Here is a 54,863-nt window from a genome sequence, read left to right as displayed (position 1 = left end):
TATCTGATGGCTGCCCTGTTCATCCTGCTAGCTGCCGGCGTGTTTCTCATGCGCGTGCGGGTTCGCCAACGGACCGAGGCGCTGGAAGCGGCGGGCTGATTGATCAGAAACGCTGATACGATGATGAATTTTTCATCATCTGCCCCTCGGGGGTGGTTCTTTGCGGGGCTTTCATCTAAGTCCAGATGATATTTCGCCGAGAAACTGCGCGGCGACGCATATTTCAACCACAGGAATGGTGTCATGGACACGCCGATCGACGTGCGCAGGATTGCGCCGACAACCGATAACCGCTGGGGCGCGCATTTCCGCGCAACACTGGCGCTCGGCATTCCGCTGATCGGCGCCCAGCTTGCCCAGCTCGGCATCAACACTACCGACGTGATGATCGTCGGCCGGCTCGGGGCAGAACACCTGGCGGCGATGGTGCTTTCGGCGCAGTTCCTGTTCACGATCCTGCTTTTCGGCTCCGGCTTTGCCATCGCCGTCATTCCGATGGTGGCGCAGGCCTATGGCCGCGGCGACGTCGTCTCCGTGCGCCGCTCGCTGCGCATGGGCCTCTGGGTGGTGACGGCATACTGGATCATTATGCAGCCCGCCTTCTTCAATTCGGAGCAGATCCTCCTCTTCGCGCAGCAGAAGCCGGAGGTGGCTCGGCTTGCCCACGGCTACATCGTCATCGGCCAGTTCGGCGTGCTGCCGGCCCTGCTTTTCAACGTCATGCGGGCGCTGGTCAGCGCCATCGGCAAGGCCGGCATCATTCTCAACGTCACCATCGCCACACTGGTGCTGAACGCGATCTTCGCCTACATGCTCGTACTCGGTCATTTTGGGTTCCCGGCGATGGGGCTCGAGGGTGCGGCGATCGTCTCGGTCGTTGTGCAGACGGCAGGTTTCCTCTTCATTCTCGCCTTCGTCCAGAAGCGGGAGGAGACGCGCCGCTACGAGATCTTCGTCAGGTTCTGGAAGCCGGACTGGCATGCGCTGCTGGAGGTCATCCGGCTCGGCTTGCCGATCAGCGTCACCGTGCTTGCCGAGGTCAGCCTGTTCACGGTGGCCTCGCTGCTGATGGGTTATATCGGCACCATCGAGCTTGCCGCCCACGGCATCGCGCTGCAATGGGCTTCGATCGCCTTCATGATCCCCCTCGGCCTCAGCCAGGCGGCGACGGTGCGCGTCGGCGTGGCGCACGGGCAGGGCGATTACGATGGGGTGGTGCGCGCGTCGATCATGGTGGTCATTCTCGCCTGCGCCATCTCGGCGGTAGGCTCGGTCCTCTTTGCCACGATGCCACAATTCCTCGGCAGTTGGTTCCTCGACCTCAGTTCGCCCGAGGCGCCCGAGGTGCTGGCCTATGCCGGGCCGCTGATCGTCGTCGCCGGGCTTTTCCAGCTCGTCGACGGGCTGCAGGTCGTCGCCAACGGATTGCTGCGCGGCCTTAAGGATGCGCGTGTGCCGATGATCATGGCGCTGATCGCCTATTGGCCGATCGGCTTCCTGCTCGCCTGGACCTTCGCCTTCCCGTTGGGTTTCGGTGGCATCGGCATCTGGTTCGGCTTCCTCGTCGGGCTCGCGGCCGCCGCTGTCATGCTCTGCGGGCGGTTTTACCTTCTCCTTCGTCGGGAAGGGGCGACGGCCGGCGCCTAGAACGTTGGAGCATGATGTCGTCCGAAAACCGCTTACACTTTTCGGCATCACGCTCCGGCCGACCGTCTTTCCCTCAGGCCGCGACAGGTTTGTAGCTGGCGATATCGGCGCGAATGCCAAGACGCGCAAACATTTCCTGCGGATCGAAATTCGCGGCCTTGTGCGCCGCGGCGACCGCGGCCCGCACGCGCTCGATGACGTCGGCGCTTTTCCATTGGGCGATCGTCACGAAATTGAATTCGCCGGGACCGGCGACCTGCTCCAGCACCGTGTGATCGATGAAGCCGTCCTGGGCCTCCAACACCTTGTGGGTCATCATCACATTGACCAGAAATTCCTCACGCGCCGCCGCCGGCACGATGAACTTGTCGACTCGATAGAAAGCTCCGCTCATCCATTTTCTCCTGCATCAGATGTCTGCAGTCAGCTCTGTAATTCCTCAAGCTAAGTTGAGGTCAATATGACGGCAAAGAAAAAGGCCCGGTCGAGCGGGCCTTCATCCGAAATCGTCATTCCTTGAAATCAGCGTTCGGCAAGCGCCGGCTCGCCCTTCTTCTCGCGCACCATGTTGATGAAGCGGCGGAAGAGATAGTGGCTGTCCTGCGGACCGGGAGAGGCTTCCGGATGATGCTGGACCGAGAAGACCTGCTTGCCGAGGACGCGCAGGCCGCAATTGGTGCCGTCGAAAAGCGAAATATGAGTCTCTTCAACGCCATCGGGCAGCGACTTCGAGTCGACCGCGAAACCGTGGTTCATCGAGACGATCTCGACCTTGCCTGTCGTATGGTCCTTGACGGGGTGGTTGGCGCCGTGATGGCCCTGATGCATCTTCTCGGTCTTGGCACCGAGGGCGAGGCCGAGCATTTGGTGGCCGAGGCAGATGCCGAAGACCGGGATGTCGGTCTTAACAAGCGTCTTGATCACGGGCACGGCGTATTCGCCTGTGGCCGCCGGATCGCCCGGGCCGTTCGACAGGAAGATACCGTCCGGCTGCATGGCGAGCACGTCTTCGGCGCTCGTCGTGGCCGGCATGACCGTCACCTTGCAGCCAAGGCCGGCAAACAGGCGCAGGATGTTACGCTTGACGCCGTAATCGAGGCAGACGACGTGGTATTTCGCGTCCGCAGCGGCGAGTTCGCCATAGCCTTCGTTCCAGACCCACGGGGTCTGAGCCCATTGCAGGGACTGGCCCGAGGAGGCGATCTTGGCAAGATCGAGACCTTCGAGGCCGCTCCAGGCCTTGGCTTCGGCCTTCAGCGTCTCGATATCGAAGACACCGTTCGGATCGTGGGCAATCACCCCGTTCGGGGCGCCGTTCTCGCGGATCCAGGCGGTCAGCGCGCGCGTGTCGATGCCGCAGAGGCCGATGATGCCGCGTGCCTTCAGCCACTGGTCAAGGTGCTTGGCGGCGCGGTAGCTCGAGGGTTCGGTGATATCGGCCTTGAAGATGACGCCGACCGCGCCGTGGCGGGCGGCTGGCGTCAGATCCTCGATGTCTTCATCATTGGTGCCGATATTGCCGATATGCGGAAAGGTGAAGGTGACGATCTGGCCGAGATAGGAGGGATCCGTCATGATCTCTTCGTAGCCGGTCAGCGCCGTGTTGAAGACGACTTCGGCCTGGACCTTGCCGGTGGCGCCGATGCCCTTGCCTTCGATGACGGTGCCGTCGGCAAGAACGAGCAGGGCGGTCGGCTTTTCGATTGTCCAGGGTGCTGTCGCGGTCATCTTCATCCCGTTTCCGGCGGTCGGCGCGCGTTGCCGCGCTCGTCGCCATTTGATCTCGCAGGCGTGTGGGCACGGCAATGCCGCGCGCTTGAGGCCTGATCACGAATTTTGGTGCAGGTGGCGGTAAATAGCCACGCAATCGCTTAGCGTCAATCTTTGTAGCCGAGATCTCGGCCGTTTTCTTGCGCTTTATCGCGCTGACCGCGCAATTTATTTGATCCCCCGCATCAGCGTGGTTTATGAAGCGGCATCAAAAAAGGAGTGAAGACCATGCTGCGCGATCAACTCGCCACCCAGCTGAAAGAGGCGATGAAGGCCAAGGATGCGGAGCGGCTTTCCACCGTCCGGCTGATTCAGGCCGCGATCAAGGACCGCGATATCGCCAATCGGGGCACCGGCAAGGAGCAGGCGAGCGACGACGAAATCCTGCAGATCCTCGCCAAGATGGTGAAGCAGCGCGACGAATCGGCAAAGATCTACGAAGAGAACTCGCGGCCGGAGCTTGCCGCCAAGGAACGCGCCGAAATCGTCGTCATCCAGGATTTCATGCCGAAGCAGCTTTCAGACAGCGAAGTGCGCGCCAATGTCTCGGCGATCATCGCCGAGACGGGTGCGGCGGGCGCCAAGGACATGGGCAAGGTAATGGCGGCGCTCAAGGAGCGTTATGCCGGCCAGATGGATTTCGCCAAGGCGTCTGCGACCGTCAAGGAACTTTTGAACTGATGTGTTGCGCCTGCGGTTCGTCGCGGACCGCAGGCCCGAGCACCGCTTCGGCGGCTGCATCGATGATGGCGAATTTCGACGCCTGATAATTCCAGTATTCCAGAATGAAGCGACCCGACAGCCAGAAGTCGCCCTTGCGGGAAGGCTCGGTCCAGCCGACGCTTCCCATGTTTGAGGCTTGCGTCAGAAGCCGCTTCAGGTGGGTGTTGGAGATCATGAACTGTTCGCGGATTTCCCTGAGCGACAGCGGGCCGATCACGACACGCTCGGCCGTCCGGGGAAATTCCGGAAGGCGCGAGATCAGGTAATCCATCACCAGTCCGCCGGAATTTGCCCAGTTGAACAGGTTGAAGGTCGGGCCGGGATTGCGCACCGCCTCGCTGCCTATGATCGCCTTTGCGATCATAGGCTGGATCGCCGCCATCCTCGCCGAGGGATCGGCGCTGATCTTATCGGCGCGTTTGCCGCCATCGATGCTGTCGAGGATCATCATGTGGGCGACGAGCCACCGGATGAAATGCTGCTCGGCGATTTCGGTGGGCTCGAGGTAGCGAGTGCGCTTATCGGGACCGGGAACGGCGCGCAGAAAGCGGTAGGCCAGCATTTCCTGCATGAAGGCCGCGGCCGTATTGCGGCTGGCGATGTCGTTCTTCACGGCGAAATCGATGAAGCGCCCGGAATAAAGGCCGCTCCTGCCGTCGTCGGGATAACCATAATGAAGCGCGAAGCCGGCGTGTGCCATCAGCCAGCGTTGCTGTGCTGCAAAAATCGAGGCGATGCGCGGGCTCTCGCGATAGATCGAAAGCATCTGATTGGCGCAATGCAGGATCGCGGCGAGAAAGCGATCTTCGGCTGAAAGATTTTTCGCGGTAAAGGCCATTGGGAGGTCCAGGATTTCGGCGCATACATCTTCGCGCAAGCACCGCCTGTCAACGGCTTTATTAATAATCAGTTAATTTCAAAGGGAAACTGTACCAAAGGAAGCCAAAAATTTAAGAAGGCAGGAGCTGGGGGCGCTCCTGCCTTCTTGCTCTTTGCTTCCGCCGGCACGCAGGGCCGAGGCCCAAGCCGGAGGGTATTTGCAAAGGCACCCTTGCGAAGCGGCGCCGGGGGGTAGGGATGGTGCTTCGCTCGGGGATCGCTTTGTTGAGATCGAACCTATTGCGGTGCGGCGGCTTATTCAAATTACAAAAAAATAATGATTGGCGGAAACGGCGGTTTGGGAGGCGTCAAGGCGCATGCCGGGTAGCCGGCCCGAAGATGAGGGCGCTCAAGCGTTTCGATTGGTAACATACTGTTTTAAAACGGTTTAATCAGAGCTTTCCAAAAGCTTCGGTTCCTGGCGGAGCACTTGCGTCGACGGAATTCCTGGTCTGCGAGGACAATAATGTCGCACCCCTGTCGCAGGGGCGATAACGTGTTTTTGATTGGATAACCGACGCCGCCGAGCGCGGGTGCACTTGCCTGTGAATAGCGGGTTTTCCTGACGAGTTTCGTGGCATGGCACGGCAAAGCAGCTTATATGGAGGTTGGCCAAGAGGTATAAATGCGCTTTTCCAACACCTTTCTCGATGAGATCCGCGATCGCGTTCCGATTTCGAACGTGATTGCGCGTCGCGTGAGCTGGGACAAGCGCAAGACCAACGTCTCGCGCGGCGACTACTGGGCCTGCTGCCCGTTCCACGGCGAGAAATCGCCGAGCTTCCACTGCGAAGATCGGAAGGGCCGCTATCACTGCTTCGGCTGCGGCGTCACCGGCGACCATTTCCGCTTCCTGACCGAGCTGGAGGGCCTGAGCTTTCCCGAGGCCGTGCAGCAAGTCGCCGACATGGCCGGCATGCCGATGCCGCTTGCCGATCCCGTGATGGAGAAGCGAGAGAAGGAGCGCGGCTCGCTGATCGACGTCATGGAAATGGCGACGCGTTTCTTCCAGGACCAGCTGCAGACCGCCAATGGAGCCAGGGCGCGCGCCTATCTGCGCGACCGCGGGCTGACGGGACGAACTATCGAAACCTTCCGTCTCGGTTATGCGCCGGACAGTCGCAACGCGCTCAAGGAATTCCTCGCCGGCAAAGGCGTCACCAAGGAGCAGATCGAAGCCTGCGGTCTGGTCGTCCATGAAAACGTGCCGGTGTCCTACGATCGCTTCCGCGACCGCATCATGTTCCCGATCCTCTCATCGCGGGAAAAGGTGATCGCCTTCGGCGGCCGCGCCATGTCGGCCGATGCGCCGGCGAAATATCTGAATTCCAACGAGACCGAGCTCTTCCACAAGGGCAATGTGCTCTACAATTTTGCCCGTGCGCGGCGCGCGATCCAGGGGCCGGGCCGCGATGCCCAGGACGACAGCGCGTCCGGCACCATCATCGCCGTCGAAGGCTATATGGACGTGATCGCGCTCTATCAGGCGGGCGTCGAGAATGCCGTTGCGCCGCTCGGGACGGCGCTCACCGAAAACCAGCTCGAACTGCTCTGGAAAATGGTGCCGCAGCCGGTGCTCTGCTTCGACGGCGACGGCGCCGGCATCCGCGCCGCCAATCGCGCTGCCGAACTGGCGCTGCCGCATCTGAAGCCCGGCCGCTCGGTCCGCTTCGCGCTGTTGCCCGACGGCAAGGACCCCGACGATCTCGTGCGCGACGATGGTCGTGCGCCCTTCGACAAGGTGATGAGCCAGGCAAAGCCGCTCTCCGAAATGCTCTGGAACCGGGAAATCAACACCGGCAAGTTCGATACGCCCGAGGCGCGTGCCGAACTCGAGGCGCGGCTGAAACAGCTCGTCGCCGTCATCGCCGACGAGAATGTGCGCCGCCATTACCAGCAGGACATCCGCGACCGGTTGAACGGCTTCTTCCAGCCGCAGTTCCAGAACCGCGGCAATGGCGAGCGGCGCGGCTTCAACGGCCGCGCAGGCCGCGACAATGCGGGAAAGGGAGGGCCGAAGAGCCCGAACGTCATTTCCGACCGGCTTGCTCGCTCCGGCCTGGTGCGCGGCCATCAGGACAATACGGCGCTGCGCGAAAGCGTGCTGGCGCTGACCGTCGTCAACCATCCCTCGCTGATGATCGACGACTACGACGAAATCGCCGCGATCGAATATGACAGCAAACCGCTGCAGCGGCTCTGGTCGGCGATGCTGGGGGCAGCCGCTGCCGTCGCCAGCCAGCATCTGACCCGGGAATATCTGACCGAGCGGTTGGAATTCGAGGGCTTCGGCCCGCTTATCCAGAGCCTCGACCAGCAGGTGCGCAATGCCCGGCTGTGGACGGCGACCGAGGAAGCGGCGATGGAGGATGCGCGCGAGGGGTATCGCCAGGCGCTTGCCTTCCACAAACGCGCCAAGGCGCTGCGCCGCCAGAAGATCGAACTTGAGCGCGAGATTGCGCTTGCGACCGAAGCCGGCGACGGCGAGGCGATGGTCCAGCTGATGCGAGCGCAGCAGGAGGTGCATTTCGAAGGGGTACGCCTGGAAAACCAGGAAGCCATCATCGACGGCTTCGGTGTGCTCTCCGGCCGCGTCAAAGGAGCGGCGAACCACTGATGCCGCTCAGCGAACGCAATGAACCGGGCTTTTCCGCTTCCGGCGCGCTGTTTTCCGACGGCCGCGCGCCGCTCGATGTCCTGAAGCAGGTCTACGGCTATTCCTTCTTCCGCGGCAAGCAGCAGCAGGTGGTCGAGCACGTGGTTTCGGGCGGTGACGCGGTGGTGCTCTTTCCGACAGGCGCCGGCAAATCGCTCTGCTTCCAGATCCCCGCACTTTGCCGTGAGGGCGTCGGCATCGTCGTCTCGCCGCTGATCGCGCTGATGCGCGATCAGGTGGAGGCGATGAAACAACTCGGCATCCGCGCCGCCGCCCTCAATTCGTCGCTGTCGCGCGAGGAGTTCGTCGAGGTTCGCCGCGCACTTTCGGCAGGCCAGCTCGACCTTCTCTACGTGACGCCCGAGCGCATCCTGACCGATGGTTTCCGCGAACTGATCGCCAATGAGAAGATCGCGCTGTTTGCGATCGACGAGGCCCATTGCGTCTCGCAATGGGGCCATGATTTCCGCCCGGAATATCGCGAGCTCGGCCGGCTCGGCGAACAATATCCCGGCGTGCCCAGGGTGGCGCTGACGGCAACCGCCGATCCGCACACGCGCGACGATATCATCGAGCGGCTGGGGCTCGGCAATGCCGAGATCTTCACCACCAGCTTCGACCGGCCGAACATTGCCTATGAAATCGTCGAGCGCGACCAGCCGCGCCAGCAGCTCCTACGCTTCCTCTCCGGCCACAAGGGTGACAGCGGCATCGTCTATTGCCTGTCGCGGGCCAAGGTCGAGGACACGGCCGAATGGTTGAACGGGCAGGGCATCCGCGCGCGTGCCTACCATGCCGGCATGGACAGGACGGTTCGTGACGCCAATCAGGATGCCTTCCTGAAAGAAGAAAATCTCTGCCTGGTCGCCACCGTCGCCTTCGGCATGGGCATCGACAAGCCGAACGTGCGTTATGTCGCCCATCTCGACCTGCCGGGCTCGGTGGAAGCCTATTACCAGGAGACCGGGCGTGCCGGGCGCGACGGCCTGCCGTCGGAGGTTTGGATGGCCTATGGCATGGCCGACGTCATCCAGCGCCGCCGGATGATCGACGAGGGCAATGCCGCCGAGGAGATCAAGCGGGTCGAGCGTGCCAAGCTCAACGCCTTGCTGGCGATCTGCGAAACCGCCTCCTGCCGGCGGCAGGCGATCCTTGCCCATTTCGGCGAGGCGCATGGCGGCCAGTGCGGCAATTGCGATACCTGCCTGAAGCCGGTCGAGACCTGGGAGGGCACGGAGGCGGCGATCAAGGCGCTGGCCGCTGTCTATCGCACCGGCGAGCGTTTCGGCGCCGGCCATGTCGTCGATGTGCTCCTCGGCAACGTCAACGAGAAGACCGAGCGTTTCGGCCATACCGAGATGCCGGTCTTCGGCGCCGGCAAGGATATTCCGGCACGCACATGGCAATCCGTCTACCGCCAGTTGCTCGCCATGGGGCTGATCCGCATCGATCATCAGGCCTATGGAGCGCTGAAGCTGGAGCCGGAGGCGCGCGCGGTCTTCAAGCACGAGCGGCAGGTGTTCTTCCGCAAGGACCGCCCGGCCTCGGAGCGGCGCACGAAGAAGGCCGAGCGCAGCGAGCGCAAATCGGGGCTGTCGGGCGCCGACGGCACCCTCTTCGAGGCGCTGCGGGCTGAGCGCATGGCGATTGCGAAATCGCTCGGCGTGCCACCCTATGTCGTCTTCCCCGATACGACGCTGATCGCCTTCGCGACGGAGAAGCCGCGGAGCCGCAAGGAATTGCTTGCCATATCGGGCGTCGGGCAGGCGAAACTCGAACGCTATGGCGATGCGTTCCTCGAGATCATTCTCTCGCACGACAAGGATTGAGCGGGCCGGCCGATTCTTGAGATCGGTCGATGAGGCGTGGTAGACGCTACCGCCCGGGAGGAGTGCCGATGGCCCAGAATATCTACGACCGGCCGGATTTCTTTGCCGGATACAGCGACCTCAGCCGTTCCGTCCGCGGGCTCGACGGAGCGTCCGAATGGCCGGCGGTGCGCGCGCTTCTGCCCGATCTTGCCGGCAAACGCATCGTCGATCTCGGCTGCGGCTTCGGCTGGTTTTCGCGTTTCGCCGTGAGCCAGGGCGCCAAAAGCGTGCTGGCGCTCGACATCTCGGAAAACATGATCGCGAGAGCTAGGGCCGATACGGCTGAAGCGGCGATTACTTACGAGATCGCCGATCTCGAGCATCTCGAATTGGCTGGAGCCTCCTTCGATTTCGCCTACAGCTCGCTGGCGCTGCATTATATCGAGGATTTCGCCGGTCTTGTCGCCACCGTGCATCAGGCGCTTTTGCCGGGCTCGCACTTCCTCTTCACCATCGAGCATCCGATCTTCATGGCGCCGACCAGGCCGGATTGGACAACCGATGCCGAGGGGCGGCGCATCTGGCCGCTCGACCGCTATTCCGTCGAAGGTGCGCGCACGACCGATTGGCTCGCGAGCGGCGTCGTCAAGCAGCACCGCAAACTCGCCACGACGCTCAACACCTTGATCGCGGCCGGTTTTTCCATCCGCCATGTCGAGGAGTGGAGCCCGAACGATGAGGAATTGCGGGATAATCCCGATTGGGCCAGGGAAATGGACCGGCCGATGTTCCTGCTGATTTCCACCCAGCGCTGAAAGAAGACAAGCCGGCGGCGATATGCTAACCCGGAGGCTATAAAATGTCAGGAAGGGCCGTCCATGACCTCGCAATTTCTCTCCCATCTCCGATCCGAGATTTCCGCGCTGAAGGATGCCGGCCTCTACAAATCCGAGCGGGTCATCACCTCCAAGCAGGCGGGCGAGATCGGCATTTCCACCGGCGAGCGGGTGCTGAATTTCTGCGCCAACAACTATCTCGGCCTTGCTGACAACGAGGAGCTGGCCGAGGCCGGCAAGCAGGCGCTCGATCGCTACGGCTACGGCATGGCTTCGGTGCGCTTCATCTGCGGCACGCAGGAGGAGCATAAGCAGCTTGAAGCGCGCATCTCCTCCTTCCTCGGCATGGAAGACACGATCCTCTATTCCTCCTGCTTCGATGCCAATGGTGGTTTGTTCGAGACGCTGCTGTCGGAAGAGGACGCGATCATCTCGGATGCGCTGAACCACGCCTCGATCATCGATGGGGTCAGGCTTTCGAAGGCCAAGCGTTTCCGCTACGCCAACAACGACATGGCGGCGCTCGAAGAAGAATTGAAGAAGGCCGAAGGCAGCCGCTTCAAGCTGATTGCCACCGATGGCGTCTTTTCGATGGACGGCATCATCGCCAATCTCGGCGGCGTCTGCGATCTCGCCGAAAAATACGGCGCGATGGTCATGGTCGATGACAGCCATGCGGTCGGTTTCGTCGGCAAGAACGGCCGCGGCTCCCCGGAATATTGCGGCGTCGAAGGGCGGATCGACATCATCACCGGCACGCTCGGCAAGGCGCTCGGCGGCGCTTCCGGCGGCTATACCTCTGCAAAGGCCGAGATCGTCGAATGGCTGCGGCAGCGCTCGCGGCCCTATCTGTTCTCGAACACGCTGGCGCCTGTCATTGCCGCCGCTTCGCTCAAGGTGTTCGACCTGATCGAAAATGGCGATGCCTTGCGGCAGCGGCTTTCGGACAATGCTGATCTCTTCCGCAGAGAGATGACCAAGCTCGGCTTCATACTTGCCGGCGAGGGCCATCCGATCATTCCCGTCATGCTTGGCGATGCCAAACTCGCGCAGGACATGGCGAGCCTGATGCTGAGGAAGGGGATCTATGTGATCGGTTTCTCCTTCCCCGTCGTGCCGAAAGGGCAGGCCCGCATCCGCACGCAGATGTCGGCGGCGCATTCGCGGGCGGATGTGGAACGGGCCATTGCGGGTTTTGCCGAGGCAGGGCGGGAATTGGGTGTGATTTGAGAATGGGCGTTGCTGCCCCTCACCCTAACCCTCTCCCCGCCAGCGGGGAGAGGGGACGTGCCCAACGGGCCGCTTTGAGTAAGCGGAAACGGTGCGGCATATCCCTTCGCCCCGCTTGCGGGGAGCAGGTGCCAGCAGGCGGATGAGGGGCGGCGACAGATACGGGGTCAAGGAATACAGAAATGTCGAACATGATGAAGGCGCTGGTCAAGACGAAGCCGGAAGTCGGGCTCTGGATGGAGAACGTGCCGGTGCCGGAGGTGGGGCCGAACGATGTGCTGATCCGGGTTAGGAAATCGGCGATCTGCGGCACCGACGTGCATATCTGGAACTGGGACCAGTGGGCGCAGAAGACCATTCCGGTGCCGATGGTCGTCGGCCATGAATTCTCAGGCGAGATCGCCGAGATCGGATCGGCGGTCACCCGCTATCATGTCGGTGAGCGGGTTTCCGGCGAGGGGCATATCGTCTGCGGCAAGTGCCGCAACTGCCGGGCGGGCAGGGGGCATCTCTGCCGCAATACGCTTGGCGTGGGCGTCAATCGGCCGGGTTCCTTCGGTGAATTCGTCTGCATTCCCGAAAGCAATGTGGTGCCGATCCCGGACGATATTTCAGACGAGATTGCCGCGATCTTCGATCCGTTCGGCAATGCGGTGCACACCGCACTCTCCTTCGATCTGGTCGGCGAGGACGTGCTCGTTACCGGCGCCGGGCCGATCGGCATCATGGGAGCGCTCGTCGCCAAGCGGTCCGGCGCCCGCAAGGTCGTCATCACCGATATCAATCCACACCGGCTGGAACTGGCGCGCAAGCTCGGCATCGATCATGTGGTCGATGCCTCCAAGGAAAACCTTGCCGATGTGATGAAGGCAATCGGCATGACCGAAGGTTTCGACGTCGGGCTCGAAATGTCGGGTGCGGCACCCGCATTCCGCGACATGATCGACAAGATGAACAATGGCGGCAAGATCGCCATTCTCGGCATTGCGCCGGCCGGTTTCGAGATCGACTGGAACAAGGTGATCTTCAAGATGCTCAATCTCAAGGGCATCTACGGCCGCGAGATGTTCGAGACCTGGTACAAGATGATCGCCTTCGTCCAGGGCGGCCTCGATCTCGCGCCGGTCATTACGCACCGCATCAAGATCGACGAATTCCGCGACGGCTTCGAGGCGATGCGGTCGGGCAACTCAGGCAAAGTCGTCATGGACTGGATGTGAGGAAAGAACGACATGCTCTATGAAGGAAGCTGCCATTGCGGCAACATTGCTTTCGAGGTCGAAGGGGAATTCACCGAGGCGCTCGACTGCAACTGTTCGATCTGCCGCCGGCGGGGCGGGCTTCTGGCTTTCGCACCGCGCGAGAAGCTGGTGCTGAAGACGCCCGAAGACAATATCTCGACCTATACTTTCAACAGGCATGTCATCCAGCATCACTTCTGCGCAAATTGCGGCATCGCGCCGTTCGGCGAGGGTGTTGGCCCGAACGGCGCGGCGATGGCTGCGATCAATCTGCGCTGCATTCCCGCGATCGATCTCGGCACGCTGACGGTGAAGGTCTATGACGGCGCGGCGCTTTAGCCAATATTTGCCCGAGAGAGGTGAATATACCGCCGGCACAACTGCAAAACGACCGAAACAATTGGCGGCGGCGGCGCAAAATCTTTGCCGCCCTTGTCTTTTGTTCGTCGCCTCTTAAATAAGGTTCGCAATCGCAGCCGCGGTTCAAAGCCTGTGGATAAGGCTTTTTCCGATTTTTCGTGGGCTTTTTTTCTGGAAAAGCTTGACGAGAACAAAAAATGTGGGAATCACCGTTCGACTTGTTGAAACGGTGAACTGGGTCAAGGCGGATCGCGCAACCGTGGCCGGAAATCCTAAAGCAAGAAAGCTTTGCTGTCCGGTGCCGGCTATCGTGGTTAATCAGGCTTTAAATGTCATCCCGTTAGGTGGGCAAAGGTGATTCTGGGCGGCGCGTGCGATGCGTCAGGCCCTGAGACGGCCCATTCACCGTAGCGAGATTGGATAGCGTCAGGAAGGCGACGATATAAATGGCAACCAAGGTCAAAGAGAACGAAGACGCGGAAGTCGAACGCGACGGCGCAAGCGACGGCCCTCTTCTCGATCTTTCCGACGACGCGGTCAAGAAGATGATCAAGGCCGCCAAGAAGCGCGGCTACGTGACGATGGACGAGCTCAATGCCGTCCTGCCGTCCGAGGAAGTGACGTCCGAGCAGATCGAAGACACGATGTCGATGCTGTCGGACATGGGCATCAACGTCATCGAAGACGAGGAAGCCGAGGAAGCCGGCGCCCAGGGCGGCGATGACGACGACGCCGGCGGTGATGAGGAGAGCGAGGGCGGCGAACTCGCGCCTTCGAGCGGCACCGCGCTTGCGACCGCCAAGAAGAAAGAACCGACCGATCGTACCGACGATCCGGTTCGCATGTACCTGCGCGAGATGGGCTCGGTGGAGCTTCTCTCCCGCGAGGGCGAAATCGCGATCGCCAAGCGCATCGAGGCCGGCCGCGAAACGATGATCGCAGGCCTCTGCGAGAGCCCGCTGACGTTCCAGGCGCTGATCATCTGGCGCGATGAACTCAACGAAGGCACGACACTGCTGCGCGAGATCATCGATCTCGAAACGACCTATTCGGGTCCTGAAGCCAAGGCTGCGCCGCAGTTCCAGAGCCCCGAGAAGATCGAGGCCGACCGCAAGGCGGCGGAAGAGAAGGAAAAGACCCGGCGCGCCCGCTCCGGCGACGACGACATCACCGATGTCGGCGGCGAAAGCATGCCTCCCGAGGAGGAGGAAGAGGACGAGGACGAATCCAACCTTTCGCTGGCGGCAATGGAAGCCGAGCTTCGCCCGCAGGTGATGGAGACGCTGGATACGATCGCCGAGACCTACAAGAAGCTGCGCAAGCTGCAGGACCAACAGGTCGAGCAGCGCCTGTCGGCATCCGGCACGCTGTCGACCGCCCAGGAGCGCCGCTACAAGGAACTCAAGGATGAGCTCATCAAGGCCGTCAAGTCTCTGTCCTTGAACCAGAACCGCATCGACGCCCTGGTCGAGCAGCTTTACGATATCAACAAGCGCCTCGTTTCCAACGAGGGCCGCCTGCTGCGTCTGGCCGAATCCTATGGCGTGAAGCGTGACTCGTTCCTGGAACAGTACCAGGGCGCCGAGCTCGATCCGAACTGGATGAAGTCGATCGGCAATCTGGCCGCTCGCGGCTGGAAGGAATTCGCCAAGGGCGAAAACACGACGATCCGCGACATCCGCCAGGAGATCCAGAATCTCGCGACCGAAACCGGTATTTCGATCTCGGAATTCCGCCGCATCGTGCACATGGTGCAGAAGGGCGAGCGCGAAGCACGCATCGCCAAGAAGGAAATGGTCGAGGCGAACCTTCGCCTCGTCATCTCAATCGCCAAGAAGTACACGAACCGCGGCCTGCAGTTCCTCGACCTTATTCAGGAAGGCAATATCGGCCTGATGAAGGCGGTCGACAAGTTCGAATACCGTCGCGGCTACAAGTTCTCGACCTATGCGACGTGGTGGATCCGTCAGGCGATCACCCGCTCGATCGCCGACCAGGCCCGCACGATCCGCATTCCGGTGCATATGATCGAGACGATCAACAAGATCGTCCGCACATCGCGCCAGATGCTGCACGAGATCGGCCGCGAGCCGACCCCGGAAGAATTGGCCGAAAAGCTCGCCATGCCGCTCGAAAAGGTCCGCAAGGTCCTGAAGATCGCCAAGGAGCCGATCTCGCTCGAAACCCCCGTGGGCGACGAAGAGGATTCGCATCTCGGCGATTTCATCGAGGACAAGAACGCGCTGCTGCCGATCGACGCCGCCATCCAGGCGAACCTGCGCGAGACGACGACCCGCGTTCTGGCCTCGCTGACGCCGCGTGAAGAACGTGTCCTGCGCATGCGCTTCGGCATCGGCATGAACACCGACCATACGCTCGAAGAAGTCGGCCAGCAGTTCTCGGTCACCCGCGAACGTATCCGCCAGATCGAAGCGAAGGCGCTACGCAAGCTCAAGCATCCGAGCCGCTCCAGAAAGCTGCGCTCGTTCCTCGACAGCTAAGGGGCGATACGACCTCTACGATTGCGAAAGCCGGGCTTCATGTCCGGCTTTTTGCTTTTCGTCTTTGCGCCACTGCCGCACACTTTTGGGCGACACGCCTAATACCAATGATCCCGGCGGTTTTCTTGTCGCTCGGTGGTGACAAGATTATAGTCCGGCCACGGGGGAAGAAATCGATCGCGATGCGCGAGCGAGGACCGACGCATGCCCGTGTCGGGCAAATCCTCCGGTGGGAGGTACGAAATGACCACTTACATCGTGTTGATCAACTGGACGGACCAGGGTGTGCGCAACGTGCGCGACTCGTCAAAACGGCTGGATGCGGCGAAGAAACTGCTCGGCGACATGGGCGGCTCCTTCAACCAGTTCTTTCTGACGATGGGCGGCCACGACATGGTGGCTGTCTGCGAAGCGCCTGATGATGCCGTCATGGCGCGGTTTGGCCTCTCGCTGGCGATGGGCGGCAATGTCCGCACCCAGACACTGAAGGCATTCCCGGAAGCCGCCTATCGAGAGATCATCGGCTCGCTTGGTTGATCGCGACAAAGGACCGCTATCGGCGATCATAAGCGTTGCGCAACTCGCGTCAGACTGGCACTGTCGCCCTGTCCTTAATTTCTCGTGGCGTATCGGCAGGGCTCTTGATGAAAGCGTTCCCGGGTTTCATGGCCGCCTTCAATTGTCCGACAGTTGCTTCCTGAGCGATGGCACTGGTGTGGGAAAATCGGGATGAAGGCATCGAACGGGGCGCTTTCGCCTCGTTCGCGCTGCATGCCGTCATGCTTGCGCTGTTGCTCCTGCTGCTTCCGAGGCCTGAGCCGCCGGCACCGTTGCCGGAAGATGGCATCACGGTCGATATCGTTCCCGAGGTGGCCAAACCTTCCACGATAGCACAGCCGGTCGCGACGCCTGCACCCATTGCGACAAAGCCGGATGCGAGTGTGTCGGCGCAGGAGATCCCTCCGCCGCATCAGGAGAAGGCGCCGGCAGCCTCGACGTCGCCTGAAGTGGCTTCCGCCCCTCCGGCGCTGCCAAAGCCCGATACATTTGTTGAGGCGGGCCAACTGTTTTCGGAGACGGTGTTATCAGATCCGCGCAGCCGGCGCGCCCGCGAAGCGTTGCGTGGCCTTGCCGGCGGCGAGCGCAATTTGCAGCTTTGTGACCTGGAGGCGATGGAGCAGGTCCGCCGAGCGCGGCAAGACATGCGTCCGGACGCGCTTGCGCCCTATGCAATGGCGGCAGAGAAGGTCAGCGGCAACAGCGTCGAGGTGAGGGGCGGCGCCATCAGGACCGAGAAGGCGTGGTACAATATCCAGTTCAGGTGCGAACTCGATGCCCGCTCCGGCAAGGTCGCTTCCTTCGCCTTTCTCATCGGCAGCGCTATCCCGAAGGACGAATGGCAGGCGCATGATCTGGTGGCCGACGACGGGCCTGCCGACCAATGAACCCCATGGTTGCTGCGATCACAAGGTTTTTTACTTTTTTGGCTTGATGCTGCCGGTTTTAGAGGCCACATCGCTGCTGTGACAGACGAAGTGGTACAAACGGAAGAGCATCACGAAGCGGGAAACCGGCGGCCTGAAATCCGCTGGGGCGTCGTCGCGTCGGTTGTCGCGCATATTCCTATCGTCGCCCTTCTTATTCTCGGGCTGCCGAAGATCCAGCCAAAGCCCGCTGAAGACGAGAGCGTGAAGGTGGAACTCGTTCCGCCGCCGGAGGAGAAAAAGCCGGAGGAGAAGAAGCCTGAGGAGAAGAAGCCCGAGGTAAAGCTGCCGGAGCCAAAACCACCGGAAGAGGCAAAGAAACAACCACCTCCGCCCCCACCGCCGCCACCGCCACCGCCACCGCCACCGGCGACTGAAGATAAGTCTTCTGCGCAAGCCAAGTCCGCGCCCATGCCAAGTCTGGCTCCCGTCTTCGAGTTTGGTGAGAGGGACAGCGGACGTGAAAAAACGACGGTGGGGAATTCTTCCGAAGGCGACGTAAAGTCTGCGACGACAGCACCCCAGCACGGCGCAAAGCCGGAACAGGCGCCTGCGGAGGCTTCCGCAGAAAAGCCACCGGCTGAGACGCCGCCGGCAAAGCCGGTTCCAGATGACGTGCAACTCCCCGAGGTTGCGACGACCGATGTTTCTTCCGAACACAACGCGCCGCTTGCAGAAGCGACTGGTGAAGCAAAGACCGATATCGAGATCGCCAAGCCACCGGAGCAGAAGCCGCCTAAACCGCCGAAGGCGGATACTGCAAAGGACGATCTGCCCAAAGCGAAGACACTATTTTCGCAGGCGGACGACGACGATCCGGTGGCGAGAATGGCGATGAATGGTATGTCGCGCGGCAAACGCGTCGCCCAGCTTTGCGGCAACGAGCTCCAGCAACAGCTTATTCACGATTCGCCCAGCTTTCAGCCGATTATCGTGCCTACTTTCGGGCTATCGAGCGGCACAGTTCTCGATATCAAAAGTGCCGCTTTCCGCACCGCTAAAGGCTGGTACCAAATTCGTTTCCGTTGCGAGGTTGATGAGGATGCCACGAAAGTCGTTTCGTTTGGCCATGAGGCTGGCGGGTTAATCCCTCGCAACCAGTACGCAACCTACAGCATTCGTGAGTAGCTAATGCAATCCGCGACCGCATCTCACCGGAACCAGCTAGGCGCAAGGAAGCGCTCCTATCGTTTCCCCATGGCCGTGATGGTTACGGTGAAGAAGGGACAATGACATGTCGAACGAGATCGAGCGGTTCTTGGAGCGTCAGGACGAAGCCGTGAGCGCGCTGTTCCTGGAAAACAAGGGCGAGGAACTGACCGATATTCTGGTGGCGGCACTGGAAGAAGCTTTCGAGATCCTTCTCGAAGCAGCACCCGCCGAAACGTTTCATTGATAGTTTCCGATAAATTGCCTGCTGGCCCGCTGACGGCATGCCTGTCCGGTTATCGGATGGAGCAGGATGCGCTCGGCCGATCGGCGGCAAGCGTCTTCCGCCTCGAAGGCGAGGGCCTGCCGGCGCTCTTCTGAAGGTCGAGGAGGTGGCTCCGTTCGGCGAGCTCGGCGACGAAGCGGCCCGGCTCGGCTGGCTCAAGGCCGCCGGCCTGCCATGCCCCGATGTGATCGCGCGGGAAAGCGACGGCGAGCACAACTGGCTGCTGATCAGTGCGCTGCCGGGGAGCGACCTTGCCAGCGCGTCGGCGCTGACGCCGCTTGTGCGCGTCGAGCTGCTGGCGGCAGCACTTATCGACCTCCACCGCCTGCCGATCGCCTCCTGCCCCTTCGATCATCGCCGGGAAAAGCGCTTGCCGATCGCCAAGGCGCACATGGAGGCGGGGATCGTCGATGAGGAGGATTTCGATGCGGCCAGGCTTGGGAAGAGCGCTGCCGAACTCTTCGCCGAACTCGAGAGCCTGAAGCCGGGCGACGAGGATCTCGTCGTTTCGCATGGCGATGCCTGCTTGCCGAATTTCATCGCTTCCGACGGCCGGTTCGCCGGCTATATCGATTGCAGCCGTCTCGGTGTCGCCGACCGCTATCAGGACATCGCGCTCGCCTGCCGCAGCATCGCCGATAATTTTGGCGCGGCGCTGGTGCCGCCCTTTCTCGCTCGCTACGGCATGTCGGCTCCCGATCCGGCAAGGCTCTACTACTATCAACTGCTCGATGAGTTCTTCTGAGAGTGCTTCTGTAGGTGCCGGAACAGCGACGGTTGCGTCCTATTCGCCCGGCTGGCAAAGTGGCCGGCGATCGGACCTGCGGACAGACGATGGCGAAAAACCAGTTCAGGATGCTGCGCTCGGCGCTGAGAGGCGTCGAAGCCGTGGAAGCGGAAACGCATCACAGCTTCGCGCGCCACACGCATGAGCAGTTCGGCATTGGCCTCATCTTTGCAGGCGCGCAGAGATCGCTGAGCGGGCGCGGCATGGTGGAGGCCGAGGCCGGCGAGATCATCACGGTCAATCCGAACGAGGTGCATGACGGTGCGCCGATCGGCGAGGGGCGATCCTGGCGCATCCTCTATTTCGATCCTGCCATCGTTACCGATCTCCAGCGCGAGATCGGCGAAGGCGGGGCAGGGCGGTCGGAAATCCCGCACCCCGTCATCCGCAACCCTGAGATCGCCGTTCGCTTCGAAACGCTGTTTCGCGTGGTGACCGGTGGGGTGGCTGATGCATTGCCGCATGAGGAACTGCTTTTGCAGCTCGTCGCCGATGTCATGCGGGAACGCGCCGAGCAAGAGGATCGGACGGCGGCGCCGGCATCCATCCGCGCCGCGCGGGATCTGATCGACAGCGACCCGCTTGCGGTCGTCTCGCTTGCCGATCTCTCCAGGGAAAGCGGGCTGAGCCGTTTCCAGGTGCTGCGCGGTTTTGCCAAGGCGACCGGCCTGACGCCGCATGCCTATCTCGTGCAGGCCCGCATCCATATCGCCCGGCGGCTGATCGCTCAGGGCATGCCACTTGCGGAAGCGGCCTTTGCCAGCGGTTTTGCCGACCAGAGTCATATGACGCGCGTCTTCACGCGCAAATACGGACTGTCGCCGCGCCTCTATGCCAGCGCCTTTCTCTGAACAACGGCACGGCGCCTGCAATTTCGTTCAAGACCACTGACCGGCTCCTGCTGTTTCCTCGGCGCTTCCAACAGGAGAGACGGAATGTCGAGACAGGTTCAAGGGTATCTCTATCTGGCGCTGGCCATGCTGACTGTGGGAAGCACGGTTATTGCGAGCAAGCTCATCGCCTCGGGCCTGCCACCGTTTACGGCAACCGCTCTGCGCTTCGCTCTCGCTTTTCCCGTCTTTCTCGCGCTGATGCGGGCGACCGGCGCGCGGCTGCCGAAGCTTTCGCGGAATGATCGCCTCATTCTCGTCATTCAGGCCGGTGCAGGCAGCGTCGGCTATACGACGCTGCTGATCTCCGGCCTCAGCCTGACCTCGGCGGCCGACGCCGGCGTCATTATCGGCACGCTGCCGGTGGTGTCGGCTGCAATTTCCATCCTGCTGCTTCGCGAACGGCCGCAGCGCGCCTTGCTTTTTGCAATAGGCTTTGCGACGGCGGGTGTGCTTTCGATCGCCTTCACGCCGAATGCGGCCGGCGGGTCGCTCTTCGGCAATGCGCTGATCTTCCTGGCGGTTGTCTGCGAGGGAATGTTCATCCTCTTGAACAAGCGGCTAAAGACGGAGATCCCGCCGCTTTGCCAATCGACCCTGATGACCGGCATCGGCCTGGTCGTCTCCGTCATCCCGGTCGTTTTCGAGGCGCCTTTCGCACATGATGTTTCCGCAAGCGCCATTGCTGCCGTCGTCTATTATGCGCTGGTGCCGACGGTCGGCGGGTTCCTGCTCTGGTATGCGGGCGCGGAGCGGGTGAGCGGAACGGAAGCGTCGCTTTTCACCGCACTTGCCCCGGTTTGCGCCGTCGTGCTCGCCTTCGTCATCCTTGGCGAGCCTGTCGGGCTCAACCAGATCGCCGGCATTGCCTGCGTGCTGGCAGCCGTGTTCGGGCTTGCCTTGGCCGGGAGCCGTGCCGCAACAAAGATCGCCGAAGGGAGATAGGCCATGCAGTTCAGCCATTCCGATGCCATGTGGCAGACCTTTCCGGAGCTTCGCGCTGGCGGGCTCCATGCCGAAGGCATCCATGCGGCGGCAGACGTCGAGGCATCGGTCGTAAGCTTCAGCTCGACTGCCGCGGCCCGGCTCGCCGAAGCGCCGGAAGGCGAATTCCCCGAGATCCAGGCCTGGCGGCGCGGCTTTTCCCGCATGGGGCTGAAGCCGACGCAATATCGCTGCGCGTCCGAAGCGCTGCTGCGCCGCTTCCGCCAGGAACAGGCGCTGCCGCGCCTGCATCCGCTCGTCGATCTCTGCAATGCGATTTCGCTCGCCTTCGCCATTCCGATCGCCGTCTTCGACACGGAAAAGATTGCGGGCGATCTCGAGGTGCGCCGGGCTGTTGGTGACGAGAACTATCTTACCTTCGGCGGCGAGAACGAGCATCCCGAACTGGGCGAGGTGATCTTCGCAGATGGCGAGGGGAGAGCGCATGCGCGGCGCTGGACGAACCGGCAGAGCGGGCTTTCGGCGGTGCGGGAGACGACGCGTTCTGTGCTGATCGTCGCCGAGGCCCTGCATGCTTCCGCCAGCGAGGATGTCGGCAGGCTGGTCGCGACCGTCGCCGATGCGCTCGCGCAACACTGGCCGGTCGCACCAAAGACGGCGATGCTCACTTCGGTTTCGCCGCGTTTCGAATTCCAGGCCTGAGGGGACTTGGGCCGGGGGCATGGCCGCCCTATGTCAGTGAGATTGATATCTTCTGGAGAAGAATCCATGTCGGATAAGTCATTCAAGATCCCGGGGCCGGATCATCCGATTTCCATCGAGCACAATCCCTCCCGCGTCGTCGTCACCGTTGCAGGCAAAACGATTGCCGATAGCCACAATGCGCTGACGCTGCGCGAGGCCTCCTATCCGCCGGTGCAGTATATTCCACGCAGGGACGTTGATATGTCGCTGCTTCAGCGCACCGACCACGGCAGCCATTGTCCCTATAAGGGCGATGCGTCCTATTACAGCATCATCCCGGGCGGCGAGCGTTCGAAGAATGCCGTCTGGACCTATGAGGCGCCGAATGCAGCCGTCAGCAGCATCAAGGAGCATCTCGCCTTCTATCCCGACCGCGTCGACGGCATCGAGGAAATGGCTTCGCCGGAGGCCGGCACCTTCTGATGAGCACAATTCGGTGACCGCCATTCATCGCGGTTGACAAACCGGTCGTTGCGGCAGAACACGGGCCGCATCTGCAAACTCTCATGAAGGCCGCGCGGCCGTATGGCCGGCCGACAATATTGCATGGACATATCCCAAAGCCCGGGGAGCGTTCTTCGCCATCCCGGCTATCTGAATTTCGCCGCTTCCCGCGTCTTTTCCTCGCTCTCCTTCCAGTCCGTCGCCATTGCCATGGGCTGGATGATCTACGACCAGACGCATAGTGCCCTTGCGCTCGGCCTCGTCGGCTTCTGCCAATTCCTGCCGATGGCGGTGCTGACCTTCGTCGTCGGCCATGTCGCCGACCGGTTCGACCGGCGGCGCATCGGCCTTGCCTGCCAGTTGATCGAGGCGGTGACGGCGCTGGTGCTGGCGGTCGCGACCTGGCAGCAATGGCTGACGCCGGCCGGCATCCTTGCCGCCGTGACCGTGCTCGGCGCGGTGGTCGCCTTCGAGCGGCCGACCATGGCGGCGCTGCTGCCGAACATCGTGCCCGCCTCGATGCTGCAGAAGGCGGTCGCCACCTCCACTTCGATGATGCAGACAGCACTGATCATCGGTCCCTCACTCGGCGGCCTGCTCTACGGCCTGAACCCTGTCGCGCCCTTTGCAATGGCCGCGGTGCTCTTTGCCGCGGCGAGTTTCAACGTCATCTCGATCCGCATGCAATGGAGCCCTGCCAAGCGCGAGCCGGTGACGCTGGCCTCGGTCTTTGCCGGCGTCTCCTTCATCCGCAGCCGGCCTGTCATGCTCGGTACGATTTCGCTCGATCTCTTTGCGGTGCTGCTCGGCGGCGCGACCGCGCTGCTGCCGATGTTTGCCAGGGATATCCTGCATGCCGGCCCCTGGGGGCTCGGTCTTCTGCGCGCCGCGCCGGCGATCGGCGCGCTCGCCATGTCGATCGTGCTTGCCCGCCGGCCGCTCGAGACCAATGTCGGGCGCAAGATGCTCGTCGCCGTTGCCGTATTCGGCGTTGCCACCATCGTCTTCTCGCTTTCCACCAATATCGCGCTTTCCGTCGCGGCACTGCTTGTCGTCGGCGCGTCGGATACGGTGAGCGTCGTCGTGCGCAGCTCGCTCGTGCAGCTTCTGACGCCGGATGAGATGCGCGGCCGCGTCAGCGCGGTCAACTCGCTGTTCATCGGCACCTCCAACCAGCTCGGCGAATTCGAATCCGGCATGATGGCTGCCGCCCTCGGGCCTGTTGCCACCGGCATCGTCGGCGGGCTCGGCACGATTGTCGTCGTCATGCTCTGGATGCGGCTCTTCCCGGATCTCACCAAGGTCAAGACGTTGCAGGGTTAAAGCACGATGCCGAAAAGCGTCAGCGGTTTTCGGGCGACATCATGCTCTACCCGGCATAGGCCTTGCCGAGTTCGGCGACGTCGATCTTGACCATCTGCATCATGGCGGCCTGGACACGCATCGCCTTCTCGGGATCCGGATCGCTGAAATAACGTATCAGCGCATCGGGAATGATCTGCCAGGAGAGGCCAAAGCGATCCTTCAGCCAGCCGCATTGCTGCGGCTTGCCGCCGTCGAGCAGCTTCTCCCAGTAGTGATCGACCTCGGCCTGGTCGTCGCAGCGCACGAAGAACGAGACCGCTTCGGTGAAGCTGAAATGCGGCCCGCCGTTCAGCCCCATGAACTCCTGGCCTTCAAGCGCGAAGGAGGCCGTAAAGGCCTTGCCGTCAGGGCCGCGCTGGATGTCGCTGACGCGGGCATTGCTGAAAATGGACGTGTAGAAGCCGATGGCCTCTTCGAGCTGATTGTCGAACCAGAGAAACGGCGTGATCTTCTGCATGCTGATATCCTCCCGTCAGCGGTGTTCGCAGCAAGGACGTATGACCGGGCGGGATGCCGACAAGGGGAAGACAGTTTTTTCGGTTGTGTGCCCGGTAAGCCTCGTTGAAATCGACGTTTGGCCCTATGAAGGGTCGGCGCGAAGCATTATCGAGTGGGGATTGCGTGACGAGACGTTCTTCAATTTGCGTGCTGGCGGGGTTTTTCGCATCGGTGCCGGCTATCGCCTTGGCTGAGTGGCAGGCTGTCGAAGAGGTGCGGCCCTATTCGATATCAGGCAAAACCGGGGCAGAGCTTTATGAATCGATCGGGGCGCGGGGGCCTGAGGTTGGCGGCACGGGCCGGACGATCGCGCATACGACGTTCAAGCTGACCTGGACCCGGAAATACGAACCGCAGGGCAATGCCTGCGTTATCGTGACCAACCGGCCGAAGCTCGTCATCACCTATACGCTGCCGAAACCGTCGGCTGAGCTGCCGGCTGCCGTCAAGAGCAGCTGGGAGGGCTTCATTTCAGGTGTGCAGGCTCATGAGCGGGTGCATGGAGAGACCATCAAGGACATGGTCAAGGAGATCGAGGCGACGAGCATCGGCCTGACCGTTGCCGATGACCCAGGCTGCAAGAAGATCAGGATCGAACTGACCCGGCGCCTTGGCGAGATCTCCCAGAGGCAACGCCAGCGCGGCCGCGACTTCGACAAGATCGAACTCGGCGACGGCGGCAATATCCGCCAGCTCATCCTCAAGCTGGTCAATGGGCCCTGATCGGGCCGAGCGCGCTATGGCGTGTTGAGGATCAGGAACTGCGGATCGTCCCATCAGGGCTTGCCTGATCCACCGCCGCCGGCAGGTGTTGCGCCAGGATATTCGCCACCTGATCTGTGGGCACGCCAAGCTTCTGCGCCAGCGAGACGAGATACTCGTTCGATAGTGCGGAACGGATTTCATCAGGCGTGATCGGCTGGTTTTCGCCGCGCCCGAGCCAGGAATTGACCTGCGATCCGAGGCCGGCCTCGTTCAGTTTCGCCACCACTCCGTCCAGCCCGCCGAATTGGGAAAAGGCATCGGACATCAGGCCGCTGAGGCCGCCCGGATGGCTGCTGATCGCCTTGCTCAGCATGCCGCCCAAATTGTCAAAGAAACTCATGGTATCCTCCGTGTGGATCGTTGCCGACGCCGCCTTCAGGCGACGCCGACGATTGCCGAGCGAAATGACGTCAGGACTTCAGTTTGCTGTTGCAGATGCTGTAATAGCCGCCGCCCTTCTTGATCCAGGTGAGGCCGTTCAGGGTGTTATCGGCCTTGTTGGCTTTGTATTGGTCGAGACAGGTATGCATTCTCGCCTTGCCGGGCGACTCGCTTGCGTATTTCGCTGAAACCTTCGTGGGGAAGACCACACCCTTCGGGGCTTTGGTCGTGGTGGCCGCCGGCTCGGGTGCATTGTCGGTGTTGGCCATCGTCGGCTCTTCATCCTTGGCATCGCCTGCAGCAGGTGCCGCGGGCGTTGCCGCTGCATCGGTTCCGCATTGCGCCTTGCGGAAATCATTCCATTTCATTCCGTTCAGGCTGTTGGCCTCTTGCGCCGCTTTGTATTTGGCGCTGCATTCCTTCATGGTCAGGGCATTCGCGTGAGACGCGAAGGTGAATGCTCCGATACCAAGGGCGATGGCTGTTCCGATAGAAGCAAGCTTGATCATGAATACATCCTCCACGAACTGTGTTGATGCCGACACCTGAACGCGGGCACACACGCCGTTTGGGTGGGTACCGTCAGGCCACTCCAGATCGCGGAGCAATACTGTCAAATTTTAGGCGATCATTATATAAGTGCAGAATAAAACAGTATTTTTTGATGTAAACACGCTGCCAGCCCGCTTCCAACCGGGCGAATGGTCCCTCTGGGGTGGACCTGTCCGATCAGCTTCCTATCTCTCCCGGCAATACGAGGCGCAGACGCGCGGAGGAGGAGTGAAATGTCCTATGTCGATGGTTTCGTGGTGGCGGTGCCGAGGGAGAATATCGAGGCCTATAAGAAGTTCTCGACTTTCGCCGGCTCGATCTGGAAGGAATATGGCGCGCTCGAATATGTCGAATGCCTCGGCGACGACGTGCCCTATGGAGAATTGACCTCCTTTCCCCGCGCCGTGCAGGCCAAAGAGGACGAGGTGGTGGTCTTTTCCTGGATCACCTATCGCTCTCGACAGGAGCGCGACGAGATCAATGCCAAGGTGATGGATGATCCGAGACTGAAGGGCGACGGCTGGCAGATGCCGTTCGATGGCAAGCGGATGATCTACGGCGGCTTCGAGACGCTGCTCAAGCTCTGACGCCCACCTTCCAAATTTCATGTGCTTGATGTTTCAATCTGCACGATAAGCGTGCATAATTTCCGCGGGGCTCAGCCGGCCGCCGGCTGCCTCGTTGGGGGGACGGAGATGCAGCGACGTGATTTCATCAGGGGATTGATCGTTCTTGGCGCCTGTCCGGCCTGTGCCCGGGCGGGCTTTGCCGCCGAGGCTGGGAATTGGAGTTATGAGGGACAATCCGGCCCGGACCACTGGGGCGCGCTGGAGCCTGAGAACGCTGCCTGTTCGGCCGGTTCGCAGCAATCGCCGCTCGACCTGACCGGCGCCGTCAAGGCTGTGCTTCCGCCGCTTGCGATCGACTGGAAGCCGGGCGGGCAGATCGTCAACAACGGCCACATGATACAGGTCAACATGCCTGACGGCAGCAGGCTTTCGCGCGGCGGCAAGAGCTACGAGCTACTGCAATATCATTTCCATGCGCCGAGCGAACATCATGTCGATGGCAGAAGCTTCCCGATGGAAGTCCATTTCGTCCATAAGCACCGGGAAAGCGGCGCGCTAGGCGTGCTCGGCGTGTTCATCACGCCGGGTGCCGCCAATGCTACTTTCTCGCGGCTGGCCGCCGCCTTTCCGAAAACATCGGGCGGCGAAGCGGCGGTCGAAGATGTCGATCCGAACGGGTTGCTGCCGAAAGAATTCTCCTACTGGTCCTATGAGGGGTCGCTGACGACGCCGCCCTGCAGCGAGATCGTCGACTGGATGGTGGCGAGACAGCCGATCGAGGTCGATGAGAAGGATATAAAGACCTTCACGGCGGTCTATCCGATGAATGCCCGGCCGGTGCTCGCCGCCAACCGGCGCTTCATCCTGTCCTCATTTTGAGGCAAAGCATTAGCTTGCCCGGGAAGGCCTGATTTGCCTGGCAAGCTTGATTTGCCCGGGCAAGCTTGACTTGCCCGCAGCGGCGCGCCAACTCGCGGGAATGTCATTCCGAGACGGGAGAGCGCCTTGCCCCAGACGATCCTTACCCTTCCCACATCAGGACAGGGCCTTTACGAATTCACAGACCAGGCGGGCGCCTTCGTACGCGCGGCGGGCCGGGAGGAAGGGCTTCTCACCGTCTTCGTGCGCCACACCTCCTGCTCGCTGCTGATCCAGGAAAACGCCGATCCCGACGTGCGCACCGACCTTCTCGCCTTCTTTCGCCGCCTCGTGCCGCCTGCCTCCGATCCCTCGATGGGCTGGGTCGTGCATCGGGACGAAGGACCGGACGATATGCCGGCGCATATCAAGTCGGCGCTGACGCAGGTATCGATCGGCATTCCCGTCGCCAGGGGGCGCCTGATGCTCGGCACCTGGCAGGGCATCTATCTCTTCGAACATCGGGACCGGCCGCACCGGCGTGAAATCGTCCTGCATCTCAGCCCCTGAAAAGGGTTAATCCTTCTGAATGAGAAGTGAATGCCCGGTTCGAACGCCATTCAGTTTGCAGCGTTTACTGTCGAGACAATCCCTGAAGGGAGAGCTTGGGTAAAACCGATCGACGGAGACACTCCATGACGCATTTCCTCACCAAGGCTTCGCTTGCCGCAGTGCTGGCGCTCTGCTCCATTCCGGCCACTGTTTCCACCGCGGCCGCCGCGGGACCGCAGACGAATCTCGTCGTCGAGGCGCAATATCATCGCCCGATATATGGCTGCTCGCCAATGCGGGCGGTGCGCAAAGCGCATTATCTCGGCCTGCGGGATGTCCGCATTGCCCGCATGTCGCCGCGCGTCGTCGTCGTTGCCGGGCGCGACCGCCGCGGCTGGGACAGGATCACCTTCGCGAATGTCCGAGGCTGCCCGCTGATCCGGCGCTGAGGCGGCACTTGGCGCCGTTTTGCCTTGACGGCGCCACTTTCAGCCGTCTTGTGTCTAATCCGTATGGGTGATTCCCGCATGATGTGCGGCGTGATGCGGAGTGGGAGGGCGGCTCGGCCGCACGACCTTAAAGGAGAGGTTCTTAAATGATGCAGTTTCTGGCAAAGGCGGGTCTTGCCGCCATGCTGACAGCCGGCACCCTTGCCGGCACGGTGGCCCCGGCTGCCGCCCAGTTCAATATCATTATCGGTGAGCCGGACCGTGGTCCGCCGCCGGATTACCGTCGCCCGCCGCCGGATTATCGCCGTCCGGGTCCGCCGCCCGGTTACGGCCGGCCGATGCGCGGCTGCGATCCGCGTCTTGCCGAAGATATGGCCCGGGATTACGGCTTCCGCCGCGCGCGCGTCGTCGATATCACCCCGCGCCGCGTCATCGTACAGGGCTGGACACGTCGCGGCCCCGACGAGATGAGCTTCGGCAACGTGCGCGGCTGCCCCGCTCTGCGCCGCTACTAAAACCATTGCCGCCTCGTCTCCCCGATGCGGCGGCCAAGAACCGCCTTTGCCCGTCTCCCCAGGTCGGCAAGGGCGGTTTCTTTTTGTGCGGCCAAGCGGAAGAAACGATCTCCTTCCGCCCGGCCAAAGGCTTACTGGCCGATCGCGAAGGTCACGGTGACGCTGACATTGTAATTGTTCTCGCCGCCCTGGACGGGAACGGCGCCGTCTGAAGCTTCCTTCATCATCGTGGCGCGATAGACCGGCTGCGGCAGCGGGCGCGGCACATTTTCGTTGATCTCGATGATGCGGCCGAGCTTGACGCCGGCGGCTTCGCTCAGCGTCTTCGCCTTCTTCACGGCATCGGCAACGGCATTCTTGCGCGCCGTTTCGAGGGCTGCTTCCGGCTTGTCGTTGGTGAACTGGATGTCGCCGCCCTGGTTGATGCCGAGCGTGACGGACTGGTCGATCACCTGGCCGAGCTTGGAAAGATCGCGCAGGCGGACGGTGACGGAGTTGATGGTCTGGTAGCCGATCAGCTGCGGCTGCGCGGGCTGGCCGTCGGTCGGCTGCGGATAATTGTATTGCGGCTGGATCGAAAAGCCCGAGGTCTGCAGATCGCGTTCGGCAATGCCGCCGTCCTTCAGCGCTTTCAGCACCTCGTTCATCGCCTTGTTGTTCTCATCAAGCGCTTCGCGGGCGGTTTTCGCCTGCTTGACGACGGCGAGATTGACGACGGCCATGTCAGGCGCCACGGCCGATTCGCCATCCCCCGTCACCGAGATCACCGGTTCGCGCGGCTTTGCCTCCTGCGCCGATACAGGCGCTGCGGCCGCCAGCGGCAGGGCCAGAAGGGCAGTCATTACAATAGTCTTTGATAGAATCGGCGCCATGTTTTCATTCCCTAGTTGTCGTTTCCCGGATGAGCTTTCTGTCGGTTGATTGTGAAGCTATTGCGGCGGAAAAGACAGGCGCATGTGTATCGGGGGAAAAATGTGAGGGATGCGTGCGTTGGGGCGCGGAGACGAGGAGAGAGTGTGCCGTGTTATACCCCCCTCTGCCCTGCCGGGCATCTCCCCCACAAGTGGGGAGATTGGCAGGAAGCCATGCCTCGCCCCAAATTTACGATTCATGTGACGGCCGGTTGTTTGGGGAAGCCATCGCGCCCAGCCAATCTCCACCCTTGTGGGGGAGATGCCCGGCAGGGCAGAGGGGGGTGACCATCGCACGCCGGTAAAGCTGCAAGCAAACAACACTCCTCCCAACGTAAACCAACTTGGCAACACGACCGCTTCCCAAATCCCGCAAAGCTGCTAGCAATGGCAGCGGGTTAAGAAACAGACGGCGGCCGCTTCAACACGGGCGCCCAAGGGGCTTCCGGACACAAAGTGGCCGGCGAGGGGGCAGCATGCGTTTCATGGCAATTCTTTCGATCGTCCTCGCCATCGCGTTGGCGGGGTGCACTCAGGTGGCGGAAAAGGTGGAGAACGCCGCCAACCGCTCTTACACCAGCTATGCGCTGGGCAAGCCCTATGCTGATGTCGCCAATCTCGGCCAGTCGCCGATGGCGCAGCTTTCGGGCTCCGAAGCGACCTTCGGGCCGATGATCGGCGCGACGCCGTTGAAGAACGGCATGACGATCTACCGGCACATGGCGCCGGCCGCCAAGACCGAGACCGGCACGAATTTCGCCGGCCTGGTCGGCAGTTCCACGGTTTCGCAGAACAACCGGCTTTCCTATTTCCTGGTGGGTGCTGACGGGATCGTCAAGGATTGGGCGACGGGCTCGGTGCAGGGCAGCGCCAGCGACTGCGTGCAGTATATCGGCGGCATCATCAAGCGCTGCAGCGATATGCGCCAGCTCCAGGCCTCGCTCGCGCTCTACGACATGCGTGTGGCGACCAAGGGCGGCCAACCCATTTCCAGCTGGGGCGAGCCGGCTGCACCCGTCGTGAACTGAGGGGGAGGGCCGGCCGGGATAAGGTCGTTTGCCTTATCCTGTGGCCAGCGGACGCGTTGACGATCAGGCGCCGAAATCATCCATGAAGGATGGATGGATGGCGGGCGTGCGTTCTTCGCGGGCTTCGCGAATGCGTTGGGGAACAGCCCCGAGACCGCTAACGAAACGGCTCAGGAGCCGGCGGTTGAAAAGTTTCTGTATGGTACTCATTGCAATTCACTCATTCTTTTTTTTGTTAGCCGGCAGCGTATATTTTGCGCAGGCTGCCGGAACAATGGGCAATTTTGCATGACAGTTATGTGACAGCGCATGGCTTGAGAAGCGGCCTGTAAGGCGATCACATTGACGTTAAGAGGGGTCGCCCAGGCGGTCGGGCGCTATACATCGTCCACTTGGGGCAAAGTCATGCCCTTGCGAAGGAGAAGCTCAGATGACCCGATTTTTCGCATTTATCACAGTGGGAACGCTGATAAGCCTTGCCACGATCACTTCGGCCTGCACCTCGTCCGGAAGCCTCGACCAGACTTCGTCGATTGGTGGCTATTATGAGAGCCAGCCGCTTAATCCGGCTTGCGGGGGTGGGTTCAGGCCTAGTGATGGGCGGTCTTGTAGTTATTAGAAATGTGTGCCGATCGGGCATGATGCCGCGGACGAAATCGTGTGATCGCCGGGGCATTCGGGAATTAATTTAGGTCACTACGCTTTGGCTCGGGGCACTCTCGAACGGGGGAGCGGCTGGGAACAAGGCATCTAGAACGTTTTTGTCGACGGATACTCCGGCAAAACTTAGAGATATCAAACTCTTTGATTTTGCAGCAATCTGCACATCATCGATATCAGACATGAGGGCAAGCGCTTCGTCGAGTTTTCGGTCATTTCTGAGCTTATCGAAAAACTCGACCATTAACTCTCGTGCCTTGTTTGATTGCACAAAGAACAATGCGGCGACGGCATCAATTATTGCGCCTGCAACGAGCGTAAATATTGGCTTTGCGGCTGTATCAATCCACGATTCGCCACTTCCTGTATTTTGAAGAAATAGACCTATAGAGAGAGCGATAATTGCGAAACCCAGGGAAGCAAATATTAGACTGAACCAAAAGCTTATTTTGGATTGTGACAGGCCTTGAGCGTGATACTCCCTCATCAGCGCCGCTTGAGGTGATGAACCCTGAGCAACATCATCCTTAATTTCTTTCAAAATGGTCTCGCGCGCTCGCCGTTCGAAATCGAACTGGAGTGCGCCGAATTTAATTCGGCCTCTGCTGAGGAAAACAAACGCGGCAAGAAGTGCCGTTAACCCCACGATTAGCGGCAAAGCGCTACTAAACACAGTTATTATTTGTTCGTTGAGTTGCATGCCGATCCTCATCTATGAAGGCTATATATAAAGGGAAATAGCCTGTCTCACATCATAGCGATTGAGTGTTCGATGCTTCATCGGGCGTTCTTCAACAAGAGATTGCATGTGTTCCCGATATGTTCTATTGTGCATTTTAGCTTATTCTTAATACCATCACTCGTTGATTCAATCACGTGTGGTGGCGCCTATGACCGCAAAGTTTTTCGAAGAGCGCGGTGATCAGTCTGTAGTGAAAGCTGAGATTGTTCAGAAGTATTTCGCAGCGTGGGCGAACATCGTTCTTCCCGCTACTCGAGAATTTGGGGGAGGGAAAATTGCCTATATCGATTTGTACGCGGGACCAGGTCGTTACAAGGACGGAGCGGCGTCAACACCTTTGCTCGTGCTTCAGAAGGCGATCGAAAGCCCAAAGATAAGCGAAGTGCTGTTGGCTCTATTCAATGACATGGACCAGAACAATACGCAGACTCTGCAGGCCGAAATCAATGGCTTGCCAGGCATCGAAAAGTTGAAGCATCCTCCGATCGTTAACTGCAACCCAGTAGACAAGGACGCTGAGGAATATTTCGCAAAAACGCGGCTCATGCCTTCCTTCACCTTTCTGGATCCGTTTGGGTACAAAGGCCTGTCCTTGAAGCTCGTTAACGGCGTCATCAAAGATTGGGGATGCGACTGTGTCTTCTTTTTCAACTACAATCGCATCAATCTGGGCATCTCGAATCCGATGGTCGAGGATCATATGGCGGCACTTTTCGGGAGCGCCCGAGCGGCCGAACTCAAAGCGCGGGTCGAAAGGACCAAGCCTGACCTCCGCGAGCAAATGATCCTTGAGGAACTAGCGAACGCATTGAAGGAGATGGGAGGTACGCACGTTCTGCCGTTCCGTTTTCGCAACGACAAGGGACGTCTTACACACCATCTGGTTTTTGTATCCAAGAGTTTCGTAGGCTACAGAGTGATGAAAGAAATCATGGCGTCCGCAAGCTCTAAATCCGAACAAGGAGTCGCTTCCTTCGCCTACTCCCCCGCGGATATATCCATGCCGCTCCTGTTTGAACTCGCTCGTCCGCTAGACGACTTAGAGGGGATGTTGAGGCAAGAGTACGCCGGGAAAACTAAATCCATGCTGGATATCTATGAGCAGCATAGCATAGGGCGGCCCTACCTGAGTAGGAACTACAAGGAAGTCCTCAAGAATATGGAAGATGCAGGCGCAGTGACGGTCAGGGACCCAGCCGGCAAAGCCCGGAAAAGTGGAACTTTCGCGGACCGCCTGTTGGTAACCTTCCCGAAAGCAGACAAGTAATGGGAACAAATTCGAGAATTGAGTGGACCGAAGCGACCTGGAACCCGGTAGCTGGCTGCAACATCGTATCTCCCGGCTGCACCAACTGCTACGCAATGCGTATGGCGGAGCGGCTGGAACTGATGGGGCAGGAAAAGTATCGAGGTCTAACAAGACGAAGTGGCGGTCGCCCAAAGTGGAATGGGCGAATTCGGCTAGACGATAACGCGCTGGCTATTCCTTATTCTTGGAAAACCGGTCGTATGATCTTCGTAAATTCGATGTCAGACCTGTTTCATGAAGACGTCTCGGTCGATTTCGTCAGCAGGGTCTTCGACGTTATGAAAAATTGCTCGCAGCACACCTTCCAGGTTCTTACCAAACGGTCGGATAGGCTGCGTTCGATTGCGGACCGGCTTGATTGGCCCGCCAACGTATGGATGGGCGTGAGTGTCGAGAACGGCGACTACAAGCACCGTATTGATGATCTGCGCGCTACACCTGCTGCCGTAAGGTTCCTGAGTCTTGAGCCGCTGGTCGGAGACTTAGGCGTCATTGATCTTTCCTACATCGACTGGGCTATCGCTGGAGGCGAGAGCGGCCCCGGCGCGCGCCCGATGGAGGCTGTATGGGTGCGTTCGATCCGCGATCAATGCGTTGCGGCCAATGTGGCGTTTCATTTCAAGCAATGGGGCGGCGTAAACAAGAAGCGGGCAGGCCGCGTTCTCGACGGGAGGACTTGGGACCAGTTCCCAACCTCGGCCGCTGCATAGTAAGAAAAAAATGGTGGGCCCGGAGGGACTCGAACCCCCAACCAAGCGGTTATGAGCCGCCGGCTCTAACCATTGAGCTACAGGCCCTTGGCGCCGGAGGCCGGCACCGGGATGCCGGGGCAATGGTTCCCGCAGCATGGGTTCGCTCTAACGCAAATTGCTGGGAGCCACAAGCGGAGAGCGCAAGCATCTGTGGACGATGCATGTTTCATCGGCGGAAGCACTGGAACCTTCTCGCGCAGGCCGCACTTATGCGAATCGCATACCGCATGAAAAGGACGATCTGAGATGGTGGGTTTGAACAGTGCCGTGGTGCTCATCGTGGAGGACGAGCCGGTAATCCGGTTCAACGTCCTCGATGCGCTTGAGGACGTCGGCCATGTGGCGCTGGAGGCGGCGAATGCCGATGAGGCGCTGGTGGTGCTGAAGGGGAGGCAGGATGTCGATATCCTCTTCACCGACGTCAATATGGCCGGTTCGATGGACGGTATCCAGCTTGCCAAGCGGGTGAGAGCGATGCGGCCGAACATCGGCATCATCATCACCTCGGGCTTGGTGCAGCTCGATCCGATGGCGCTGCCGGCCAATGCCGCCTTCCTGCCGAAGCCCTATATGCACGACGCCCTGATTTCGGCGATCGATTCGCTGATGACGTGACGCGGCGCGCAGCCCGAAAACCTGTTGCGGGTTTTCGGGCTGCGCGCGGGGGCGCCGGGAGCATGCTCGTCTTCAGATGCGGCGGAGGGAACCTCAGCTGAAGCTGCTCTTCAGCGCCTCGTTTTCATGATGGGCCTTCTTTTCGTAGATCGTGAACAGGGCCATCGAGAGGAGATAGGAGAGGAAGGGATCCCCTATCTGCGTGGCGATGTCACGCGATGCGAGCACGTGGCGCTCCAGGGCGACGATATCTTTCTGCATTGCGGTGTTTTCAGCGAGGCGGTTCATGCTGCCATCTCCAGGAATTGGGTCACGACCGAGCGGGCCGGCACGTGCCTGACATAAAGGGGGAGGGTCAGGCCGAGGGCGGCGCGCATCTTGCGCAGCACGCGGTCCGACACTTCGAAGGCGCCGCAGCAGACGGGGTACTTGCCATAGCCGTCTGCGCGGCCGAGTTCTTCCACTTCGGCGCCTGCGCGCTTGTAGACGCGCTTGAGATAGGGTTCGTAGTTGGAAATCATTGTGTGGATGCCGTGATCGAGCGCGCATTCACAAAGGGCGAGCAGCATCATCGAGAAGGCGCGGCCGGCGTCGATATTCGGGAAATCCCGGGCGATCGCCTCTTCATCGATGCACATGCGCGTGCCTTCCCAGATGCCGGGGGCGATGAGATCGGCGGCAGCGGGGAACGTCTCACGGAAGACGTCGTAGAGAAGGGTCGGGCCGGTCGTCGGCATCAGGCGCATGCCGCCATAGAGACGGGTGCGGCTGTCGTTGCACCAGACGAGATAGGCGGGCGAAAGAGAATCGTAGCTATCGCGCTCGTAGGGGCCGATGACAGGAACATCCCAGCCGAGCGTATCGGCGAAGACCTTCTTGCGCAGGCGAAACATCTGGTCGAGTACGGCAGCGTATTTCTGATACTCATGTGCCTGAATGATAGCGAACATTTTGCCCTCCAGCGTTTGCAAGTCCGTGGAAAGCAGAATGGTTCAGGCGGGCCGGATCGGAAATTCCCTCAGATAGGCCCCCCCAGATGGGGGGATTAGCCCAAAAGTATGATGAAACGGGTCAGGACACGTGCAGCCGCGGCGCGGCAAGGACCGCGACGCTCCGGCTCTTTTGATCGAGGCATCGTGCTTTCCGAAAACAGATTGGATTTTCGGGCCGCGCTAGGGATTGATGATGCGCAATTGCACGGCCCGCGAGGCGGCGGCCGAAATCGTGGCGCAGCCGAGCTTGAAGCGGGCGGTCTTCAGGTAATCGCGCGTGGTGTGCTCCGATATGCCCAATATGACCGAGATGTCCTTGTAATCCTTGCCGAGAGCCGTCCAATGCAGGCATTCGATCTCGCGCGGCGAGAGCGCCGGCACGGGATCGTTCTCGCCGTAGAGCTCGTAGACGGCTTTCCGATGGATCAGATGGGCGATCTCGATCCATTCGTTGCGGTAGCGGCGGACCAGCTCGACCCATTCCTCCTGCGGTATGCGGGCATTCACCGACAGCAGGGCGCGGCGCTGTGCCTTGTCGGCGACGGGAATGGAATAGCCGTTGCCGCCGATGCCGTGCTTCTGGGCGTCGACCAGCATGGCATAGGCCTCCGGCGTTGGCTCGACCTCGCTCCAGTCGAAGGGCAGCTGGCGTTCGAAGCCCTGCTTGACGATCGGATCGACCTTCACATAGCTGTTGAGGAGGTAGCGCGAGACCCAGGCATCCGGATAGGTGGTGCGCACGAAGGGGGAATCGATCTTGCTCGCGATCGTCTGGGCGAGATGGTAGGTCACGAAATCGAGCGCATATTCGGCCTGCAGAATGCGGATGGCGGCATCCACATTGGCCGCGCCCTTGATCTGTTCGAAAGCGGACTCGAACTTTTCGCTATAGGTATTCTCGCTCATTTCCTACCGCCCCAATTCCTCAAACCTAACGTGACTTTCGTAACAAATACAAGGCATCCCCACATATGCGGGGAATGACTATTTCGGCCCCATCTGTTAGCGCCTTCATGAGGAGACCTCATATGGACAGCAAGAGACCATTCGAGATTGTCGAATGCCAGCAGGCGGCCAAAGGCCTGAAATCCAGCTGGCAGGACATGGCTGGTTCCGAAGCGCTGATCCGCGCGCTCGTTGCCGAACGCAACGGCGACACCCCGCTGGCGCTGTTCTGGACTGCAGTCCATAAAGCGCTCTGCGAGGAAAGCAACGCCTTCTGAAAAGGCGCTGCGAGCGGGCTCCGGCTTCTCCCCCCGATTTCCACAGGCTTGGCCGGACATCGAAACCGGCACCCGCGTCGCGACCAGCGAGGCCTTGCCACGGGTGAATACGTTTTCATCTTACTCCCGTACCCGATCTGCTTGGAGCACCGAACGGCGGCATTCCAAGGAGGTCAATGAGATTCGACATTCCTCCATCGATTTGCGCCGTTATGCTTGACGAAGCGTTTCCGACAGGCGCAATGGTGGCTGTGTAAACGGTTACACTGTGTCGCGGCGGTGCATGTTGGCGGAATAACATACGGCGTTCAGGAGCTGTTTCCCATGTCTGCCGCCGCCGGCACGAATGATTCGGGATGCCCGGGAGTTGTGAGCACAACGGAATTGAAATGACTGAAAAGCGCGTGCATCTCATCTTCAAGACCCATCTCGATATCGGTTTTACCGACCATGCCGAGAAAGTCCGCCGGCAATATCACGAGCGCTTCATCCCGCAGGCGATCGAGACGGCCAAGCATTTCCATGCCGAAAATCCCGACGTGCCGAAATTCATCTGGACGACGGGCGCCTGGCTGATCTGGGACCATCTGAATTCGCGCTCGGCGGGAGAAGTCGCGGCACTGGAGCAGGCAATCGGGCGCGGGCTGATCCGCTGGCACGGCCTGCCGTTCACGACCCATACGGAGCTGATGTCGCCGGATCTCTTCCGGGCCGGCCTTTCCTATGCGCAGGAGCTCGACCGCCGCTTCGGCAAGATGACGATTGCCGCCAAGATGACCGACGTGCCCGGCCATACGCTCGGCATGGTGCCGCTGCTGGCAGAGGCCGGCATCCGCTTCCTGCATATCGGCGTCAATACGGCCTCACCGCCGCCCGATGTGCCCGACATCTTCCGCTGGCGGGCGCCTGATGGCGAGGAGGTTGTTGTCATGTACCAGCGCTCCTATGGCGAGACCTGTTTCCCCGACGGGTTTGCGGACGGGCTGAGCTTTGCCCATACCAACGACAATATCGGCCCGCAGAGCGTGCCGCAGACAGCTGAAGCCTATCGGGAGCTACGCGCCCGCGAGCCGGACGCGGTCATCCGTGCCGCGACGCTCGAGGACTATGGCGCCATCCTCTGGGATGCGCGCGAGCGCTTTCCCGTCGTCGAGCTCGAACTCGGCGACAGCTGGATCCATGGCTCGGCCAGCGATCCCATCAAGACGGCGCGGTTCCTGGCGCTGCAGCGGCTCTATGATAGCTTCGCAGCGGATGGTCTCGATGAACGGCGCCTTGCCTTCGGGCGCGGGCTGGCGATGGTGGCCGAGCATACATGCGGCGTCGATATCAAATCCTATCTGCGCGACGAAAAGGCCTGGTCGCGGGCCGACTTCGAAGCCGCGCGCCGGTCCGATTATCGCTTCGCCTATACCGAAGCCTCATGGGACGAGCAGCGGGCCTATCTCGACCAGGCGGTTTCGGAACTGGACGAGACCGACCGGAACGCCGCCCAAGCCGCGCTTGCCGAATGCGCCGCACCCGCCGTGGTCGAAGGCGGCGGGCGAGATCTTATCCTCAGGGCCGGCGGCTGGTCGATCGCGCTCGACGCTGTCAGCGGGGATGTCGCCGAGATCATCGCGCCCTCCGGCAGGAGGATTGCCGGCCGTGACGGTTCGCTGATCGCCTATCGATACGAAAGCTACGATGCCGGCGACATTGAGCGGCACATGCAGACCTATCTGACCCATCGCGAGGAATGGGCGGTGCTCGACCACGATAAGCCAGGGCTCGCCCGCTCGGGTGCTGCACTTTCCAAGGTCTTTCCGCCGGTGCTGGAGGCGACGCAAGGGGCGGGCGTGCTTCTGTCGATGCCTGATGAGGCGGTGCAGGCGTATGGCGCGCCGGCGCATGTGATGCTGCATTTCACCGCTGCGGGCGACCGGCTCGAACTGCGCCTGACATTGCGCGACAAGCCGGCCAATCGCATGCCGGAGGCAAGCTTCCTCTCCTTCACGCCCGAAGACGCCAGGGACTGGAGTTTCCTCAAGATGGGCCTCTGGCATCGATCGCAAAACATGGCGCCGGGCGGCGGGGCGCAATTGCAGGCGGTGAGCGCCGCGCGTGGCGATCTTGGCGGAGATCGGCTCACGATCGAAACCTTCGATGCGCCGCTCGTTGCGCCTCAGAGCTGGGATTTTATGACGTTCTGCCGGACGCGGCCGGATTTTGACGCCGGCATCCGCTTCAATCTGCACAACAATAAATGGGGAACCAATTTCCCGATGTGGTGGCAGGGAGATTTTCAGGCTCGCTTCCGGCTCAGCATGGACTGAGCCGGAAGCGAGGCAAAGGTCAGCCGACCTTTGTCGAAGGATTGACCCAGTCTTGTCGCGGCATTTCGGGCCGCGGCTGTTTCGGGCGAAACTTCACCAGCACCTCGCGGCCATCGGCGGAGGCCTTCGTGCGTTCCAGAGCATTGCGTTCAGCAACCGCCTGGCGCCAGTGTTCGTCATCACGGCCGTGGGGACGGCCGTGTTCTTCCCAAATCGCGTAGGCTCTTTTGCTGATCCATTCGTGGCGTCTGTCGCTCATCTATCCGTTCCATTCCATTGGTGAAAGAAAGTTATTCGGCAATTCTGTCTGGCAGAACCGGCTGACGGCGCTTGGCTGCCATCAACAGGTCGAGCTCGATCGAGGAGGGCCCGAAACGGGTGAACAGGCTTTCTGCCTGCTCGCTGCGCAGTCCATATTTGGAGGCGAATTCATCAAGGCTATAGGGGCGGCCGCGCAGGATTTTGCTTCGGCGCTCCGGTTCGCGAATTTGCGTCATTGTTGGTGATCCCAGTCGGTTTGGCGAGTTGTGAGAACAAAACAGATTACAGCCATAAAAGTTCCGTGAATTTTCAGGGTTTTTTGGCTGCGGCGTGCCATTCCCGAGCGATTTCGCGCTGATGGCATAGAATTTTAACGATGGCGCCCACCCAGAAAATTTCAACTAAAAAATGAAGCTAAATCATAGCGTTAGGAAATTTGCTTCCGCGACCGGGGATAAATGGCTTTATCCCCAGCGCGTTACTCTATAGAATCAATAGTGTTATTCGGTTCGCAGGGGGCAAAATGTTCGCCGTTCCCGCGTCGATGCGACCGATACCGGAGGACTTTGGCTTCAATCCATCAAGAGGAGACAGACATGATGAATGCCCTGCCGCCACTTCATGACGGCCACGCGCCGTTTACCCTCCAGCAGCTGTTTCGCGAAGCGCTGTATGCTTTTGAGGAATGGGATAGCGAATTGACCGAGCCGATCGTGACTCACGAAGGACGGGTCATGCCCATCAGCTTCGTTTTCGAAGCCATGCGCGAATGCACCGACATCGTGCCGATGAACATCGTCGGCGCCGTCACCGAACGGCTGACCAAGCCGTGGGAGGGCGAAGGCCCGCTCGACCAGATGACCTTTTCGACGGCTGCGCGCGTCATGCGCGTGCTGGTGCGCAAGCGCCTTCTTGCCAATGGCACCGCGGATCTCGTCGCCGTTTCGGCCCACGCGGCCGAAGATCAGAACCGTGACTGACAGAATTGGGATCGCGGCCACGGCTGCGATCCTTTTCCGCTTGTCAGCGGAACCTCGCTCATTCCCAGCCGTTAATCCGGCAGCACGGCCGCATCAAGAAATGGCCTGGGAATGAGCACATGCTGAAATCCATCGTTCATGAAATTATCGGCACGCCCCGGCGCGAGCCGGCTCTCCCGCGATCGCTCGAGCAGTTTCGCGACAACAAGCGCGTGCTGATCATCTTTGCCGATGCGCAGGACGACCGCCCCCTCATCCAGGACGAATGGCTGCGCAAGGCGCAAATGCGCCTCATCGAGGAAGACATCGAGGTATTCACCATCGCCGGCGGCGGCGCCTTTGCGCTGTTCGACGATGACTGGGAGCTCGATGCAGATGATATTAGAGAGCGGCTGCAGGGACCGCCGTCCGGCGAGTTCGGGCTGATCCTGATCGGGCGCGACGGAACCGTCAAGCTGCGCTCCAGCGAGCCGCGCACCATGGAGGAAATCTTCAAGGCTCTCGATGACCTGCCGAAGACGACGCCCTGGTGACTGCTTGAAACTTCGCTTCGTTCGGGTGCGGATATGTGAAAGCTGTCCGCGCCCTTTCCACGTTCAGAGTTCGAAGGCCTCTTTCAGTCCAAGGCTTTTGCGTTCGCGCAGGTCGAGATCGGCCTCGATATGGGCGATGTGGTGCAGCATCAGCTGGCAGGCGCGGTCGAGATCCTTGGTTTCGATCGCCGAGATGATGTCGCCATGTTCCGAATGGCCGCAGCTCGATGCGGTCGACTGGCCGTAGAGGGCGATGACAAGCGAGGAACGGGCGACGAGTTCCTCCATGAAGCGCTGCATGATCGCATTGCCGGAGACTTCCGCCAGCATCAGATGGAAATCGCCCGATGCCTTGATCTCGGCGCGGCGCGCCGTCTGGCCGCGCTCGCTCATCAGGCGGCCTTCCTCCAGCAGAAGCTCTTTCATGCGCTTGATATCGATGGGGGTGATCCGTGCTGCCGCCTCGCGCAATATGCCCGGTTCGACCAGGCGGCGGGCGGAAAAGATCTGGCGGGCTTCCTCCGGCGAGGGATAGGCGACGAAGGCGCCGCGGTTTTTCTCGACGCTGACGAGCCCTTCATAGGAGAGCGCCTGCAGAGCGGCGCGGGCAAGCGTGCGGCTGACATTGAAGAGATTGCCCACATCGCTTTCCGACAGCTTGGTGCCGGGCGAAAGCCTGCGCTCGACGATCGCATCGCGAATAGCGTCGCGGATCTGTTGTGCGCCGGTTTCGGAGGTATCTTCGGACAGTGCCTTGGCGGCGGATTTCATCAAATCGTTTCCTGGTGAACGTGCAAACCATATCCGGCTTCGCGGCAAAAGTTAAACGAATTTGCGTTCGAAATGACGGTTAAATTGTATACGATTTTTTGCACGAATTGAGGACGAAAGCCTAATTCATGTGCATATGCAGGTCTGCCTATAAATCGCTCTTGTGTGCCGGCTGATGCTGAAATCCTTGCTCCATAAGGGTTTAAGAGGACGCAACACAATCTGGCACGGCGGATGCATCGCCCTTTTCGAACAGGGGAAGGCATGATGTCGAAAGCGGCAGAGATCGATATAGTATCCGTTTCGAAGGTGTATGGCGCGACGACGGCGGTCCATGCGATCAGCCTGAAGATTCCGGCCGGCTCCTATTGCTGCTTCCTCGGCCCGTCGGGCTGCGGCAAGACCTCGACGCTGCGCATGATCGCCGGCCATGAGAGCATTTCTTCGGGCGATATCCGGCTCGGCAACGTCGTCGTCACCGATTTTCCGCCGGCCAGGCGCGGCACGGCGATGATGTTCCAGTCCTATGCGCTGTTTCCTCATCTCGACCTGATCGACAACGTCGCCTTCAGCCTCAAGATGAAGGGCGTCGACAAGGCGGAGCGCCGCGCAAAAGCGCTCGAAATGCTGAAGCTGATGCAGATGGAGTCTTATGCCAACCGGCGTCCGGCGCAGCTTTCCGGCGGCCAGCAGCAGCGCGTGGCGCTGGCGCGCGCGCTGATCACCGATCCGGAAGCGCTGCTGCTCGACGAGCCGCTGTCGGCGCTCGATCCGTTCCTGAAGATCCGCATGCGCGCCGAACTGAAGAAGCTTCAGAAGTCGCTCGGCATCACCTTCGTCCACGTCACCCACAGCCAGGAAGAGGCGATGGCGCTCGCCGATGTCATGGTCATCATGAACGACGGCCGGATCGAGCAGGCGGCTGCACCCCGCGAGGTTTTCGAGCGGCCGGCAACAGCCTTCGTCGCCCGCTTCATGGGCGACCACAACGTGCTCTCCGGCCGAGTGACATCGAGCGAGAACGGCGGGATCGTCATGACCGTGCCGGAGGGCCAGAGCTTTTCCGTGCGCGGAACGGGCAGGGAGGTCGGCGAGCCTGTCGATATCGGCATCCGCACAGACCGCGTCCGCCTGCAGGTGGCGACCGAATGGACGCTCGGCTTCAACGGCATCGTCTCCAACATCGAATATCGCGGCTCCTCGGTGAAGATCACCGTTCTCGGCGCCGGCAGCGACGACTTCACCGTCATATCAGACGACAGCGATTATTTCGACCGGCCGGTCTCGGTCGGCGATTCCGTTGCGCTCAGTTGGGCGCTCGACGATGCGGTGCTGCTCGGCCGTGCCTCCGCATAAACCATCACCATCAAGAACCATGAACCTTCAAGAAAAGGGGAACTGACATGACGACTGAAACGACATCGACCAAGGCGGAGAAGGGTCTTTCCCGCCGCACGCTGCTGAAGACGGGTGCTGCCGCCGTCGGCGCCATCGCAGGTTCCGGCGCCATCACCGGCTTTCCCACCATCTGGGCGAAGACGAACATCACGCTTCGCCAGTTCGGCACCGGCGTTTCGAACATCAATGCCATCGCCGAGAAGTGCAAGGCCGATCTCGGCATCACGCTGGAGATGACGGCGACCGATTCCGACGCCGCCGCCCAGCGCGCCGTCACCCAGCCCGACAGCTACGACATTGCCGACATCGAATACTGGATCGCCAAGAAGGTGTTCCCGACTGGCGCCCTGCAGCCGATGGACGTCAAGAAGCTGAAATACTACGACAAGATCGTGCCGCTGTTCATCAACGGCAAGCTGAAGCCGGATAGCGTGATTGCCCAGGGCACGGCGCCGCACACGGTCGGCTTCGTCGAGGCGCAGGGTTCCAAGAAATTCGCCAAGGAACCGACGCAGTGGATGACGATGGTTCCCACAATCTACAATGCCGATACGCTCGGCATCCGCCCCGACCTGACCGGCCGTCCGATCACCAGCTGGGCTGATATTCTCGATCCGGCCTTCAAGGGCAAGACCGCGATCCTCAACATCCCGTCGATCGGCATCATGGATGCGGCGATGATCATGGAAGCCGCCGGCAAGATCAAATATGCCGACAAGGGCAACATGACGAAGGACGAGATCGACAAGACGATCGACTTCCTGATCAAGACCAAGGGCGACGGCCAGTTCCGCGCCTTCTGGAAGAGCTTCGACGAAAGCGTCAACCTGATGGCATCGGGCGAAGTCGTCATCCAGTCGATGTGGTCGCCGGCTGTGGCCGCCGTCCGCTCGAAGGGCATCGCCTGCACCTTCCAGCCGCTCAAGGAAGGCTACCGCGCATGGGGCGGCGGCCTCGGCCTTGCTTCGCACCTCAAGGGCGCTGAACTCGACGCCGCCTATGAATACATCAACTGGTACACGTCAGGCTGGGTCGGCGGTTACCTCAACCGCCAGGGCTACTATTCCGCCTGCATGGAGACCGCCAAGAACTTCATGACGGCAGACGAATGGGGCTACTGGATCGAAGGCAAGGCTGCGACCGGTGACATCCTGTCTCCTGAAGGCAAGGTCATGGAGAAGGCCGGTGCGGTCCGCGACGGCGGTTCCTTCGAAGCCCGCATGGGCGCAGTCGCCTGCTGGAACTCCGTCATGGACGAGGACCGCTACATGGTCCGCCGCTGGAACGAGTTCATCGCGGCCTAAGGCGATTGCCGTTTTTCCCCTCCCCAACCCTCCCCACAAGGGGAGGGAGTCCGGTGAGGACGTGGCAGAGAAATTCCCTCCCCCTTGTGGGTAGGGTTGGGGAGGGGTCTTTTGAGCCCTCCCTTTACCGACAGGATGAATGACCAGATTCCGAAAGGGCAAGGGATGGCGACCATCGCAGCGGAAACGGAGGAGAACAGCAAGGGCGCGCGCGGCGGGCGTGGACTGAGGCTTTCCCCATCCGCGATCTCCTATCTCCAGGCGACGCCGCTGATTGCCATTCTCGGCTTCTTCTTCCTGCTGCCGATCGCCATGATCGCTGTGGTCAGCTTCTGGGATTACGATTTCGCCGGTCTCTATCCCGATTTCCTCACCATGAACTACACCGATACGCTCGGTTCGTGGGTGACGTGGAAGACCTATCTCAACACGCTGAAATTCACCGCCATCGTCTGGTCGTTGACGCTCGTCATCGGTTTCTGGGTCGCCTATTTCCTGGCCTTCCACATCCGCAAGACCTCGACGCAGATGATCCTCTTCCTCGTCTGCACCGTGCCGTTCATGACGTCGAACATCATCCGCATGATCTCATGGATCCCGGTGCTCGGGCGCAACGGCCTCGTCAATTCGACGCTGATCCAGATGGGTATCATCCCGAAGCCGATCGAATGGCTGCTCTATTCCGACTTCGCCGTCGTGCTCGCCATGGTGCACCTCTACACGCTGTTCATGGTGACTCCGATCTTCAACACGCTGATGCGCATCGACCGGTCGCTGTTCGAGGCGGCGCGCGATGCGGGCGCCTCCGGCTGGCAGGTGCTGTGGAATGTCGTCATTCCGCTCGCCAAACCGGGCATGGCGATCGGCACGATCTTTGTCGTGACACTCGTCATGGCCGATTTTTCGACGGTGCAGGTGATGTCCGGCGGACAGAGCGCCTCGGTGGCGCTGATGATGAAGAACCAAATGTCGCTGCTGCAATATCCGGCCGCCGCCGCAAATGCCGTGGTGCTGCTCGCCGTCGTGCTCCTGATGGTCGCCGCCATCCTGCGCGTCGTCGACATCCGCAAGGAGCTTTGAGATGAGCCACGAAAAACGCGGCCTCGAATTCTATCTGCTGGCGATCTTCTTCATCGTCTTCGTGCTGTTCCTCTACGGCCCGCTTTCGGCGATCCTGATTCTCTCTTTCCAGGGGCCGGACGGCGGCCTGACCTTCCCGATGAACGGCGTGTCCACGCACTGGTTCTTCAACCTGTTCGAGAAGCAGGCGGTCGGCGATTTCGGCGCCTCCTTCCGGCGCTCGTTCTCGCTCGGGCTGATGGTGATGGTGGTGACCGTCGTCGTGTCGCTGCTCGCAGGGCTTGCCTTCCGCCGCCGCTTCCGTGGATCGACCGCGCTGTTCTACGCCACCGTCGCAAGCCTCGTGGTGCCGTCGATCATTGTCTCGCTCGGCATCGGCGTCGTCTTCCAGGAGGGCGGATTGAAGCCCGCCTGGTATTCCTCGGCCTTCGGCGCGCATCTCACCTGGACGCTGCCTTTCGGCGTCCTGATCATGTTTGCCGTCTTCAACCGCTTCTCGCCGGCCTATGAAGAAGCGGCGCGCGACCTCGGCGCAACCTCCTGGCAGACGTTTCGCCATGTCGTGCTGCCGATGATCGCGCCGAGCCTGATCGGCGTCGGTCTGTTCGGCTTCACGCTTTCCTATGACGAATTCGCCCGCACGCTGATGACGTCTGGCACCTACAATACGCTGCCGCTCGAAATCTACGGCATGACGACCAACGTCACGACGCCGGTGCTCTATGCACTCGGCACGGTGACGACGCTGTTTTCCTTCACCATCATTCTCATCGCGCTCGGCATCATGACCATGCTCAGCCGGCGACAGGCAAAGACAGACTGACATGCGCATCCTCATCGTTAATCCGAATACCACGGCCTCCATGACCGAGAAGGCCGCGACCGCCGCACGCGCGGTGGCTGCTTCAGGCACGGAGATCATCGCGGCCACCTCGCGCATGGGCCCCGTCTCGATCGAGGGACACTATGATGGAGCGCTGGCGATCCCCGGCCTGCTCTCAGAACTCAAGGAGCGGCAAAGCGCGGGCTACGACGCGGCTGTTATCGCCTGCTTCGACGATACCGGGCTCGAAGCGGCCCGCAGCTTCGCCGATGTGCCGATCCTCGGGCTTTGCGAATCCGCAGTCGTGACAGCGGGCTTCCTGGCGCAGCGCTTCACCGTGGTGACGACGCTGGAGCGGTCCCGGGTGCTGATCGACAATCTGGTGCGCCGCTACGGTATGGGCGAGCGCGCCAAGGTGCGCGCCTCCGACATTCCGGTGCTGGAATTGGAGGATGCGGCATCAGGCGCGATCGGCAAACTCAGGGCCGAGATCGAGCGGGCGCTGGCGGAAGACGGCGCCGAGGCGATCGTGCTCGGCTGCGCCGGGATGACGGATCTCGCCAGGGAATTGCAGGCGATCTACGGCGTGCCCGTCGTCGATGGTGTGGCGGCTGCGGTGAAGCAGGCAGAGGCGCTGGTATCGCTCGGGCTTTCCACCAGCAAGCGCGGCTCCTATGCCTCGCCGCTGCCGAAACCATTCAGCGGGGCGATGAGCGGTTTCTCCCCGGCTCTGAAGGTCGGCTGAACCGATGGCCGTTTCCTTCGATTTCGAACAACTGACGGGGCGCGAACGCTACAAGCTGATGATCGGCACGATCATTCCGCGGCCGATCGCCCTGGTGACGACGGTCGACGAGCACGGCCGGATCAACGCTGCACCCTTCAGCTTCTTCAACTGCCTTTCAGCCGATCCGCCGATCCTGGCGATCGGGGTCGAGAACAATGCCGACATGTCGTTCAAGGACACCGGCCACAATATCCGCATGACCGAGGTGTTCACGGTCAACATCGTCTCCTTTGCCATCGCCGAGGCGATGCATGTCTGCGGCGCCAAATATCCGCGCGGCGTCGATGAGCTGAAGGAGGCGGGGTTGACCGCGATGCCGGGCGAGAAGGTGGCTTCGCCCTGGATCGCCGAAGCGCCTGCTGCCTTCGAATGCCGCCGGCATGTGACGCTGGAACTCGGTCGCTCCAGGCAGATCATCATGGGCGAGATCGTTTACGCACATTATCGCGACGGCGTCGTTGATCCGGAACGGCTGCATGTCGATCCGGCCGCGGTCGATGCCATTGCAAGGCTCGGCGGCGATACCTGCGCCACCATCCGCGATCGGTTCGAGATGCTGACGCCGAAGCTCTGAAACGGGATAGGCTCAAGTTTTGCTTTACTTTTTTGCCTCCGGCGAGAATGGTCTGCAGCGGATCATTGCGGCAGAGGAGGGCTTACCCATGACAATCGAGGACGATCTCAGTCGGATCGCAGAGCAGGAGAACGCGCTGAGCTTCGACGCTTTCGACCTGACGACGGCATGGCAGCTCGGCAGGCTTCTCCAGGAACTCGCCACCGAGCGCGGCCTCGGCATCGCGATCGACGTAACCCTGCATTCGATGCCGGTTTTCTATGCGGCGCTTCCAGGCGTGACGCCCGACAACGTCAACTGGGTCCGCCGCAAGCGCAACATGGTGTTGCGCTATTTCCGCAGCAGTTATGCCTCCGGCCTGAAACTCAAGAAGGACGGCAAGACGGTCGAGGACAACGGGCTCGATGGCGCAGACTATGCGCCGCATGGCGGCAGCTTCCCGATCAGCGTCAAGGGCACGGGCTGCATTGGAGCGGTCACCGTCTCCGGCCTGCCGCAGCGTGACGACCACAATCTTGCGGTCGAGGCCCTGGCGCTGATGCTGGCGAAGGATCTGGATACGCTGCGGCTCGCCCCGCTTTGATGCGGTTACGCCAGCCATAATTTTGACAGAAAAAAGCCATGGAAACTGCAAAATCGCGTCACCGCTCCGGTGACGCGGGCTTATCCTGCGGTTAAGGTGCGGCATCGCCCTCCTTAACCTACCCGGGACATCATGATCCGCCTGTTCCTCGCGCTTGCCGCCGCCATCGGTTTTGGTCTTTTCCTCGCTTCCTGCAACACGCTTTCCAAGGAGGAATGCATCGCCGCCGACTGGCGGGTGATCGGCGAGAGCGACGGGGCGGCAGGCTATGAGCCGCAACAGCGTTTTGCGGCACATGCCAAATCCTGCGAGCGGGTCAAGATTGTGCCCGATCAGACGATCTGGTTTCAGGGATACCAGGCTGGCCTCGTGCGCTACTGCACGCCGCTCAGCGGGCTGGCGCGTGGCCAGTCGGGCAACGGCTATGCCAATGTCTGCCCGCCGGAAACCGCGTCAGGCTTCCTGCGCGGCTTCAACCTCGGCAGCAAGCAACACGGACTGCAGGAACGCCTGAACTCGATGCAGAACGACTACAGCTCCAAGGAGACTGAGATCGACGAGCTTTCCGACAAGCTGAAGGACGCGAAGGATGGGGACAGGTCGGAACTGCGCCGGCGGATCGAGGACCTGGAAGACGATATGCACGAGATCCGCCGCGACCAGCGCGACGTGCAGGACGAGCTCGACCGCGTCAGCGAGGACGTTGAATGGTTCCAGCGGAACCCGAATGTTGCATTGCCTGGACCGGGGTATTGACCCAGCCCCGGAGCCTACGGCCGGTCTCGACGATACCTTTCGCAGCGTCGTGACTTCGCACCCGGAATAAAGCTGCCGAAATGGAAGATCGCCACGAACGCGCGTAGTGACAGGCGGATACGCAACTGGTAATAATGTTCCCGTTTTGTTCTATTTGACGGGTTTGTTATGCTGCGTTTGCTTTCCATCTTTGCCGTCGTCGGCATCAGTCTGTTTCTTACCTCCTGCTACACGATCTCCAAAAAGGAATGCCTGGCTGGCGACTGGAAGGGGATCGGTTTCACTGATGGGTTCAACGGTTATCAGCCGCAAGCACGGTTTGAAGGGCATATCAAATCCTGCAAACGAGTGAAGGTCGTGCCGAACCTCACTCTTTGGAATCAGGGCTACAAGAAAGGTCTGCTGCGTTATTGCACGGGGTGGAGTGGTCTCTGGGAAGGACAGCATGGGTACAGTTACAACGGTCTGTGTCCGCCTAAGACAGAAGCTGAGTTCCTGCGTGGCCACGAGGTCGGTTATCGTCAGTATTCGCTCAAATCAAAATTGGAGCAGCTTGAAGACGACTACGAGGATGAAGAGAAGCGGCTCAAAGAGCTCGGGGAAAAACGAAAGAAAGATCCCGAGGCCGATCGGTACAATGCCGTTAGTTTTGAGATTCAGAGTTCCGAACGGGAACTTCGTAGAATCAATGACGAGCAGAGCCGCGTTCGGACCGACCTCAATGAAGCGGAACAAGAAGCGCGCCAGTTCGAGAGGTAGCTGTAAACGCAAAATACCGACACGCCCTCTGAGGCTACCGCCTCAGAGCTTGCCTCCAGTCTCGGTGATGCCCTTCGTCAGGCTGCCCGTCGCTGGGAAAAGCGGGATGAGGCAGGCCTGAAGGGCGTGGTAGATATCGCCCTTGCCTGGGAAGAGCGAATGCGAGGGGATGAGATCTTCCGTCAGTTCCTCGTGCCAGCCGCCATTCTTGTGGTCGATGAAGGCGCGTTCGATCACGTTCCAGATCTTGCGGTAGCTCTCTTCGTGGAAATCGCTCGGCAGGTGCTCGTTGAGGAAATGTGCGGCAGCCGCACCCTCGCAGGCCGGCCACCAGAGCTTGTTGCGCTTGGCGGGCTTGTCGTCCCAGTCGAGCGTGTAGAAGAAACCGCCCTTGTCGTTATCCCAGCCGAGCGCCATGGATTGGGCGAAAAGGGCTTTGGCCGCATCCGGCATCCATTCGATGCGTTTGCCGCCGAGCGCCCAGAGTTGCAGGATGAGGCGGGCCCATTCCAGCCAGTGGCCGGGCGTCGTGCCGGCCGGGCGGAACATTTCGTTCGGATGATAGTAATCCTTGTCGAGGTTCCATTCGGCGTCGAAATGTTCGGCGACGCGCCAGTCGACCGAACCGGCCGAGCGACGGATGACGAGATCGGCGATGCTTTCGGCCTTGGTCAGGTAATCCCTGTCGCCGGTGGCTTCGAAGGCAGCCATCAGCGCCTCGGTCAGGTGCATGTTGGAATTCTGGCCGCGATAGGCGCCGCCGTCGAGCGGCTGCCAGTCGGCGGTGAATTCCTCGGCGATCGCGCCGTGGCGGGGTTCCCAGAACCTGGTGTTCAGGACCTCGGTGATATCGGCGAGCATGCCGTCGGCCAGCGGATGACCGATCGTCTTGGCGGCGGAGGCGGCCAACAGAACGAAAGCATGGCCGTAGCCCTGCTTGTTGGAATCGACAGGACCGGCATTGTTGAGCGACCAGAAATAGCCGCCGTTTTTCCGGTCGCGATGATGGTTCCAGATATAGTCTATGCCGTGGTCGACGACATCGGAGGCGCCGGGACGGCCGAGCAGGGCGCCGATCGAGAAGCAATGCACGGCGCGCGCCGCGATATGGATACCGCGAACCTGACCCTCGGCATCCAGCGGTCTGCCGGTATCATCGAGATCGTAGAAGCCGCCCTTCGGGTTGATGGAATTGTGCTGGAAGAAATCGAAGAGGCCGTTTGCCTGGGCGAGCAGCCAGCCGCGATGATAGGCGCGGCTCGTCCAGTTTCCGAGTGCGGCGTTGCCGGTTGCGGGTGCCATGATAATCCTCCGATTTCGTGCGCACTATGTCGCAAACGCCTATATAGAGGTCGGGCGAGTCTGTCATCCGGTTAGCGCATCGGCGTGAAAATCAGAGCCGATTGTCGGAAAGCGCAATGCCAGGATTGAAAGTGTGGAGCGTCCTTTGCGCGTTTGAAAAGACGCGCGGCGCTGCAGGCTTGAAAAGCACGAAATCGACAGGCATATATTGACATAAAGATATCTTTATGTGATTTGGTCTGTCTGGTCTTATGACGTCAAGGAGCCCTCCCGTGTTTGATAATCTCTTTGGTCCCGAAGGGGGCAAGCGTGACGGCAGTGAAGTTTTCGCAGCTTTGAAGAAAGCCGCGAGCGAGCGCATCCTTGTTCTCGACGGCGCCATGGGCACGCAGATCCAGGGATTGGGCTATGACGAGGACCAGTTCCGCGGAACGCGCTTCATCGGCTGCGCCTGCCATCAGAAGGGCAATAACGACCTTCTGATCCTGAGTCAGCCGGACGCGATCGAAGAGATCCATTACAAATACGCCAAGGCCGGCGCCGATATCCTCGAGACCAACACCTTCTCCTCGACCCGCATCGCGCAGGCCGATTACCAGATGGAAGGCGAGGTCTATGCGCTGAACAAGGAAGGTGCGGAGATCGTCCGCCGGGCGGCAATCCGCGCCGAGCGCGAGGACGGCCGCCGCCGCTTCGTCGCCGGCGCCATCGGCCCGACCAACCGCACCGCCTCGATTTCGCCCGACGTCAACAATCCCGGTTTCCGCGCCGTCACCTTCGATGATCTGCGCGATGCCTATGCCGAGCAGATCGACGGGTTGATCGACGGCGGCGCCGACATCATCCTCATCGAGACGATTTTCGACACGCTGAACGCCAAGGCTGCGATCTTCGCCTGCGAGGAACGTTTCGCGGCCAAGGGCGTGCGCCTGCCGGTGATGATCTCCGGCACGATCACCGACCTTTCCGGCCGCACGCTCTCCGGCCAGACGCCGTCGGCCTTCTGGAACTCGGTGCGCCATGCCAATCCGTTTACGATCGGTCTCAACTGCGCGCTCGGCGCCAATGCGATGCGCCCGCATCTACAGGAACTTTCTGGTGTCGCCGACACCTTCATCTGCGCCTATCCGAATGCCGGCCTGCCGAACGAGTTCGGCCAGTACGACGAAACGCCGGAGCTGATGGCGGCGCAGATCGACAGCTTCGCCCGCGAAGGCCTGGTCAACATCGTCGGCGGCTGCTGCGGCTCGACGCCCGAACATATCAGGGCGATCGCCGAGACCGTGGCGAAATACAAGCCGCGGCCGATCCCTGAGCATCGCCCCTTCATGTCGCTGTCGGGCCTCGAACCCTTCGAGCTGACCAAGGACATCCCCTTCGTCAACGTCGGCGAACGCACCAACGTCACCGGCTCGGCGAAGTTCCGCAAGCTGATCACCAACGCCGATTACACGGCGGCGCTCGATGTCGCCCGCGACCAGGTCGAGAACGGCGCGCAGGTGATCGACATCAATATGGACGAGGGCCTGATCGACTCCGAAAAGGCGATGGTCGAGTTCCTCAACCTGATCGCCGCCGAGCCCGACATTGCCCGCGTGCCCGTGATGATCGACTCGTCGAAGTTCTCGATCATCGAATCCGGCCTGAAGCGCGTCCAGGGCAAGCCGATCGTCAACTCGATCTCGCTGAAGGAAGGCGAGGAGAATTTCCTCGCCCAGGCACGGCTGCTGCACAACTACGGCGCTGCCGTCGTCGTCATGGCCTTCGATGAGACGGGGCAGGCGGACAGCTATGACCGCAAGGTGGAAATCTGCACGCGCGCCTACAAGCTGCTGACCGAGAAGATCGGCTTCCCGCCCGAAGACATCATCTTCGACCCGAACATCTTCGCGGTCGCCACCGGCATCGAAGAGCACAATAATTACGGCGTCGACTTCATCGAGGCGACGCGGACGATTCGTCAGCGCATGCCGCTGGTGCATATTTCGGGCGGCGTTTCCAACCTGTCCTTCTCGTTCCGCGGCAACGAGCCGGTGCGCGAGGCGATGCATGCCGCGTTCCTCTACCACGCCATTCAGGCGGGCATGGACATGGGCATCGTCAATGCCGGCCAGCTTGCAGTTTACGACAATATCGATCCGGAACTGCGCGAGGCCTGCGAAGACGTGGTGCTGAACCGGCGCCCCGACGGCACCGAGCGGCTGCTCGAAGTTGCGGAGAGATTCCGTGGCGGTGCCGCACGCGAAGGCCGCGTCCAGGACCTCTCCTGGCGCGAATGGAGCGTCGAGAAGCGCCTCGAACATGCGCTTGTTAACGGCATCACCGAATATATCGAAGCCGATACCGAGGAGGCGCGCCAGCAGGCCGCCCGGCCGCTGCACGTCATCGAAGGGCCGCTGATGGCCGGCATGAACGTCGTCGGCGACCTGTTCGGCTCGGGCAAGATGTTCCTGCCGCAGGTGGTCAAGTCGGCGCGCGTCATGAAGCAGGCGGTCGCCGTGCTGCTGCCTTACATGGAAGAGGAAAAGCGCCTCAACGGCGGTGAAGAACGCCGGTCGGCCGGCAAGATCCTGATGGCGACCGTCAAGGGTGACGTGCACGATATCGGCAAGAACATCGTCGGCGTCGTGCTGGCCTGCAACAATTACGAGATCGTCGACCTCGGCGTCATGGTGCCGGCGACGAAGATCCTTGAGACGGCGATCGCCGAAAAGGTCGACGTCATCGGCCTTTCGGGCCTGATCACGCCGTCGCTCGACGAGATGGTGCATGTCGCGGCCGAAATGGAACGGCAGGGCTTCGAAATTCCGCTCCTAATTGGCGGAGCGACGACCAGCCGCGTGCATACGGCCGTGAAGATCCACCCCGGCTACAATAAGGGGCAGGCGATTTATGTGACTGATGCGAGCCGCGCCGTCGGTGTCGTCTCGGCACTGCTCTCGCCGGAGACGCGACAGGGTTATGTCGATGATATAAGAGCGGAATATGCCAAGGTGGCCGCCGCCCATGCGCGCAGCGAAGCCGAGAAGGTGCGCCTGCCGCTGCCGCGCGCCCGCGAGAATGCGCACAAGGTCGACTGGTCGGCCTACCAGCCGACGAAGCCGCAATTCTTCGGTACGCGGGTGTTTGAGGATTACGATCTCGCAGAGCTTGCCAGATACATCGACTGGACGCCGTTCTTCCAGACCTGGGAACTGCGCGGCCGTTACCCCGCCATTCTCGAGGACGAGAAGCAGGGCGAGGCGGCGCGTGCGCTCTGGGCCGATGCGCAGAGCATGCTGAAGAAGATCATCGACGAGAAGTGGTTCCGTCCGCGCGCCGTCATCGGCTTCTGGCCGGCCGGCGCCGTCGGCGACGATATCCGCCTGTTCACGGACGAGAGCCGTAGTCAGGAGCTTGAGACTTTCTACACTTTGCGCCAGCAGCTTTCGAAGCGGGACGGGCGGCCGAACGTGGCGCTCTCCGATTTCGTCGCGCCTGTCACAAGTGGCGTGCAGGATTATGTCGGTGGCTTCGTG

61 protein-coding genes, 1 tRNA gene and 1 pseudogene (2 of these 63 cut by a window edge) are annotated in these 54,863 nt (G+C 61.0%); 46 read left to right on the top strand and 17 right to left on the bottom strand.

Features of this window, described 5'->3' with window-relative positions; all coding sequences use genetic code 11:
• Positions 1-99, top strand: the 3' end of a protein-coding gene (locus tag EFB14_RS01900; protein WP_126822221.1) for a TCR/Tet family MFS transporter. It extends 1,146 nt beyond the left edge of the window; the window shows 99 of its 1,245 coding nt (coding positions 1,147-1,245); its start codon lies off the left edge, out of view; the stop codon is at positions 97-99.
• 144 nt (positions 100-243) lie between these two features.
• Positions 244-1,647 carry an MATE family efflux transporter gene (locus tag EFB14_RS01895; protein WP_126822219.1) on the top strand — a complete coding sequence of 468 codons (1,404 nt, stop codon included), beginning with the start codon at positions 244-246 and terminating at the stop codon, positions 1,645-1,647.
• A 73-nt stretch (positions 1,648-1,720) separates the two neighbouring features.
• On the opposite strand, the gene EFB14_RS01890 is transcribed toward EFB14_RS01895, so the two are convergent.
• Together EFB14_RS01890 and carA are read right to left on the bottom strand one after the other, a co-directional pair.
• Positions 1,721-2,041 (bottom strand): antibiotic biosynthesis monooxygenase family protein, encoded by a 321-nt coding sequence (locus EFB14_RS01890; protein WP_126822217.1) that lies wholly within the window; start codon positions 2,039-2,041, stop codon positions 1,721-1,723.
• 128 nt (positions 2,042-2,169) lie between these two features.
• Entirely contained in the window at positions 2,170-3,375 is a 1,206-nt protein-coding gene (carA, locus tag EFB14_RS01885; RefSeq protein WP_126822610.1) for a glutamine-hydrolyzing carbamoyl-phosphate synthase small subunit, read from the bottom strand.
• A 270-nt stretch (positions 3,376-3,645) separates the two neighbouring features.
• Between carA and EFB14_RS01880 the strand changes: the two genes are divergently transcribed.
• Positions 3,646-4,098, top strand: a complete 453-nt coding sequence (locus tag EFB14_RS01880; protein WP_126822215.1) for a GatB/YqeY domain-containing protein — start codon at positions 3,646-3,648, stop codon at positions 4,096-4,098.
• On the opposite strand, the gene EFB14_RS01875 is transcribed toward EFB14_RS01880, so the two are convergent.
• Positions 4,079-4,978, bottom strand: coding sequence for a hypothetical protein (locus EFB14_RS01875; protein ID WP_126822213.1), 900 nt, complete (start codon positions 4,976-4,978; stop codon positions 4,079-4,081). The genes EFB14_RS01880 and EFB14_RS01875 overlap by 20 nt on opposite strands.
• Positions 4,979-5,644: 666 nt before the next feature.
• Between EFB14_RS01875 and dnaG the strand changes: the two genes are divergently transcribed.
• The 17 genes and pseudogenes from dnaG to EFB14_RS01790 all read left to right on the top strand — a co-directional run bounded on the left by dnaG (position 5,645) and on the right by EFB14_RS01790 (position 23,706).
• Positions 5,645-7,636, top strand: a complete 1,992-nt coding sequence (gene dnaG / locus EFB14_RS01865) for a DNA primase (RefSeq protein WP_126822211.1) — start codon at positions 5,645-5,647, stop codon at positions 7,634-7,636.
• On the top strand, positions 7,636-9,504 hold the full coding sequence (gene recQ, locus EFB14_RS01860; protein ID WP_126822209.1) for a DNA helicase RecQ: 1,869 nt from the start codon (positions 7,636-7,638) through the stop codon (positions 9,502-9,504). The genes dnaG and recQ overlap by 1 nt, the downstream gene beginning before the upstream one ends.
• A 68-nt stretch (positions 9,505-9,572) precedes the next feature.
• Positions 9,573-10,301 carry a class I SAM-dependent methyltransferase gene (locus tag EFB14_RS01855; protein ID WP_126822207.1) on the top strand — a complete coding sequence of 243 codons (729 nt, stop codon included), beginning with the start codon at positions 9,573-9,575 and terminating at the stop codon, positions 10,299-10,301.
• Between the two features lie 63 nt (positions 10,302-10,364).
• On the top strand, positions 10,365-11,552 hold the full coding sequence (locus tag EFB14_RS01850) for a glycine C-acetyltransferase (protein ID WP_126822205.1): 1,188 nt from the start codon (positions 10,365-10,367) through the stop codon (positions 11,550-11,552).
• A gap of 182 nt (positions 11,553-11,734) precedes the next feature.
• Positions 11,735-12,772, top strand: coding sequence for an L-threonine 3-dehydrogenase (tdh, locus tag EFB14_RS01845; protein ID WP_126822202.1), 1,038 nt, complete (start codon positions 11,735-11,737; stop codon positions 12,770-12,772).
• 12 nt (positions 12,773-12,784) lie between these two features.
• Positions 12,785-13,132, top strand: a complete 348-nt coding sequence (locus EFB14_RS01840; RefSeq protein WP_126822200.1) for a GFA family protein — start codon at positions 12,785-12,787, stop codon at positions 13,130-13,132.
• Between the two features lie 467 nt (positions 13,133-13,599).
• On the top strand, positions 13,600-15,654 hold the full coding sequence (gene rpoD / locus EFB14_RS01835) for an RNA polymerase sigma factor RpoD (protein WP_125843478.1): 2,055 nt from the start codon (positions 13,600-13,602) through the stop codon (positions 15,652-15,654).
• Between the two features lie 243 nt (positions 15,655-15,897).
• Complete coding sequence (locus EFB14_RS01830; RefSeq protein WP_018242976.1) at positions 15,898-16,191, top strand: GYD domain-containing protein; 294 nt, start codon at positions 15,898-15,900, stop codon at positions 16,189-16,191.
• A gap of 167 nt (positions 16,192-16,358) precedes the next feature.
• Positions 16,359-17,099, top strand: coding sequence for a DUF930 domain-containing protein (locus EFB14_RS01825; protein WP_126822198.1), 741 nt, complete (start codon positions 16,359-16,361; stop codon positions 17,097-17,099).
• 78 nt (positions 17,100-17,177) lie between these two features.
• A complete protein-coding gene (locus EFB14_RS01820) occupies positions 17,178-18,266 on the top strand; it encodes a DUF930 domain-containing protein (RefSeq protein WP_126822608.1) in 1,089 nt (362 codons plus the stop codon).
• Positions 18,267-18,372: 106 nt separating this feature from the next.
• Complete coding sequence (locus tag EFB14_RS32780; protein WP_164737478.1) at positions 18,373-18,534, top strand: hypothetical protein; 162 nt, start codon at positions 18,373-18,375, stop codon at positions 18,532-18,534.
• Positions 18,531-19,318 (top strand): annotated as a pseudogene (locus EFB14_RS01815) (APH(3') family aminoglycoside O-phosphotransferase). Before EFB14_RS32780 ends, EFB14_RS01815 begins: the two are co-directional and overlap by 4 nt.
• A gap of 89 nt (positions 19,319-19,407) precedes the next feature.
• Positions 19,408-20,211: an AraC family transcriptional regulator gene (locus tag EFB14_RS01810; protein WP_126822196.1), complete on the top strand. Its 804-nt coding sequence runs from the start codon at positions 19,408-19,410 to the stop codon at positions 20,209-20,211.
• A gap of 84 nt (positions 20,212-20,295) precedes the next feature.
• On the top strand, positions 20,296-21,195 hold the full coding sequence (locus EFB14_RS01805; protein ID WP_126822194.1) for a DMT family transporter: 900 nt from the start codon (positions 20,296-20,298) through the stop codon (positions 21,193-21,195).
• Between the two features lie 3 nt (positions 21,196-21,198).
• Positions 21,199-21,897, top strand: a complete 699-nt coding sequence (locus EFB14_RS01800) for a B3/B4 domain-containing protein (RefSeq protein ID WP_126822192.1) — start codon at positions 21,199-21,201, stop codon at positions 21,895-21,897.
• A 66-nt stretch (positions 21,898-21,963) separates the two neighbouring features.
• Complete coding sequence (locus tag EFB14_RS01795; protein ID WP_126822190.1) at positions 21,964-22,362, top strand: DUF427 domain-containing protein; 399 nt, start codon at positions 21,964-21,966, stop codon at positions 22,360-22,362.
• Between the two features lie 123 nt (positions 22,363-22,485).
• A complete protein-coding gene (locus tag EFB14_RS01790) occupies positions 22,486-23,706 on the top strand; it encodes an MFS transporter (RefSeq protein ID WP_126822188.1) in 1,221 nt (406 codons plus the stop codon).
• Positions 23,707-23,752: 46 nt separating this feature from the next.
• Here EFB14_RS01790 and EFB14_RS01785 read toward each other — a convergent pair whose 3' ends face one another.
• On the bottom strand, positions 23,753-24,205 hold the full coding sequence (locus EFB14_RS01785) for a VOC family protein (protein ID WP_126822186.1): 453 nt from the start codon (positions 24,203-24,205) through the stop codon (positions 23,753-23,755).
• Between the two features lie 40 nt (positions 24,206-24,245).
• Here EFB14_RS01785 and EFB14_RS32775 point away from each other — a divergent pair, with 40 nt between their 5' ends.
• Together EFB14_RS32775 and EFB14_RS01780 are read left to right on the top strand one after the other, a co-directional pair.
• On the top strand, positions 24,246-24,440 hold the full coding sequence (locus EFB14_RS32775; protein WP_164737474.1) for a hypothetical protein: 195 nt from the start codon (positions 24,246-24,248) through the stop codon (positions 24,438-24,440).
• Positions 24,370-24,969, top strand: coding sequence for a DUF922 domain-containing Zn-dependent protease (locus EFB14_RS01780; protein WP_342635062.1), 600 nt, complete (start codon positions 24,370-24,372; stop codon positions 24,967-24,969). The genes EFB14_RS32775 and EFB14_RS01780 overlap by 71 nt, the downstream gene beginning before the upstream one ends.
• Positions 24,970-25,000: 31 nt before the next feature.
• On the opposite strand, the gene EFB14_RS01775 is transcribed toward EFB14_RS01780, so the two are convergent.
• Entirely contained in the window at positions 25,001-25,351 is a 351-nt protein-coding gene (locus EFB14_RS01775) for a YidB family protein (RefSeq protein WP_126822184.1), read from the bottom strand.
• Positions 25,352-25,421: 70 nt separating this feature from the next.
• Entirely contained in the window at positions 25,422-25,901 is a 480-nt protein-coding gene (locus tag EFB14_RS01770; protein WP_126822182.1) for a hypothetical protein, read from the bottom strand.
• Positions 25,902-26,177: 276 nt separating this feature from the next.
• On the opposite strand from EFB14_RS01770, the gene EFB14_RS01765 reads away from it, so the two are divergent.
• From EFB14_RS01765 to EFB14_RS01745, 5 genes are all read left to right on the top strand, one after another.
• Entirely contained in the window at positions 26,178-26,531 is a 354-nt protein-coding gene (locus tag EFB14_RS01765; RefSeq protein ID WP_125843492.1) for a DUF1428 domain-containing protein, read from the top strand.
• A gap of 108 nt (positions 26,532-26,639) precedes the next feature.
• Positions 26,640-27,392: a carbonic anhydrase gene (locus EFB14_RS01760; RefSeq protein ID WP_126822180.1), complete on the top strand. Its 753-nt coding sequence runs from the start codon at positions 26,640-26,642 to the stop codon at positions 27,390-27,392.
• Between the two features lie 126 nt (positions 27,393-27,518).
• Complete coding sequence (locus tag EFB14_RS01755) at positions 27,519-27,941, top strand: secondary thiamine-phosphate synthase enzyme YjbQ (protein WP_126822178.1); 423 nt, start codon at positions 27,519-27,521, stop codon at positions 27,939-27,941.
• 125 nt (positions 27,942-28,066) lie between these two features.
• On the top strand, positions 28,067-28,372 hold the full coding sequence (locus EFB14_RS01750) for a hypothetical protein (protein ID WP_126822176.1): 306 nt from the start codon (positions 28,067-28,069) through the stop codon (positions 28,370-28,372).
• A 146-nt stretch (positions 28,373-28,518) separates the two neighbouring features.
• Entirely contained in the window at positions 28,519-28,887 is a 369-nt protein-coding gene (locus tag EFB14_RS01745) for a hypothetical protein (RefSeq protein ID WP_126822174.1), read from the top strand.
• A 131-nt stretch (positions 28,888-29,018) separates the two neighbouring features.
• Here EFB14_RS01745 and EFB14_RS01740 read toward each other — a convergent pair whose 3' ends face one another.
• Positions 29,019-29,759: an SIMPL domain-containing protein gene (locus EFB14_RS01740; protein ID WP_126822172.1), complete on the bottom strand. Its 741-nt coding sequence runs from the start codon at positions 29,757-29,759 to the stop codon at positions 29,019-29,021.
• Positions 29,760-30,274: 515 nt separating this feature from the next.
• On the opposite strand from EFB14_RS01740, the gene EFB14_RS01730 reads away from it, so the two are divergent.
• Positions 30,275-30,826: a hypothetical protein gene (locus EFB14_RS01730; RefSeq protein WP_126822170.1), complete on the top strand. Its 552-nt coding sequence runs from the start codon at positions 30,275-30,277 to the stop codon at positions 30,824-30,826.
• A gap of 63 nt (positions 30,827-30,889) precedes the next feature.
• On the opposite strand, the gene EFB14_RS32770 is transcribed toward EFB14_RS01730, so the two are convergent.
• The gene (locus EFB14_RS32770) at positions 30,890-31,036 is read right to left on the bottom strand and encodes a hypothetical protein (RefSeq protein WP_164737477.1); all 147 of its coding nucleotides are present in this window, start codon (positions 31,034-31,036) and stop codon (positions 30,890-30,892) included.
• Positions 31,037-31,256: 220 nt separating this feature from the next.
• Between EFB14_RS32770 and EFB14_RS01725 the strand changes: the two genes are divergently transcribed.
• A complete protein-coding gene (locus EFB14_RS01725) occupies positions 31,257-31,445 on the top strand; it encodes a hypothetical protein (RefSeq protein ID WP_125843499.1) in 189 nt (62 codons plus the stop codon).
• Between the two features lie 69 nt (positions 31,446-31,514).
• On the opposite strand, the gene EFB14_RS01720 is transcribed toward EFB14_RS01725, so the two are convergent.
• Positions 31,515-32,186 (bottom strand): TRADD-N-associated membrane domain-containing protein, encoded by a 672-nt coding sequence (locus EFB14_RS01720; protein WP_126822168.1) that lies wholly within the window; start codon positions 32,184-32,186, stop codon positions 31,515-31,517.
• A 190-nt stretch (positions 32,187-32,376) separates the two neighbouring features.
• On the opposite strand from EFB14_RS01720, the gene EFB14_RS01715 reads away from it, so the two are divergent.
• Entirely contained in the window at positions 32,377-33,495 is a 1,119-nt protein-coding gene (locus EFB14_RS01715) for a three-Cys-motif partner protein TcmP (protein ID WP_126822166.1), read from the top strand.
• A complete protein-coding gene (locus tag EFB14_RS01710; RefSeq protein ID WP_126822164.1) occupies positions 33,495-34,247 on the top strand; it encodes a DUF5131 family protein in 753 nt (250 codons plus the stop codon). Before EFB14_RS01715 ends, EFB14_RS01710 begins: the two co-directional genes overlap by 1 nt.
• A gap of 11 nt (positions 34,248-34,258) precedes the next feature.
• Here the strand turns inward: EFB14_RS01710 and EFB14_RS01705 are convergent.
• Positions 34,259-34,334: transfer RNA gene (locus EFB14_RS01705), tRNA-Ile, on the bottom strand.
• 201 nt (positions 34,335-34,535) lie between these two features.
• Here EFB14_RS01705 and EFB14_RS01700 point away from each other — a divergent pair.
• A complete protein-coding gene (locus tag EFB14_RS01700) occupies positions 34,536-34,904 on the top strand; it encodes a response regulator (RefSeq protein WP_126822162.1) in 369 nt (122 codons plus the stop codon).
• Positions 34,905-34,997: 93 nt separating this feature from the next.
• On the opposite strand, the gene EFB14_RS01695 is transcribed toward EFB14_RS01700, so the two are convergent.
• From EFB14_RS01695 to EFB14_RS01685, 3 genes are all read right to left on the bottom strand, one after another.
• Complete coding sequence (locus EFB14_RS01695) at positions 34,998-35,192, bottom strand: hypothetical protein (protein WP_126822160.1); 195 nt, start codon at positions 35,190-35,192, stop codon at positions 34,998-35,000.
• Positions 35,189-35,854 carry an acyl-homoserine-lactone synthase gene (locus EFB14_RS01690; RefSeq protein WP_125843505.1) on the bottom strand — a complete coding sequence of 222 codons (666 nt, stop codon included), beginning with the start codon at positions 35,852-35,854 and terminating at the stop codon, positions 35,189-35,191. The genes EFB14_RS01695 and EFB14_RS01690 overlap by 4 nt, the downstream gene beginning before the upstream one ends.
• A gap of 222 nt (positions 35,855-36,076) precedes the next feature.
• Positions 36,077-36,802 (bottom strand): LuxR family transcriptional regulator, encoded by a 726-nt coding sequence (locus tag EFB14_RS01685; protein ID WP_126822158.1) that lies wholly within the window; start codon positions 36,800-36,802, stop codon positions 36,077-36,079.
• Positions 36,803-36,924: 122 nt separating this feature from the next.
• Between EFB14_RS01685 and EFB14_RS01680 the strand changes: the two genes are divergently transcribed.
• Positions 36,925-37,119, top strand: coding sequence for a hypothetical protein (locus EFB14_RS01680; RefSeq protein ID WP_125843507.1), 195 nt, complete (start codon positions 36,925-36,927; stop codon positions 37,117-37,119).
• A gap of 389 nt (positions 37,120-37,508) precedes the next feature.
• Positions 37,509-39,434, top strand: a complete 1,926-nt coding sequence (locus EFB14_RS01675) for a DUF5054 domain-containing protein (RefSeq protein WP_126822156.1) — start codon at positions 37,509-37,511, stop codon at positions 39,432-39,434.
• A 19-nt stretch (positions 39,435-39,453) separates the two neighbouring features.
• Here the strand turns inward: EFB14_RS01675 and EFB14_RS01670 are convergent, their stop codons facing one another.
• Together EFB14_RS01670 and EFB14_RS01665 are read right to left on the bottom strand one after the other, a co-directional pair.
• On the bottom strand, positions 39,454-39,693 hold the full coding sequence (locus tag EFB14_RS01670; RefSeq protein ID WP_126822154.1) for a DUF2934 domain-containing protein: 240 nt from the start codon (positions 39,691-39,693) through the stop codon (positions 39,454-39,456).
• A 31-nt stretch (positions 39,694-39,724) separates the two neighbouring features.
• A complete protein-coding gene (locus EFB14_RS01665; RefSeq protein ID WP_125843510.1) occupies positions 39,725-39,931 on the bottom strand; it encodes a hypothetical protein in 207 nt (68 codons plus the stop codon).
• A 360-nt stretch (positions 39,932-40,291) separates the two neighbouring features.
• Here EFB14_RS01665 and EFB14_RS01660 point away from each other — a divergent pair, with 360 nt between their 5' ends.
• Together EFB14_RS01660 and EFB14_RS01655 are read left to right on the top strand one after the other, a co-directional pair.
• Positions 40,292-40,675 (top strand): BRA0787 family protein, encoded by a 384-nt coding sequence (locus EFB14_RS01660; protein WP_126822152.1) that lies wholly within the window; start codon positions 40,292-40,294, stop codon positions 40,673-40,675.
• A gap of 119 nt (positions 40,676-40,794) precedes the next feature.
• Positions 40,795-41,208 (top strand): DUF4174 domain-containing protein, encoded by a 414-nt coding sequence (locus tag EFB14_RS01655; protein ID WP_126822150.1) that lies wholly within the window; start codon positions 40,795-40,797, stop codon positions 41,206-41,208.
• A gap of 63 nt (positions 41,209-41,271) precedes the next feature.
• On the opposite strand, the gene EFB14_RS01650 is transcribed toward EFB14_RS01655, so the two are convergent.
• On the bottom strand, positions 41,272-41,979 hold the full coding sequence (locus EFB14_RS01650; protein WP_126822148.1) for a GntR family transcriptional regulator: 708 nt from the start codon (positions 41,977-41,979) through the stop codon (positions 41,272-41,274).
• Positions 41,980-42,246: 267 nt separating this feature from the next.
• Here EFB14_RS01650 and EFB14_RS01645 point away from each other — a divergent pair, with 267 nt between their 5' ends.
• The 9 genes from EFB14_RS01645 (at position 42,247) to EFB14_RS01605 (ending at position 50,043) form a co-directional block, all read left to right on the top strand.
• Positions 42,247-43,335: an ABC transporter ATP-binding protein gene (locus EFB14_RS01645; RefSeq protein ID WP_126822604.1), complete on the top strand. Its 1,089-nt coding sequence runs from the start codon at positions 42,247-42,249 to the stop codon at positions 43,333-43,335.
• 47 nt (positions 43,336-43,382) lie between these two features.
• A complete protein-coding gene (locus EFB14_RS01640; protein ID WP_125843513.1) occupies positions 43,383-44,681 on the top strand; it encodes an ABC transporter substrate-binding protein in 1,299 nt (432 codons plus the stop codon).
• Between the two features lie 165 nt (positions 44,682-44,846).
• The gene (locus EFB14_RS01635) at positions 44,847-45,761 is read left to right on the top strand and encodes an ABC transporter permease (RefSeq protein ID WP_126822146.1); all 915 of its coding nucleotides are present in this window, start codon (positions 44,847-44,849) and stop codon (positions 45,759-45,761) included.
• Position 45,762: 1 nt separating this feature from the next.
• On the top strand, positions 45,763-46,584 hold the full coding sequence (locus EFB14_RS01630; RefSeq protein ID WP_126822144.1) for an ABC transporter permease: 822 nt from the start codon (positions 45,763-45,765) through the stop codon (positions 46,582-46,584).
• 1 nt (position 46,585) lies between these two features.
• Positions 46,586-47,329 carry an aspartate/glutamate racemase family protein gene (locus tag EFB14_RS01625; protein ID WP_126822142.1) on the top strand — a complete coding sequence of 248 codons (744 nt, stop codon included), beginning with the start codon at positions 46,586-46,588 and terminating at the stop codon, positions 47,327-47,329.
• A gap of 4 nt (positions 47,330-47,333) precedes the next feature.
• Positions 47,334-47,945 carry a flavin reductase family protein gene (locus EFB14_RS01620; protein WP_126822140.1) on the top strand — a complete coding sequence of 204 codons (612 nt, stop codon included), beginning with the start codon at positions 47,334-47,336 and terminating at the stop codon, positions 47,943-47,945.
• Positions 47,946-48,033: 88 nt separating this feature from the next.
• On the top strand, positions 48,034-48,528 hold the full coding sequence (locus EFB14_RS01615; RefSeq protein ID WP_126822138.1) for a heme-degrading domain-containing protein: 495 nt from the start codon (positions 48,034-48,036) through the stop codon (positions 48,526-48,528).
• Between the two features lie 132 nt (positions 48,529-48,660).
• A complete protein-coding gene (locus EFB14_RS01610) occupies positions 48,661-49,284 on the top strand; it encodes a DUF2799 domain-containing protein (RefSeq protein WP_126822136.1) in 624 nt (207 codons plus the stop codon).
• A 168-nt stretch (positions 49,285-49,452) separates the two neighbouring features.
• The gene (locus tag EFB14_RS01605) at positions 49,453-50,043 is read left to right on the top strand and encodes a DUF2799 domain-containing protein (protein ID WP_126822134.1); all 591 of its coding nucleotides are present in this window, start codon (positions 49,453-49,455) and stop codon (positions 50,041-50,043) included.
• 42 nt (positions 50,044-50,085) lie between these two features.
• Here the strand turns inward: EFB14_RS01605 and EFB14_RS01600 are convergent, their stop codons facing one another.
• Positions 50,086-51,345, bottom strand: coding sequence for an AGE family epimerase/isomerase (locus EFB14_RS01600; protein ID WP_126822132.1), 1,260 nt, complete (start codon positions 51,343-51,345; stop codon positions 50,086-50,088).
• 272 nt (positions 51,346-51,617) lie between these two features.
• On the opposite strand from EFB14_RS01600, the gene metH reads away from it, so the two are divergent.
• Positions 51,618-54,863: the 5' portion of a methionine synthase gene (metH, locus tag EFB14_RS01595; RefSeq protein ID WP_126822130.1), read on the top strand. The gene runs 528 nt beyond the window's last position; only the first 3,246 of its 3,774 coding nucleotides appear in the window; the start codon lies at positions 51,618-51,620; the stop codon falls past the right edge of the window.

The organism is Rhizobium fabae, from assembly GCF_003985135.1.
Lineage (GTDB): Bacteria > Pseudomonadota > Alphaproteobacteria > Rhizobiales > Rhizobiaceae > Rhizobium > Rhizobium pisi.
The sequence above is the reverse complement of the archived record's forward strand: the minus strand, read 5'-3'. Positions and strand labels throughout refer to the sequence as shown.

Coding starts and splice junctions, on each gene's coding strand:
- EFB14_RS01850 (WP_126822205.1), top strand. CDS start 10,365: ATGACCTCGCAATTTCTCTCCCATCTCCGATCCGAGATTTCCGCGCTG.
- EFB14_RS01890 (WP_126822217.1), bottom strand. CDS start 2,041: ATGAGCGGAGCTTTCTATCGAGTCGACAAGTTCATCGTGCCGGCGGCG.
- dnaG (WP_126822211.1), top strand. CDS start 5,645: ATGCGCTTTTCCAACACCTTTCTCGATGAGATCCGCGATCGCGTTCCG.
- EFB14_RS01770 (WP_126822182.1), bottom strand. CDS start 25,901: ATGATCAAGCTTGCTTCTATCGGAACAGCCATCGCCCTTGGTATCGGA.
- EFB14_RS01840 (WP_126822200.1), top strand. CDS start 12,785: ATGCTCTATGAAGGAAGCTGCCATTGCGGCAACATTGCTTTCGAGGTC.
- EFB14_RS01760 (WP_126822180.1), top strand. CDS start 26,640: ATGCAGCGACGTGATTTCATCAGGGGATTGATCGTTCTTGGCGCCTGT.
- EFB14_RS01640 (WP_125843513.1), top strand. CDS start 43,383: ATGACGACTGAAACGACATCGACCAAGGCGGAGAAGGGTCTTTCCCGC.
- EFB14_RS01720 (WP_126822168.1), bottom strand. CDS start 32,186: ATGCAACTCAACGAACAAATAATAACTGTGTTTAGTAGCGCTTTGCCG.
- EFB14_RS01615 (WP_126822138.1), top strand. CDS start 48,034: ATGACAATCGAGGACGATCTCAGTCGGATCGCAGAGCAGGAGAACGCG.
- EFB14_RS01675 (WP_126822156.1), top strand. CDS start 37,509: ATGACTGAAAAGCGCGTGCATCTCATCTTCAAGACCCATCTCGATATC.
- EFB14_RS01785 (WP_126822186.1), bottom strand. CDS start 24,205: ATGCAGAAGATCACGCCGTTTCTCTGGTTCGACAATCAGCTCGAAGAG.
- EFB14_RS01730 (WP_126822170.1), top strand. CDS start 30,275: ATGCGTTTCATGGCAATTCTTTCGATCGTCCTCGCCATCGCGTTGGCG.
- EFB14_RS01740 (WP_126822172.1), bottom strand. CDS start 29,759: ATGGCGCCGATTCTATCAAAGACTATTGTAATGACTGCCCTTCTGGCC.
- EFB14_RS01620 (WP_126822140.1), top strand. CDS start 47,334: ATGGCCGTTTCCTTCGATTTCGAACAACTGACGGGGCGCGAACGCTAC.
- EFB14_RS01745 (WP_126822174.1), top strand. CDS start 28,519: ATGATGCAGTTTCTGGCAAAGGCGGGTCTTGCCGCCATGCTGACAGCC.
- EFB14_RS01655 (WP_126822150.1), top strand. CDS start 40,795: ATGCTGAAATCCATCGTTCATGAAATTATCGGCACGCCCCGGCGCGAG.
- EFB14_RS01750 (WP_126822176.1), top strand. CDS start 28,067: ATGACGCATTTCCTCACCAAGGCTTCGCTTGCCGCAGTGCTGGCGCTC.
- EFB14_RS01765 (WP_125843492.1), top strand. CDS start 26,178: ATGTCCTATGTCGATGGTTTCGTGGTGGCGGTGCCGAGGGAGAATATC.
- EFB14_RS01725 (WP_125843499.1), top strand. CDS start 31,257: ATGACCCGATTTTTCGCATTTATCACAGTGGGAACGCTGATAAGCCTT.
- EFB14_RS01690 (WP_125843505.1), bottom strand. CDS start 35,854: ATGTTCGCTATCATTCAGGCACATGAGTATCAGAAATACGCTGCCGTA.
- EFB14_RS01660 (WP_126822152.1), top strand. CDS start 40,292: ATGATGAATGCCCTGCCGCCACTTCATGACGGCCACGCGCCGTTTACC.
- EFB14_RS01695 (WP_126822160.1), bottom strand. CDS start 35,192: ATGAACCGCCTCGCTGAAAACACCGCAATGCAGAAAGATATCGTCGCC.
- EFB14_RS01610 (WP_126822136.1), top strand. CDS start 48,661: ATGATCCGCCTGTTCCTCGCGCTTGCCGCCGCCATCGGTTTTGGTCTT.
- EFB14_RS01645 (WP_126822604.1), top strand. CDS start 42,247: ATGTCGAAAGCGGCAGAGATCGATATAGTATCCGTTTCGAAGGTGTAT.
- EFB14_RS01830 (WP_018242976.1), top strand. CDS start 15,898: ATGACCACTTACATCGTGTTGATCAACTGGACGGACCAGGGTGTGCGC.
- tdh (WP_126822202.1), top strand. CDS start 11,735: ATGTCGAACATGATGAAGGCGCTGGTCAAGACGAAGCCGGAAGTCGGG.
- EFB14_RS01665 (WP_125843510.1), bottom strand. CDS start 39,931: ATGACGCAAATTCGCGAACCGGAGCGCCGAAGCAAAATCCTGCGCGGC.
- EFB14_RS01605 (WP_126822134.1), top strand. CDS start 49,453: ATGCTGCGTTTGCTTTCCATCTTTGCCGTCGTCGGCATCAGTCTGTTT.
- EFB14_RS01805 (WP_126822194.1), top strand. CDS start 20,296: ATGTCGAGACAGGTTCAAGGGTATCTCTATCTGGCGCTGGCCATGCTG.
- EFB14_RS01600 (WP_126822132.1), bottom strand. CDS start 51,345: ATGGCACCCGCAACCGGCAACGCCGCACTCGGAAACTGGACGAGCCGC.
- EFB14_RS01875 (WP_126822213.1), bottom strand. CDS start 4,978: ATGGCCTTTACCGCGAAAAATCTTTCAGCCGAAGATCGCTTTCTCGCC.
- EFB14_RS01715 (WP_126822166.1), top strand. CDS start 32,377: ATGACCGCAAAGTTTTTCGAAGAGCGCGGTGATCAGTCTGTAGTGAAA.
- EFB14_RS01630 (WP_126822144.1), top strand. CDS start 45,763: ATGAGCCACGAAAAACGCGGCCTCGAATTCTATCTGCTGGCGATCTTC.
- EFB14_RS01855 (WP_126822207.1), top strand. CDS start 9,573: ATGGCCCAGAATATCTACGACCGGCCGGATTTCTTTGCCGGATACAGC.
- EFB14_RS01625 (WP_126822142.1), top strand. CDS start 46,586: ATGCGCATCCTCATCGTTAATCCGAATACCACGGCCTCCATGACCGAG.
- EFB14_RS32775 (WP_164737474.1), top strand. CDS start 24,246: ATGACCGGGCGGGATGCCGACAAGGGGAAGACAGTTTTTTCGGTTGTG.
- EFB14_RS01670 (WP_126822154.1), bottom strand. CDS start 39,693: ATGAGCGACAGACGCCACGAATGGATCAGCAAAAGAGCCTACGCGATT.
- EFB14_RS01895 (WP_126822219.1), top strand. CDS start 244: ATGGACACGCCGATCGACGTGCGCAGGATTGCGCCGACAACCGATAAC.
- carA (WP_126822610.1), bottom strand. CDS start 3,375: ATGACCGCGACAGCACCCTGGACAATCGAAAAGCCGACCGCCCTGCTC.
- EFB14_RS01635 (WP_126822146.1), top strand. CDS start 44,847: ATGGCGACCATCGCAGCGGAAACGGAGGAGAACAGCAAGGGCGCGCGC.
- EFB14_RS01790 (WP_126822188.1), top strand. CDS start 22,486: ATGGACATATCCCAAAGCCCGGGGAGCGTTCTTCGCCATCCCGGCTAT.
- EFB14_RS01775 (WP_126822184.1), bottom strand. CDS start 25,351: ATGAGTTTCTTTGACAATTTGGGCGGCATGCTGAGCAAGGCGATCAGC.
- EFB14_RS01680 (WP_125843507.1), top strand. CDS start 36,925: ATGGACAGCAAGAGACCATTCGAGATTGTCGAATGCCAGCAGGCGGCC.
- EFB14_RS01710 (WP_126822164.1), top strand. CDS start 33,495: ATGGGAACAAATTCGAGAATTGAGTGGACCGAAGCGACCTGGAACCCG.
- EFB14_RS01800 (WP_126822192.1), top strand. CDS start 21,199: ATGCAGTTCAGCCATTCCGATGCCATGTGGCAGACCTTTCCGGAGCTT.
- EFB14_RS01810 (WP_126822196.1), top strand. CDS start 19,408: ATGGCGAAAAACCAGTTCAGGATGCTGCGCTCGGCGCTGAGAGGCGTC.
- recQ (WP_126822209.1), top strand. CDS start 7,636: ATGCCGCTCAGCGAACGCAATGAACCGGGCTTTTCCGCTTCCGGCGCG.
- EFB14_RS01685 (WP_126822158.1), bottom strand. CDS start 36,802: ATGAGCGAGAATACCTATAGCGAAAAGTTCGAGTCCGCTTTCGAACAG.
- EFB14_RS32780 (WP_164737478.1), top strand. CDS start 18,373: ATGTCGAACGAGATCGAGCGGTTCTTGGAGCGTCAGGACGAAGCCGTG.
- EFB14_RS01825 (WP_126822198.1), top strand. CDS start 16,359: ATGGCACTGGTGTGGGAAAATCGGGATGAAGGCATCGAACGGGGCGCT.
- EFB14_RS32770 (WP_164737477.1), bottom strand. CDS start 31,036: ATGAGTACCATACAGAAACTTTTCAACCGCCGGCTCCTGAGCCGTTTC.
- rpoD (WP_125843478.1), top strand. CDS start 13,600: ATGGCAACCAAGGTCAAAGAGAACGAAGACGCGGAAGTCGAACGCGAC.
- EFB14_RS01880 (WP_126822215.1), top strand. CDS start 3,646: ATGCTGCGCGATCAACTCGCCACCCAGCTGAAAGAGGCGATGAAGGCC.
- EFB14_RS01700 (WP_126822162.1), top strand. CDS start 34,536: ATGGTGGGTTTGAACAGTGCCGTGGTGCTCATCGTGGAGGACGAGCCG.
- EFB14_RS01650 (WP_126822148.1), bottom strand. CDS start 41,979: ATGAAATCCGCCGCCAAGGCACTGTCCGAAGATACCTCCGAAACCGGC.
- EFB14_RS01795 (WP_126822190.1), top strand. CDS start 21,964: ATGTCGGATAAGTCATTCAAGATCCCGGGGCCGGATCATCCGATTTCC.